Source organism: Neisseria dentiae, from assembly GCF_024580525.1.
Taxonomy (GTDB): Bacteria; Pseudomonadota; Gammaproteobacteria; order Burkholderiales; family Neisseriaceae; genus Neisseria; species Neisseria dentiae_A.
In genome coordinates this window covers 56148-111359 of sequence record NZ_JANIKQ010000005.1, presented here as the reverse complement: position 1 = coordinate 111359, position 55212 = coordinate 56148, and the positions used below count along the sequence as shown (strand labels likewise).

Sequence of the window (55212 nt, the reverse complement as noted above, 5' to 3'; positions counted from 1 at the left end):
CGGCGGCTTGGTTGAATACTGCGCGTATGTTTTCGGGCGCACCGGCGGCGGAAACCGCAATCACGCGTTTGCGCACTTCGGGGTTGCTCAAATGTTCGCGCAAGGCCATGAAGGTGTCGATGCTGCCGCTGCCGTCCATAGGAATGCGCAGCCAGCGGTATTGCTGCTCCAGCCCCGTGCGCGTGCCGGTGATGTAGAAATAGTCTTCTTCCTGTTTCACCGGCAGCATATAGTTTTTATATTCGACGGCCTGCCCGGCCTTATCACGGATGCGGTACACAATCGAGGGGCCGATGTTGGTGAATTTTTTATCCTGCCTCACGCTGCGCACATCGTTGATGGCCGTCTGAAAGTTCAGTTTGCCTTTTTCTTGCGGCGCGCTCATGTCTTCCACGTTCATCGCCGTGAATTGGTCGAATTCCAAGCGGTATTGCTCGCTGCCCAAATTAAGCGGGAAGGCGCTCATCGACACCGCATCCATTTCGGCGGGCGTGCGGCCGGGGTTGCTGAGGTTCCAAACCTTGAATTTCAAACCGGAGCCGCCGTCGGCAAAGCTGGCCTGATAGATGGTGATGCCGTCGACCGTGAGCGGGTGGTTGACGCGTATGGTTTTTTCGGTTTTCCTGCCGCTGGCTTTGTCGGTTACAACCAAATCGCTGGCAAAATCTTTGGGCATGCCGGTGTTGTAGAAGTCGATATGGAATTTTTTCAATTCGACGCTAAACGGCAAATCCTGAACCAGCATCCCTTTGTCGGCATTTAAAAACACCACGTCGGCGCTTTGGCCTTCGGTGATGTTCACGTTGCCGCGAAACGAAATATTGCCGCTGCCCAAAATGCTTTCGGGTTTGAAATCTTTGGCAAACATCGAATCGTTGTCGGGCACGATTCTGCCGGTAAGCATGCCCGCTTTGAGCAGCAGGTTGCTGTCTATCAGGCCGCCCAAACAGATAACGATGATGGCGGCGTGGGCGAAAATATAGCCCCATTTGTTCATCGCCCCTTTTTTCGCCGCCACCAGCACCGAGTCGTCTTCACGTTCGACGGTTTTACTGCTGAAGCCCTGTACACTTAAATAGCGTGCGGCGATTTCGGGGGAAAGGCCGCCGCCGATAAGTGCGGTGTGTTTCATCGAGGCCAGCGATTTTTTGCCCGCATTCACGCGGAACGACTTCATTTCGCGCACAAACGGCGGGATATTGCGCCACAGGCACAGGCCGGTGGAGAGCACCAGAAAAATCATAATCAGCACGAACCAGCCCGAGGCATACACATCGTAGAGGCCCAAAAAGCCGAATATTTCCGACCAAAACGGGCCGAATTTCACCACATAATCGGTGGGCTGCTGGTTTTGCTGCAATACCGTGCCGATAACCGATGCCACGCCCAGCAGGCTGAGCAGGGAGACGGCAAAGCGCATGGAACTTAAAAAAGCGAACCACGGGCGGCGGATTAACGGAACGTGAGCTTGGGGTTTTGCCATAAGGTTTATGATTCGGATGCCGGGTAGAAAAGCTGTTGCCGCAGGGTAAATTAATCTGTGCAGGCAAAGGCCGTCTGAAACCAGCGTAAACGGGTTTGCTTAAGAAATTCTGAAGTATAGCCTACAACCGTGAAAAATTCACGGCGGCAGATTTGCGGCGGCGCAGGCAAAAGCCGCCGTTTATTGCAGCCGAAGGCCGTCTGAAAATACTTTTCAGACGGCCTTCGGAAAAAAACACAATCAATGCAGGCCTTGGATAAAGTTGGCTACCGCATTCAATTCTTCGTCAGACATACGGCCCGCTATATCGGCCATGATGGTATTGGTGCGCTGGCCCGATTTATATGCCTGCATTTGCGTGATGATGTAATCTTTATGCTGGCCGCCCAAACGCGGATAGGCCGTAATTTCGGTGCCGCCGCCCGGCATACCCGCACCGTTGGGGCCGTGGCAGGCCATGCAGGCGGGGATTTTTTTATCGGCCAAACCGCCGCGGAAAATCTTGGCACCCAGCTCGGGGTTGTCTTTCGGGTTGGCTTCGCCCTGTTTCGGCGTTTGTTTGGCATAGAAAGCCGCCACGTCGCGCATATCCTGGTCAGACAAAGCCGCCACCATCGGCGCCATGGCAGCCGCAGCGCCGGTTGTGCGTTTGCCTTCTTTGATGGCCTTGGTTTGCACGAACAGATAATGCGCATTTTGCGCCGACAGTTTCGGATACATGGCAATGCCGCTGTTACCGTCGGCCGCGTGGCAGGCCGCGCAGATATTGGTTGCGATTTCTTTGCCTTTGGCAAGATCGGCCTTCGGCGCCGCCGTTACCGCTCCTGCAGCCAAAGCCAGCGCCAACAAGGTCAAACGTTTCATGGAGTGCTCCTGAATAATGGCACGGCGGCCTGCGCCGCCCCTGCCCTTTACGATACTCAACACGGGTGTGCTGCCACCCGACTAAACCGATAAATTCTTAATCGTGGTATTCTATACCAAATTCACACAATTTTACCAGTTATGAACCTATTTCAAAACGCAAAATTCTTCACCACGGTCAATCATCTGAAAGATTTGCCCGACACGCCCGCCGAAATCGCTTTCGTGGGGCGCAGCAATGCCGGCAAATCCAGCGCCATCAATACGCTGACCAACCATGTCCGGCTGGCTTATGTGTCGAAAACCCCCGGCCGCACCCAGCATATCAATTTTTTCGAGCTGTCCAACGGCGGCTTTATGGTGGACTTGCCGGGCTACGGTTATGCCCAAGTGCCCGAAGCCGTGCGCGCGCATTGGGTGAAACTGCTCGGCGATTATCTGCAACAGCGCAGGCAGCTTATCGGCCTGGTGTTGATCATGGATGCCCGCCATCCGCTCAAAGCGCTGGATATCCAAATGTTGGACTTTTTCCACGCCACCGGCCGGCCGGTGCATATTTTGCTTTCGAAAGCCGATAAATTATCTAAAAACGACCAAATCAAAACTTTGAGCGCAGTCAAAAAAATGCTCAAGACATATATGGAGCGCCAGCAAATCAGTGTACAGCTTTTTTCGAGCCTGAAAAAGCAGGGAATAGAAGAAGTGAACGGGGTGGTGGGCGAATGGTTTGCGAAAGAAGCGCAGGCGGAAGGTGATAAAGAAGAAGGCTGATTATAGAAGCCGGATAATCAAACAGGCCGTCTGAAACATTTCAGACGGCCTGCGGTTTTATCAGCCCAACGGTGTTTATTCGGCCATTTGCACGGCCTGAATGGCGGTGAGGGCGATGGTGTAAACGATGTCGTCAACCAATGCGCCGCGCGACAGGTCGTTTACGGGTTTGCGCAAACCTTGCAGCATCGGACCTACGCTCAATACGTTGGCGTTGCGCTGTACGGCTTTGTAGGTGCAGTTGCCGGTGTTGAGGTCGGGGAACACCAACACGGTGGCCTGACCGGCCACTTTGCTGTCGGGCGCTTTGGATTTGGCTACGCTGGGCACGGTGGCGGCATCATATTGCAGCGGGCCGTCCACATCGATATCGGGGCGTTTTTCGCGCACGATGGCGGTGGCCTGTGCCACTTTTTCCACGGCAGGGCCTGCGCCCGAGGTGCCGGTTGAGTAGGAAATCATCGCCACTTTCGGTTCGATGCCGAAGGCTTTGGCGGAATCAGCGGATTGGATGGCGATGTCGGCCAGTTGTTCGGGCGTAGGCTCGGGGTTAACCGCACAGTCGCCGTAAACCAGCACTTGGTTGGGCAGCAGCATGAAGAATACGCTGGATACGAGGCTGGCACCGGGCGCGGTTTTAATCAGTTGCAGGGCGGGGCGGATGGTGTTGGCGGTGGTGTGCACAGCGCCGGATACCAAGCCGTCCACATGGTTCAGCGCCATCATCATGGTGCCCAGCACCACGGTGTCTTGCAGCTGTTCGCGCGCCTGTTCGGGGGTTAGGCCTTTGCTCTTGCGCAGTTCGCACATCGGCTCGACGTATTGCTCGATCAGGGTCGCCGGGTCGATGATTTCCAGAGAATCGGGCAGGGTGATGTGGCGTTCTTTGGCGACTGCTTCCACTTCGGCGCGGGGAGCCAGCAACACGCAGCGGGCAATGCCTTTTTCGTGGCAGATGGCGGCCGCCTGAACGGTGCGCGGTTCGGCGCCTTCGGGCAAGACGATGCGTTTGTTGGCTTTGCGGGCGGATTCCATCATGTTGACGCGGAATTGCGCGGGCGACATACGGCCGGTTTTTTTCAGCAAAAGGTCGGTGTTGCCGATGTTTTGTGACGAGCCGAAATAGGCCAGACCGGTTTTTTCGGCAACGGCGGCACCCAAGCCTGCGTCGGCATTACCGTCGAGAATGAAACCTGCCAGCACGCCCGGCGCGGTGGCGTAGGCTTGTTTGGCGATGTTCAGTTTGTTGGTGAGGTGTTCGACATCTTCGTTGTCGGTAAACACGGAAAACACCACATTGGCATCGAGCGATTGGGCCAATTCGAGGTTGCGGGTGGAAAGGAACAGTTTTTCCGCATCGGGTTTGATGCCTTTGATAACGATATTTTTGGCGTTTATTTTGGCAACGCGGGATACCAGCATGTCGAGCCAGTCGTCGCATTTGCCGGCACACAGCATTTTTTCGGCTTCGCCGGTTTCGTCGAGCGCGCGGGATGCGGCGGCATCGGGCAGGGCGGCGGCTACGGCTTGGGTTACGGCCCAGCCGTCTGAACGGGTAGATACGGGAACAATCAATACGGTAGCCATGAATAATCCTTTTGTAAACTAAAACCTGAAGGGGAAATCGGGGTCATTCTATCACTTTGATTAGGCGGTTTATACCTGTAATTTTTGCGCGGCTTAAACTAGCTGCCGGCTTATTGTTTTAAATCAAGCCGCTGCGGCGGACGCAAAAAGTATATACGTCATACTCGGGTCAGGCCCGAGCATGACGGAACGGTTGCCGGAACTGCTACTTAAAGTAAGCAGTTTGAGACCTTTGCAAAAATACCTTAAAAGGCCGTCTGAAATGTTTAAATCCCGTCATTAGCTTCGCAAGTCCGCTGCAGCTTCGCAAGTCCACTGCGCTACCCCCGCGCAGGCGGGAATCTTAATGTTTAGTATTCAAGTGTTTGTTTAATCAATACTTCAACTTTTCCATCTAGATTCCCGCTTGCGCGGGCATAACGAGGAATAGGCATTTCAGACGGCCTCAACGACTTGCAAAGGTTTCGGTTTTAACCATATTCGCCGCCGCCGGACGGTTGCAGGTTTTATAGATAGGGTTGCAGGGTTTCGTGCAAGATTTCCATATCGGTGATTTCGGTGATATTGGCTTCGCCCAAGCGGTTGAGTCCTACAAAACGCATGGTGCCGCTGTCCACTTTTTTATCGTGCCGCATATGTTCTATCCATTTTTCAAATGTGAAACGGGGCGGGGCTACGGGCAGGGCGGCCCGTTCCAACAGGCCGGCGATGCGTTCGGTGTCGGCAGGTTTCAGACGGCCTAAAGTTTCCGACAGGCGGCAGGCCAGCACCATGCCTGCGGCCACGGCTTCGCCGTGCAGCCATACGCCGTAGCCCATTTCGGCTTCGATGGCGTGGCCGAAAGTGTGCCCTAAGTTGAGCCACGCGCGGATGCCTTGTTCGGTTTCGTCTTGGGCGACGATGTCGGCTTTCATTTTGCAGCAGTGGTACACGGCTTCGGCCAGCGGGGCAGGCTCCTGCCGCATCAGCTCGGGCATATGGTTTTCGAGCCAATCCAAGAAATCGAGGTCGCCCAGTGCACCGTATTTGATCACTTCCGCCATACCTGCGGAAAGCTCGCGCGCAGGCAGGGTGGCCAGCGTGCTTAAATCGGCCAGTACGGCGCGGGGTTGGTAAAACGCACCGATCATGTTTTTACCCAGCGGGTGGTTGATGGCGGTTTTGCCGCCCACAGATGAATCGACCTGGCTCAGCAGCGTGGTGGGGACTTGGATAAACGGTATGCCGCGCTGGTAGGTGGCGGCGGCAAAGCCGACAATGTCGCCGATAACGCCGCCGCCCAAGGCGATCAGCGTGGTTTTGCGGTCGGCGCGGTTCTGCATCAGGCCGTCGAAAATCAGGTTGAGGGTTTGCCAGTTTTTGTGTTGTTCGCCGTCGGGCAGCACAATATCGAAATGTTCGATACCGAGCTTGTTTAAGGCCGTCTGAAAAGCAGGCAGGTATAGGGCGGCAACGGTTTCGTTGGTAACGATGGCTGCTTTTTTGCTCAAATAAGGTTTCAGCAGGGTGTCGGCTTGGGTAATCAGGTTTTCACCGATAAAGATGGGATATTGGTGGGAGGGCGTGGCTACGGTTAGGGTGCGCATGGTGGTGTCCGTTTATATCGGGTGGCGGAAAATACAATAACAGGGTTGTGATTATCAAGCAGGCCGGAAATTTTGCAAAACCGCCTTAAGGCCGTCTGAAAACTTAATGCGAACACGGTTTCAGGTAACATCAGCCAATCATTGCCGGGTCAAGCCCGATAATGACAAAATCAAATATTTCAGACGGCCTTAAGCGGTTTTATAAAGGTTTCGGCCTAAGCAACTTGAAAAATCTGCAGGCCGAGACCTTTGCAAAACTCAAATTGCTATCTAAAAAATCTGAACTCCGTCATTCCCGCGCAGGCGGGAATCCAGATGCTTGGCATCCAAGTATTTGTTTAATCAATGCTTCAATATTTACATCTGGATTCCCGCCTGCGCGGGAATGACGAAATCAAACATTTCAGACGGCCTGAAGGCAATTTTGCAAAGGTCTCAGGCCGGGAATCCTACAAAGAATTCATTTCAGAATCTTAAAATATCTTCGTCATACTCGGGCTTGACCCGAGTATCTTCTATTTTTTAACAACAAAAAGATGCTCGGGTCAAGCCCGAGCATGACGGTGGTTGGATATTTCAGACGGCCTGAACGACTTGCAAAGGTCTCGGCCTGAGCGAATTTATAAAGGTTTCTGAAGCTGTAAAAAAACGGCGGGGCAACACGGCTATGCCTGTTTCTGCGCCCAAGCCTGCAACAGGTTTTCGGCGGTTTTGTGGCAGTTTTGCCGGTTGGCTTCGATAACGATATGGGCGGCGGAGCGGTAAATGTTATCGCGCACATTGTATAGCTCTTGCAGTTTGGCCAATGGGTCTGCCACTTGCAGCAGCGGGCGGTTGGTATCGCAGCGGGTGCGTTCGAGCAGTACGTCGGGGCAGGCGTGCAGATACACCACGGTGCCGCGTTCGCGCAGCCTGCGGTGGTTTTCCTCACGCATCACCGCGCCGCCGCCGGTGGCCAGCACGATGTTATCCAGCGCGGTCAGCTCGTCTATCATCGCGGCTTCACGGTCGCGGAAACCCTGCTCGCCTTCCAGCTCGAAAATGGTCGGAATCGACACGCCGGTGCGCTTGCAGATTTCTTGATCGCTATCGTAGAAAGGGCGGTTCAGTATTTGGGCGATATGCTTGCCCAGCGTGGTTTTGCCCGCCCCCATCAGTCCGATTAAAAATAAATTGCCTGCTATGTTTTCCATAGCAGGCATTGTAAACGAAAATATACGCAAAGTGTTTAAAGTGTATATTTTCCCAAAAGGTTTTCAGACGGCCTTAGTAGCGCAGGTTGCTGCCCACATGATCCATAATACGCGGAGTGATGAAAATCAGCAGTTCGCGGCGTGCTTCTTTACGGGTGCGCGATTTGAAGAGGTTGCCCACCACGGGAATATCGCCCAGCAGGGGAACTTTGGCTACGGTGTTGCCGCTTTCTTCTTCATAAATGCCGCCCACAATCAGCGTGCCGCCGTCTTCCACCATTGCTTGGGTTTGCAGCTGTTTGGTGCTGATACATTTGGTGGTTACGCCGCCGCTGATACAGTCTTGCGGGCTGTCTTTATTGATTTTCACACTCATAATCACTTGGCCGTCGGGTGTGATGTTGGGGGTAACGGTTAATCCCAACACGGCTTTTTTGAACGTGATGGAGGTGGCGCCGCTGGAGGTTGCTTCTTCATAAGGGATTTCCGAACCCGATTCGATTTTGGCTTCTTTGCGGTCTTGGGTTAACACGCGTGGGTTGGAAATAATTTTGCCTTTGCTTTGTTCCTGCATGGCTGCCAGTTCCAAACCCAAGGCTCCGGAAGAAACTGCCCGCACCAATGCAATGCTGGAAGTGGCGGCGGCAACCGGCAGGCTGATGTTCGGACTCATTTCCAACGGGGTGGTGGTGGGAATGGTTGACGAACCGCTGAGAACAGCATTAGCCAGCGTTACACCGTTGTTATAAGCAGTGCCGGAGTTGTTAACTGCATTCGTCCAGTTTGACCCCCAAGTAGAACGGCCGTTTACACCGGTGTAGCCGAATTTGACACCCATAGCGCGCGAGAAACCATCATCTGCTTCAACAATACGCGCTTCCACCATCACTTGGCGGGTGGGAACATCCAACTCTTCGATCAGTTTTTGGAATTTCTGAATAACGAGGCGGTTGTCGGTAATAATCAGAGTGTTGGTGGCAGGGTCGATGAGGGCGCTGCCGCGTCCGCTCAACAAGGTATTGCGGTCGCTGCTGTTGCCGCTCTCGTCTAAACGCAGGATTTTGCGGAACTCTTCCACGTTTTTGTATTTTAATTGGAAGGTTTGCGACAACAAGGGGCCGAGGTCGTCGATTTCTTTTTGGGCCTGCAAAGTGGCTTTGTCTTTTGCCAGCAATTCTTCGCGGGGCGCCACGTTGATGATGTTGCCTTGGCGGCGCATATCGAGATTGCGCGCCTGCATCACCAAATCCAACGCCTGATCCCACGGCACGTCTTTCAGAGAAAGGGTCATTTTGCCGTTAACGGTGTCGCTGGCAACAATGTTCATGCCGGATTCTTTGGCGAGAATCTGCAAAATGGTGCGTACTTCCACGTCTTGGAAGTCTAAAGAAATTTTGCGGCCGTTAAACGATTTGTTGGGGGTGGCGGACAAACCCTGCGAAGCAATGTTGGCTTTTTGGCTGATTTCAAAGCTGAAGCGGCCGTTGGCGGATTGCGTGTTCACATCCCAGCTGCCGTGGTTGCGGATAACCAATTGGGTGTCGTTGCCGATACGTTTCATCGTAACGTTGCGGACAGGCGTGTTGAAGTCGCTTACATCCAAGCTGCGTTGCGCTTGGGCGGGCAGCGGATGGTTTTTCAGGGTAACGGTGATGCGGTCGCTTTGCTTTTTGATATCCGGTTGGCCGGTAAAGCCGGGTGCGCTCAGCTCGATAATGCCTGAGTTGCGTGCACCTTTGCGGAAGTCGATATTGGCAGATGCGGCCGCCTGCTCGCGGCGGGGAGCGGTAACGGCAGCGGGTGCGGCAGGTGCGGCGGCAACAGCCGTATGGTTACGTTGTTGCGGCGTGCGGGTGGTTTGGTCAGCCGCCTCGCTCACATATACCCATACTTCGTTGCCTTTGATTTCGGTATTGTATTGGCTGGCTTTGTTCAGGCCGAGCAGAATGCGCGCACGGCTGTCGTTTTGGGCGGCGGTAATCTGATTGATCAACGGGTCGGCATATTCCAAAACGGGTTGCGGCAATTGCATGTTGGTGTTGCTGAAGTCCAAGGCGATGCGCGCAGGGGTGGTGGTGATGAAGCCGCGCGGTGTGGCTACATCTTTATCAAATTTGATTTTGATGATTTTTTGGTTGTTGGGCAAAGACGATACATTGATATCGGTGATATTGCCTGCAAAGGCCGTCTGAACGGCAAAACCGACGCTGACGGCGGCGAATATTTTTTTAATGTTGCGTGAGTTCATGAGTAAAGCCCCTTGTTATTTGTTGTTTTGAGCGGCGTTGTTGTCGGCGCTGCTCAACGGTAGTTCTGCTTTTCGGTAGGTCCAGTTGCCGTAGGTGTCTTCTACAAGCTCCGTAATCGTAATCAGGTCGGGTGTGATGCTTTGGATCCGACCGTGGTTTTGGCCGATGTAGTTGCCCGGTTGTACGGTGTAAACGTGGCCGTCGGCTTCTACATAACCGGTAACCCGGTTTCCTTTACTTAAAGTGCCTACATATTTCAGCGTTTCCAAACTAAAGTTTTCCAACACTTCTTTCGGGCGGTTGGTGTTTGGAGCGTTGGCTCCCTGCTGTGCTGCATTCAAACGTTTGCTGTCGAAGGCATTCAGGCCGCTGTGGTTGGGCGGTGTGTAGGTTTTGGCCTGGCTGACCGAGGGTGCTTCAAAAGGAATCACTTTAGATTTGGCCTGCTGGCGGGTATCGTTCATCCATTGGTTCAAATCTTCGTGGGCCGGTGTGCAGGCGGATAACGCCAATATGCCTGCGAGCAGTATTTTATTTTTCATGGTGGTTCTCTCAGGGGTTATTGGGGTTTCTGTGTCTCGCTGGCTGCTTTGGCCGCTTCAAGTTCGGCTGCCACTTCTTCGGCAGGACGGGCTTTATAGGTGTTGGCCGTAGCACTCAGGGTCAGCAGGTTGTTTTTGTCGTCTTTATTGCTGATTTTCAGCGATTCCAAAGTAATAATCCGTGAAAGTGTGCCGACGTCGCGGGCAAACTGGCTGATTTGGCCGTATTTTCCGGTGATGGCGATTTCATACGGCAAAACCTGAATGGGGCCGTCGTTTACCGGTGCGCTAGGGGTAACGCTGTCCATACGCAGTCCGTTGGTTGCGCCGGCCTGATGCAGTTCCTGAACCAAGTTAGGAATCTCGGCATCTGTGGGCAATTGCTTGAGCAAAACGTTGAACGATGAGCGGATGGCATCTAATTCGGCTTTCAGGTTATCCAAGTTTGCCGCTTCGATACTCTTTTTCGTGTAGGTTTCTTTCAGCTCGACCTCCTTGGCGTTGGCGGCATCCAGCGTTTCCAATTGGGAGCGGAACAGGCCGATGTAGCCCAAGCCCAAAACGCCGGCAACCAACAAACCTGCCAAACCCAGCTTGGCGGGCATACCTAATAAGTGGAGGGTTTTAATGTCTAAGTTTTTAAGTGTGTTTGCGGCCATGTTTTATTTCCCTTGTGCGGCAGTTGCGGTTTGGGCGGGTGCCTGGCCGTTTGCTGCCGGTAATGTGTAATAAGCCTGGTTTAAAAGCACTTTCAATGTAAATTCTTGGGCGTTGTCCACTTTTTTGATGTTCAGCAGTTCCGGCTGCATGAAAATACCCGTGCTGGGAATGGAACGCATAAACATGGCGATTTTGTTGTCGCTGGTGGCTTTGCCGCTTACGGTGTATGTGGTCGGGTTTTCGGCATTAATAGCGGTGAGGTAAGTGCCTTCGGGAATCAACACGTTAAGTGTGTCGATGATATAGGCCGCCTGAAACCTTTTTTCCTGCAACTCTTCAACCTTTTGCTTTCTGGCAAGAAAATCTTCTTTTTCTTTTTGCAGCTTGTTGATTTCAAGCAGGTCTTCTTCCAGCTTGGTAATTTGCTGGCTTAAGAACTCATTGCGTTTTTCTTGGCTGCCGACGGCCTTGCTGATACCCAGATAGGTAAGTGCCGACAACCCGATGCCGACAAGCAGGGCGAACAGCATCAGTGTTTTAAACTGCTGCTTTTTCTTTTGTTGGATCTCTTCGCGGTAAGGAAGAAGATTGATTTTGGTTAATTCAATCATGTTACAGTCCCCTTAAGGCCAAGCCGAAGGCCAGTGTTAGCGTTGATGCGTCGATTTGTAGTTGTGAAATATCTATTTTATTGCTGTTGCTTGCATACAGAATCGGGTGAACACATTCGGTGGCGGTGTTGGTGTGCGAGAAAATGGTTTCCGCCAAACCGGGCTGCTGGGAGGCGGTGCCGGTGAGCAGAATGTGTTTTACGTTGGAATACTGTTCGCTCGACTGTGTGGCGTAGTAAAACTGCAATACCCGTTGTATTTCCTGAGCCACCTGGATGTTGAAGCGGTCGGCGACGGCACTTTGGTAGTCGGACGGTTTGGTGGCGGCATTCATCATTTGGGCGGCTTTTTCTTCGGTAACCTGATAAGTGCGCTGGATAAGCTGGTTGAGCTGTTCCGTGCTGACCTGAGTTTCCTGTTTGTAAAGAATTTGGCCGTTTTGGGTAATTACCGCATACATTTGCGTGGCATGAATGCCGAAAACGGCAATTTTTTCATGCTCGAGTTCGGGGGCGTGCTGGTTGATCCAGAAAGAAAAGGCGTTGTTTTGCGCGAACAGGTCGATATCCATGGCGGCAAGCGGCAAGTCGGCATTTTCAAAGGCTTCGATGCGCGGTTCGACATCATCTTTGCGGGCGGCGGTGAGCAAAACGCGTTGGCCGACGGGCACAACGGAGGTGCCGATGGTTTGATAGTCGAAGTTCATTTCTTCGACGGGGGCGATTTGGGATACTTCGAATTCTGCGAAGCCGTCCAGATCCAGATCGGTTTCTTTTTCGTTGTACACAACGGTTTCGATGGTGGCCAAACTTTGTGGCAGGGCCGCAACGAAATTCTTAGCGGAAGTGTGAAGTTGCGCATAGGAATGTTGCAGATATGTAACAAGTTGTTCGTAGTCTTGTATTTTATTGCCCTTGATAATATTTTTAGGCAGTTTGGTAATAACGTATTTTTCCAACTGGATTTGGTTTAAACTACGCCCTGACAATTGCACCATCTTGATGGCGTACTGTCCGATATCGATGCCGACCGCCGAGCGGTTGCTGAGGTTGGATGACGTTTTACTATTTGTATTCTTTTGTTTTTTTGCTAATCGCATGATGTAACGTCCCTGTTATGTGGGGTGAGTAACAGTTTTATATTCCGTAACGGATTCCATCTGGGTTTACAAAAATATAACCTTGCATTGATGAATCTTTACCTATTTTACTTTATTTAATGCTTTTGATGGTAACTTTATTAATTAGTCATGATTAAAAAAATTATAACGACCTGTATCGGTTTGATTTTGGGCTTGGTTCTTTTTGTTGTAGGTTTGGTTGCAATAGCTATTTTGGTTACCTACCCGAAGCTGCCCTCATTGGAGGCCGTGCAACACTACCAACCCAAAATGCCGCTGACGGTTTACTCTTCCGACGGTGAAGTCATCGGCGTTTACGGTGAAGAAAGACGTTCGTTTACCAAAATCGGTGATTTTCCGAAAGTGTTGAAAGATGCCGTGGTGGCTGCCGAAGACAAACGTTTTTACGACCACTGGGGTGTGGACGTTATCGGTGTGATGCGTGCGGCGGTGGGCAATCTGACCGGCGGCGTGCAGTCGGGCGCGAGCACGATTACCCAGCAGGTGGCGCGTAATTTCTATTTGAGCAACGAACGAACCTTCACCCGTAAATTCAACGAAGCGCTGCTGGCTTATAAAATCGAGCAGTCGTTGAGCAAGGATCAGATTCTCGAGCTTTATTTCAACCAAATTTATCTGGGACAGCGCGCCTACGGCTTTGCCGCCGCTTCACGGATTTATTTCAATAAAGACGTCAAAGATTTAACTTTGGCCGAGGCCACGATTTTGGCCGGTTTGCCGAAGGCGCCCTCTACTTTTAACCCGATTGTGAATCCCGAGCGCGCCCGATTGCGTCAGAAATATATTCTCAACAATATGGTTGAGGAAAAGATGATTACGCCGCAGGAGCGCGACGAGGCGTTGGCGGAAGAGCTTCAATACAAGCGCTATGTACAGAAAATCAACCAAAGCGCCCTGTATGTGGCGGAAATGGTGCGCCAAGAGCTTTACGATAAATACGGCGAAGAGGCTTATACGCAGGGTTTCAGGGTTTATACCACGGTTCATTCCGCCAACCAGCGTGCAGCGACCGAGGCATTGCGCAAAACCCTGCGCGGTTTCGACCGCGGCAGCAGCTACCGCGGTGCGGAACACTATTTGGATTTGAGCAAAACTGACGATGCCGAAGAAACGGCGGGCCAATATCTCGCTACACTCTATACGGTTGACGGCCTGATGCCTGCGGTGGTGTTGGATACGTCCCGAAAAGGAGTGAGAATCCAATTGCCCAACGGCAACCAAACCACATTGGACAATGCCGAGCTGGGTTTTGCGGCCAAGGCCGTAAACAATAAAAAAATGGGTGATGCGCAGATACGCCGCGGAGCGGTTATCCGGGTAAAACAAAACGGCAAGCGTTGGTCGGTGGGGCAAGAGCCGCTGCTTCAAGGCGCGCTGGTGTCGCTTGATGCCAAAACCGGCGCGGTTCGTGCACTGGTGGGCGGTTACGATTTCCACAGCAGAACCTTCAACCGCGCCACACAGGCGCAACGCCAGCCGGGTTCGTCGTTCAAACCTTTCGTTTATTCGGCGGGTTTGGCCAAAGGCATGACCATGGCCACGTCTATCAACGATGCGCCGATTAATCTGCCGGGGCAGGGCAAAAACGGCGCGGTTTGGAGTCCGAAAAATTCAGACGGCCGCTACGCCGGTTTCATTACCCTCCGCCAAGCCTTAACGGCTTCGAAAAATATGGTGTCTATCCGCATCCTGATGTCTATCGGAGTGGGCTATGCACAAGAATATATCCAGCGTTTCGGCTTCAAGCCGTCTGAAATCCCCGCAGGGCTTTCGATGGCGCTGGGTACGGGCGAGACGACGCCGATGAAGATGGCCGAAGGCTATACCGTGTTTGCCAACGGCGGGTATAAAGTGTCTTCCTATGTGATTGACCGCATTTACGACGGCCAAGGCCGCCTGCGTGCGCAGATGCAGCCGCTGGAAGCCGGTAAAAACGCTCCGCAGGTAATCGATCCGCGCAACGCCTATATCATGTATAAAATGATGCAGGATGTCGTGCGTTCGGGCACGGCCACGGGCGCCAGCGCATTGGGCCGTTCGGATATCGCCGGTAAAACCGGTACCACCAACGACAACAAAGACGCATGGTTTGTGGGCTTCAACCCCGATCTCGTTACGGCGGTGTATATCGGTTACGACAAACCGAGAAGTATGGGTAATGCAGGCTACGGCGGCAGAATCGCCCTGCCGGTGTGGGTGGAATACATGCGTTTCGCGCTCAAAGGCGTGCCTTCGACAGGTATGAAAGCCCCCGAAGGCTTAGTTACCCGCGGGAACGACTATTTCTTGAAAGAGCGTCAAACCACCAACCCCGATCTGGCTTTGGATAACCGTTCGAGCCGCCCCGTGCGCAACGAGGAGCGGGATACAGAAGTGGGTGAGGGCAGCAGACAGCAAAGGCCTTCCGCATCGGAATACCGTGCGATAGAAACGCCGGTCGAACCGCTGAACGCAGGCCCTGAAGGGGAAGGCGGCGGACAGCAGGCACCGGCAAAGCAGCCGGCGCAGCCTTCACAGTTGGATAATTTATTCTGATAAGCCGTTATATAAAGGCCGTCTGAAAACGTTTTCAGACGGCCTTTTTCTATTTTTCTATTTGGTTGACGCCCTAATCTGCGGCTAACTCAGTTTGTGTAAGATGTTTGCAAAACCAATGCGGAACAGCATGTTCCTGTTTAGTAAACTTTATGAAGGACAAACCATGACAGTTAAAAAGATTATCGCCACAATTACCGCTTCCGCCATCCTCGCCCTGATTGCCGGCATTGCGGTTACCGCCTTTTCATTCGGCTTGTTTGCGCCCGTTTCGGGCAAGCAGGCAGCCGCTGCGGCAACGGCCCAAACCGGCGGCTATGCCGACGATGTAGAGTTTGAATACGGTTACCACACCGGCAGCCGCTACGAAGTGGATGTGATTGCCGGCGGCCAAAAACATGAAGTGATTGTAGATGCCAATAACGGCAAGGTACTGGCGGTGAAAAGCAAATATCACAAACAACACGACAACGCCCATGAGCCCGCGCCCGCAGTTCTCGCCCAAGATAACGGCTAAACTGCGTTTGAACGCGTAAAGCGTGTTGTTTTAAGGCCGTCTGAAACTTTCAGACGGCCTTAAAAGCGCGTACAATCACGCTATTTTTCCCAACGCATTCAACATCATGATTTACCCCAAAACCTACGACGTGATCGTGGTCGGCGGCGGCCATGCCGGCACCGAAGCCGCACTGGCCGCCGCACGCATGGGCGTGCAAACGCTTTTGCTTACCCACAACATCGAAACCCTCGGCCAAATGTCGTGCAACCCGTCTATCGGCGGCATCGGCAAAGGCCATTTGGTGCGCGAAGTCGATGCGCTCGGCGGCGCGATGGCGCTGGCCACCGATATAGGCGGCATCCAGTTCCGCCGTCTGAACGCCAGCAAAGGCGCTGCGGTACGCGCCACCCGTGCACAGGCCGACCGCATCCTTTATAAGGCCGCCATCCGCGAAATGCTGGAAAATCAGCCGAACCTTGAGCTTTTTCAGCAGCCGGTGGAAGACATCACGCTGGAAGGCGAGTGCGTATCCGGCGTGATAACCGCGATGGGAGTGGAATTCAAAGCCCGCGCCGTGGTGCTGACCGCCGGCACGTTTCTGGCGGGCAAAATCCACATCGGTTTGGAAAACTATGCCGGCGGCCGCGCGGGCGATCCGGCCGCGCAAGGTTTGTCGGGCCGTCTGAAAGAATTGAAGCTGCCGGTGTCGCGCTTGAAAACCGGCACGCCGCCGCGTATCGACGGGCGTACCATTGATTTTTCGCAACTCACCGAGCAGCCCGGCGACACGCCTGTGCCGGTGATGTCCGTGCGCGGCAATGCCGCCATGCATCCGCGACAGGTTTCCTGTTGGATTACCCACACCAATCTGCACACGCACGAGATTATCCGCTCAGGTTTCGATCGTAGCCCGATGTTTACCGGCAAAATCGAAGGCGTGGGGCCGCGCTATTGCCCGTCGATCGAAGACAAAATCAACCGTTTCGCCGATAAAGACAGCCATCAGATTTTTCTCGAGCCGGAAGGCCTGACGACCCACGAATACTACCCCAACGGCATTTCCACCAGCCTGCCGTTTGATATTCAGCTGGCGCTGGTGCGCTCGATGAAAGGTTTGGAAAACGCCCATATCCTGCGCCCCGGCTATGCCATCGAATACGACTATTTCGACCCGCGTAACCTCAAAGCCAGTTTGGAAACCAAAACCATCGCCGGCCTCTTCTTCGCCGGCCAAATCAACGGCACCACCGGCTATGAAGAAGCCGCCGCACAAGGCTTGCTGGCCGGTGCCAACGCCGTGCAATATGTGCGTGAACAAGAGCCGCTCTTGTTGCGCCGCGAGCAGGCTTATCTGGGCGTGTTGGTGGACGATTTGATTACCAAAGGCGTGAACGAACCTTACCGCATGTTTACCAGCCGCGCCGAATACCGCCTGCAATTGCGCGAAGACAACGCCGATATGCGCCTCACCGAAGACGGCCGCAAAATCGGCTTGGTCGGCGAAGCGCAATGGCGGGCGTTCAACGAAAAACGCGAAAGCATCGAGCGCGAAATCCAGCGCCTGAAAACCACTTGGTACACGCCGCAGAAACTGCCGGAGGGCGAACAAGTGCGCGTGTTCGGCCAAAAATTATCGCGCGAAGCCAACCTGCACGATTTGCTGCGCCGCCCCAATATCGATTACGCCGTGCTGATGACGCTGGAGGGCGCCATGCCGTCTGAAAGCTTGGCCGCCGAGGTGGCGGAACAAGTGGAAATCCAAGTGAAATACCAAGGCTATATCGACCGCCAAAACGACGAAATCGAAAGCCGCCGCGACATCGAAACGCTGAATCTGCCCGCCGACATCGACTATAGCAAGATCAAAGGCTTGTCGGCGGAGGTGCAGCAGAAACTCAACCAGCACCGCCCCGAAACAGTCGGCCAGGCCAGCCGCATTTCCGGCGTAACGCCCGCTGCGGTGGCATTGCTGATGGTGCATCTGAAACGCGGGTTTAAAGACGCGAAGTAGGCAGAGAACAGATCAGGCCGTCTGAAAACTTTTTCAGACGGCCTGAGTGTTTTTATATGCTGGTGTTTTCAGCGGTTTGGTTCCGTTTTTGCACCCACGCCCTCACCCATACGAAAAACACCGGCACAAACAGCAAACCGAGCACGGTCGAAATCACCGTGCCGCCGAGCACCGCCGTGCCGATGGCAACCCGGCTGGCAGCCCCCGCGCCGGTGCCCAGTGCCAGCGGCAGCACGCCGAAGCCGAAGGCGAGCGAGGTCATCACAATCGGACGCAGGCGCAGGCGGGCGGCTTCGACGGCGGCGGCAAATACGGTTTTGCCCTGCGCTTGCAGCTGCATGGCGAACTCCACAATCAGGATGGCGTTTTTGGCGGCCAGGCCGACGGTGGTGAGCAGTCCTACCTGAAAGAACACGTCGTTGTTCAGGCCGCGCAGCGAGGTGGCGGCGAGCGCGCCGAGTATGCCCAAAGCGGCGGCCAGAATCACGGCAAACGGCACGCTCCAGCTTTCATACAGCGCCGCCAGGCAGAGGAACACAAACAGTATCGAGATGGCGTATAACAGCGGTGCCTGGCTGCCGGCACGCTGTTCTTGCAGCGAAGCGCCCGTCCATTCGTAATCGAAACCGCTCGGCAATTGCGCCATGATGTTTTGCACTTCGCGCATGGCATCGCCGGAGCTGGCGCCGCTTTTCACGCCGGCCTGCATCTCCATGGCGAGGCTGCCGTTGAAGCGGATTAATTGCGGCGGGGCGATGTCCCAACGGATGGTGCTGATGGCGGAAAGCGGAATCATCTGTCCGGCCGTATTGCGCACTTTCCAGTTGCCGATATCCTGCGGCTGCATGCGGAACGGCGCATCCGCCTGCACATACACGCGTTTGACGCGGCCGTTGTGGATAAAGTCGTTCACATAAGTGCCGCCGAGCGCGTTGTTGAGCAGCTGGTTGACGGCCGCCGGTTCGACTTGGTGGGCAGCGGCTTTGAAGTTGTCCAAATCCACCGCCAGCTGGGTGCGGGCGTCTTGGTTGTTGGTGCGCACGCTGTCCAAATAAGGGCTGCTTCGTGCCAGCTCGATAAAGCGGTCTTTGGCGGCCACCAGCGCATCGTAGCCGGCGCCGTTCATGTCTTTGATCATAAAACTCACCCCGCCGGCCGAGCCGAGGCCGCGCACCACCGGCGGCAGGCTCACGAAAATGCGTGCATCGGTGCGTTTGCGCATTTCAGCAGCGATACGGCGCTCCAGCGCGGCGGCGGTGTGTTCCGCGCCCGCTCGCTCGTCCCACGGTTTGAGGCGCAAGGTGATTTGGCCGTAGCCTTGGCTGCCGCGTATGCCGGTGAGTGCGTGAACGGTGGCGACTTCGGGCTGCCGCATGAAGTAGTCGGTTAGCTCGGCTACGATTTTCTGGGTGCGTGCATCGGTGGCGCCGGGCGGCAGCGTGATGCTCACCGAGAGAAAGCCTTGGTCTTCTTCGGGCAGAAACGAGGTGGGCAGCCACACAAATAGGGCGGCACACACCGCCAAAATGCCCACAAACGCCGCCAGCATGATTTTGCTGCGCTGCAAGAGTTTGCCTGCCGTAGCGCCATACCATGCCGACGCACGTTCAAAACCGCGGTTGAATGCCAGCAAAGGCCGTCTGAACAAACCGCCGCCGGGGTTGTTATGCGCTTTGGCTTTCAAAAACTGCGCGCACATTGCCGGCGAGAGCGTTAGCGCCACCAGCACCGAAAAACCCATGGCGGCGATAATGGTGACGGCAAACTGGCGGTAAATCACGCCGGTGGAGCCGGGAAAAAACGCCATCGGCACAAACACCGCCGACAACACCATGCCGATGCCCACCAGCGCCGATGAGATTTCCCGCATGGATTTTTCGGTGGCGGTTTTCGCGTCCAGCCCCTCTTCGTGCATCACGCGCTCCACGTTTTCCACCACCACAATCGCATCGTCCACCAACAGGCCGATGGCCAGCACCAGCGCAAACATGGTCAGCATATTGATAGAATAGCCCAACAGCGCCAACACACCGAGCGTGCCCATCAGCACCACCGGCACGGCCACGGCGGGAATCAGCGTGGCGCGCCAGCTCTGCAAAAACACATACATCACAATCACCACCAACACCACCGCTTCCAGCAGCGTTTTGAGCACTTCTTCCAGCGAAGCCTTCACAAACGGCACGCTGTCTTGGCTGGTTTGCGCTTTCATGCCGTAGGGAAAACCCGGTTCCATGGCACGGATACGTGCTTCCACCGCCGCCGCCACATCCAGCGCGTTGGCATTGTCGGCCAGCACCACGCCGAACGCACCGGCTTCGCGCCCGTTGAGCCGGTTTTGCACGTCGGCGCTTTCCGCGCCCAGTTCCACCCGCGCTACGTCTTTCAGCGTAACCGCCGCGCCGCCGGCCGTGCTTTTCAAAATAATGTTTTCAAATTCGGCCACGGTGGAAAACTTGCCGCGCGCCTGTATCGGCACGTTGAGCATTTGGTTGTCTACCGCCGGCAGTTGGCCGAGCTGCCTGGCCGATACCTGCACGTTTTGGTTTTGAATCGCCGCCACCACGTCGGAGGGCATCAGTTGGTAAGACTCGAGTTTGTCGGGGTTGAGCCACACGCGCATCGCATAAGGGCTGCCGTAGAGCGTGATTTCCGCCACCCCGTCGATACGCGCCAACACATCCACCAGATTGCTGGCCAGATAATCGGTAATCATCACCCGCGACACAGCGGGATCATCGGTGGTGAACATCCAGGTAACCAGATTGTCCTGCCCGCCTTTGGTCACCGTTATCCCGCGTTCTTGCACTTCGTTGGGCAACCGCGACAGGGTTTGCTGCAAGGCGTTTTGTACCTGTACCTGCGCCACATCGATATCGGTGCCTGGCTCGAAAGTGAGGGTGGAGCGCGACTGCCCCGAAGAATCGGCGGTAGAACTCATATACATCAGGCCGTCCAGCCCCTTCATTTGCTGCTCGATGACCTGCGTAACCGAATCGTTGACCGTTTCGGCCGACGCGCCGGTATAGCGCGCCACCACCGAAATCTGCGGCGGCGCGATATTGGGATACTGTTCCAGCGGCAGCGTCAACAGCGACAAAGCGCCGGCAAAGGTGATGAAAATCGCCAATACCCAGGCAAAAACCGGGCGGCGGATAAAAAAGTGAGCCATGGTGGGGACGGATAAGTTGCGAATGTGTTATGGATTGCATTCTAACGGATATTGAAACCGGCAGGCGGCAAACGCGGGTTGCCGAAAAGTAAAAAGCCGAAATTTTTGTAAAGCGCGAGAGCTTTGCAAAAATACCTTAAGGCCGTCTGAAATACTTCAATTCCATCATTAGTTTCGCAAGTCCGCTGCGCCATAGCCAAACTACTTATTTAATAGCCGAACGTCATGTTTGGGCCGGCTCCGAGTATGCCGCGAGCAGATTTTCTTAAGTTGATTGGCTATACTCACCGCGCAGGCTGGAGTGGCGGGAATCGGTTTTTAACGCCGCAGACTGGGATTTCTGATCAAAAAACCGCCGTTGCGTTGTGCCAACAGGCCCTAGGAGACGGTTTGAATTTTGCAAAGGCTTCAGGCCGTCTGAAAACTTTTTCAGACGGCCTGATTGTTTGGCGGGCAAGCAATGTGCTTCAGCGTTTCATCTCTGCCTGAATGGCGCGGATGCTGGCTTCGCGGTCGCGGACTTCCTGCTCGAGGCGGCTGGTTTTGGCTTTGTCGCCTTTTTTCTTGGCAACGTTTAGCTGCGCCTTGGTGCGTACCAGTGCGGTTTGCTCGTTGCGGATTTCGTTTTGCAGAATCTGATTGCGCGAAAGCTGCTGTTTGGCGGGAGCAGCGGTGATGTGCGGCACGATAATCGGTTTGCGCGGCGCCTGCTTTTTCGCCTTGTTGGCGTTGCGGATTTTCACTTGCAGCGAAGGCGAAGCGGCTTCGGCGGTGTTGGTAACGGTGGTGTCGCGCGAAGACGGGGCGATTTTGATGTCGTCTTGCGCGGTGGGTTGTTCGGTTTCCCACACTTTTTCGACTTTGGTGGGCATGGCGTTATTGCCGGCAGGCGGGGCGCTGTTGCTGGTGCCGTCCATCTGCGAAAGCGTGCAGCCGGCATTGAGTTTAATGGTTGAATAAACGGCACGGTCACCGTCTTTGCAGATATAAGTGGCGGCGTGTGCGGGCAGGGCGGCCAGTGCGGTTAGGGCGGCGGTGATGCAGTAGAAAAGCGGTTTCATGTAATGCGTTGGGTTGGAATACGAAATAGCAAGGGGCGGATTATAACCATATTGTCTGTAAAAGTGTTTTATGGCGGGTTGGCGTTCAATAAACGGCGGTAATTCCGCTCCAAAAGGTTTAGGGAGTGCAGTCAGAAAGCGTTGCGGCGGTATTTTTGGTCAAAATCCGCATCTGCGGCGTTAGGTAGCGTAGCGGACTTGCGAAGCTAAAATGCTCGCAAGATGTCCAATCTTGCTGCGCTTTTTGCCTGGCATCTACGGATTTTTCCTCAAAAAACCGCTTCACAAGCATTCTGACTACACTCCCTAGTGCCGCAACAGGTGCGGCAAATTTTTCACAATAAGGCGGGCAGGCCGTCTGAAACGCTTTGCGGCCAGTTTTCATCCAACGGGGCGGTGATTTCATAATGCGTGCCGCCGTAATCGAATGCCAGCTTCCAAGCATGCAGAAACAGCCTGGCCGCAGGGCTGCCGCCGTAGAGCGCGTCGCCCAGAATCGGGCTGCCGAGGCTTTTCATGGCAACGCGCAATTGGTGGGTTTTACCGGTGTGTGGCTGTAACACAAACAGGCGCAGGCCGGGGGCGGCGCTGCGGCTGTGAAACTGCGTAACGGCAGGGTTGTGCATATCGCGGGTGAGTTTCCATGCGCCGCGCCGCGATTTTTCCATGCTGCCTTTTACCCAGCCCTGCTTTTTGGCGGGTTTTTTGTCGCTCAAAGCCAAATAGGTTTTGCGTATGGTTTTGGCGGCGAACTGCTGCGCCAGCGCGGATGCGGCTTCCTGATTCAAGGCTACCAGCAGTACGCCGCTGGTGGGTTGGTCCAAACGGTGTACCAGCCACACGCGCGGCACACCGAGCTGGGCGGTCAGGGCGCGGGTGAGTCCGTCCGAACCGCTGTTGCGGTGCACGGCAACGCCGTGCGGTTTGTTAACGGCTGCGAAGTCGTGGTGGCGCAATAATACGGAAAACATTTTTCAGACGGCCTTTAATAGTGGGTTAACAAAATTTGAGACGAGGCGGCGAACCGCAGACAGTACAAATAGTACGGCAAGGTGAGCCAACGCTGTATCAGTTTTTGTTAACCCACTATTATTGCAGGGAAATGCCGCCGCCGGCCAATGTTGCCGCACCCAAAATGCAAAAGAGGGCGCAGGCGGCGAGGCGAACGGCTTTGGCGGGGATTTTTTTCATCAGCGCTTCGCCCAGATACACCACCGGCACGTTGGCGAGCATCAGGCCGAGTATGCTGCCGGCCACCACCCAAAACATTTCTTGGTATTTGGCGGCCAAAAGCACGGTGGCAATCTGCGTTTTGTCGCCGATTTCTGCCAGAAAAAACAGCACTGCGGTAGCACCGAACGCGCCGTATTTCAGCCAGCGGCTGTCGGGGCCGTCGGCTTTGTCGGGCAGGAGCAGCCACAGGCCGACGGCGATAAAGCTCAGGCCGACAATCCATTTCATCATATCGGGCGACACGGTTTGCGCCAGCCACACGCCGAACACGGCGGAAACGGCATGGTTGAGCAGGGTTGCCGCAAACATACCCGCCACAATCGCGTTTTTTTGGGCGAAACGGGCGGCGAGAAACAAGGCCAGCAATTGGGTTTTATCGCCGATTTCGGCAATGGCCACACCGAGGGTTGAAGAGAAAAAGGCTTCCATCGAGACACTCAAAACCGTTGCGGGCAGACGATAAAGCACAACAAACACCGCCCGCGAGGGGGTTTGTGTGCCTTAAGTCTTGCCTGTCTCCGGTTTCGGGCGGAGATACCGCTGCCATGCCTGCAAGGCAATTGTGTTGACAACGGTTCCGGCCGCTTGAACGGGCCGGATGGCTACTCCCTTAAGGGAACGGGCATATTATAGAGTGGCGGTTCCGATAAAACAATGAAAACGGTGTTTTATCATGCAGCAACGCAATACGAGACAAGGCGAAGCCGCAAAAAAGCCCGTCGGCAAACACCGTCGGGCTTTTTTGATGTGGAAACAGTTAACGTTTGCGGCCGAAAATCAGCGACAACACGGCCAAAACCAAAAACGCGATAAACAGAATTTTGGCAATGCTTGCAGCACTGCCGGCGATTCCGCCGAAGCCCAACACAGCGGCAATAATGGCGATAACAAAAAATATAACGGAATAGCGCAACATGACAGCCTCCTTTTCTTCTCATTATTAACGTGTGGGGTAAGCCCGCTGCGGGAGCAGGGCTTGGTTCACCTTATCATAAAAAATACTTATTATGCAAAGTTGTTTGATATAAAAGATATATTTCAAAACTATCCCAAAAGTAACCGCCTGCCGTTTTGCGGTTCGGCTAATGCTGCATATCCTTTATAATCCCTTTTATTTTCGATTATTTTTCAGACGGCCTGATTATGTCCCAAACCCTGCTCCTCGTTGACGGCTCTTCCTATCTCTATCGTGCCTTCCACGCCATGGCGCCCTTAACCTCACCCGACGGCACGCCCACCGGCGCGCTCTACGGCGTGCTCAATATGCTGCGCCGCCTGCGCGCCGATTATGTGCACGACTATTGCGCGGTGGTGTTCGACGCCAAAGGCAAAAACTTTCGCCACCAAATGTTTCCCGACTACAAAGCCACCCGCCCGCCGATGCCCGACGAATTGCGCCCGCAGGCGGAAATGCTGCCGGAAATGGTGTGGCTGATGGGCTGGCCGGTGCTGGTGGTGCCCGACGTGGAAGCGGACGACGTGATCGGCACGCTCGCCAAACAGGGCGAAGCGGCGGGCTGGAACGTGGTGGTGTCCACCGGCGACAAAGACATGGCGCAATTGGTGAGCGAACACGTTACCCTTGTCAACACCATGAGCAACGAGAAGCTTGATATAGAAGGCGTCAAAGCCAAGTTCGGCGTGCGCCCCGACCAAATCATCGACTACCTCGCGCTGATGGGCGACAAAGTGGACAACGTGCCCGGCGTGGAAAAATGCGGCCCGAAAACCGCGGTGAAATGGCTGGAACAATACGGTACCTTGCAAGGCGTGATCGAACACGCGGGCGAAATCAAAGGCAAGGTGGGCGAAAACCTGCAAGCCGCGCTGCCGCAACTGCCCCTGTCTTACCAACTGGTGACCATCAAAACCGATGTCGATTTGCATACGGAGCTGGTCGACGGCCTCGAAAGCCTGCGCCGCAGCACGCCGAAATGGTCGCAACTGGCGGTGGAATTCAAACGCCTGAATTTCCGCACCTGGCTGAAAGAAGCCGAAGAGCGTATGCATGAAGGCAACGGCGATTTGTTCGGCGCCGCGCACATTGGCGAACAGGCCGCGCTGGCCGAACAAAGCCTGTCTGAAAATGTGGCGGACAGCCTGCCGCAAACCGCCCCCGCGCCCGCCGCGCTGAACTATCAAGCAGTTACCACTGAAGCGCAGTTCGCCGCCCTACTGGACAGATTATCCCAAGCCGAAGCTGTCGGCATCGACACCGAAACCACCTCGCTCAACCCGATGGAAGCGCAGCTGGTGGGCATCAGCATTGCCTTTGCCGCGGGCGACGCCGTATATATCCCGCTCGGCCATACCCCCACCGCCGCGCCCGAACAGCTTGATTTAAACGAAGTATTAGGCCGTCTGAAACCGCATTTGGAGAATGCGGAACTCAAAAAAATCGGCCAAAACCTCAAATACGACCAGCATATTTTCGCCAATTATGATATTGCCTTAAACGGCATTGCCGGCGACGCCATGCTCGCCTCGTATATTCTCGAAAGCCACTTGGGGCACGGGCTGGACGAATTGGCCGAACGCTGGCTCGGCCTGCCCACCATCACTTATGAATCCCTGTGCGGCAAAGGTGCCAAACAAATCAGCTTTGCCGACGTGGCGCTGGAGCAGGCCACCGAATATGCCGCGCAAGACGCCGATTTCGCCCTGCGCATCGAAAGCTGGCTCAAAGCGCGCATGGATGCCAAACAGCTGGAAATGTATCAAAATATGGAGCTGCCCGTGGCCCAAGTGCTGTTTGAAATGGAGCGCAACGGTGTATTGATCGACAAAAACGAACTCGCCCGCCAAAGCCACGAACTGGGCAGCGAACTGTTGCAGCTCGAGCAGCAGGCCTACCAAATCGCCGGCCAGCCCTTCAACCTCAACTCGCCCAAACAATTGCAGGAAATCCTGTTCGACAAAATGGGCATTCCCACCAAAGGGCTGAAAAAAACCGCTTCCGGCGGCATTTCCACCAACGAAGCCGTGCTCGAACAGCTCGCGCCCGACTACCCGCTGCCCAACATCATCCTGCAAAACCGCGGCCTGGCCAAACTCAAATCCACCTACACCGACAAACTGCCCGAGATGATCAACCCGCACACCGGCCGCGTGCACACCACCTACGCCCAAGCCGTCGCCATCACCGGCCGTCTTGCCAGCAACAACCCCAACCTGCAAAACATTCCCATCCGCACCGCCGAAGGCCGCCGCGTACGCCGCGCCTTCACCGCCCCCGCCGGCAGCGCGATCGTATCCGCCGACTATTCGCAAATCGAACTGCGCATTATGGCGCACCTCTCCGGCGACAAAACCCTGCTCGCCGCCTTCCAAAACGGCGAAGACGTGCACCGCCGCACCGCCGCCGAAGTGTTCGGCGTTGCACCCAAAAGCGTCAGCAGCGAACAGCGCCGCTACGCCAAAACCATCAACTTCGGCCTGATCTACGGCATGGGGCAATACGGCCTCGCCAAATCGTTGGGCATCGACAACCTGTCCGCCAAAAACTTTATCGACCGCTACTTCGCCCGCTACCCCGGCGTGGCCGACTATATGCAGCGCACCAAAGAACAGGCCGCCGCGCAAGGTTATGTCGAAACCCTGTTCGGTCGCCGCCTCTACCTGCCCGACATCCGCGCCGCCAACGCCAACCAACGCGCCGGGGCTGAGCGCGCCGCCATCAACGCCCCCATGCAGGGCACCGCCTCCGACCTGATCAAACGCGCCATGATAAACGTGCGCGACTGGCTCGTTTCAGACGGCCTGCAAAGCAAACTGATTATGCAGGTGCACGATGAATTGGTGTTGGAAGTACCCGAAGCGGAATTGGAATTGGTGAAACAGAAACTGCCCGAAATTATGGCAGGCGTGGCCGGTGGCAGATTAAACGTGCCACTGGTGGCCGAAGTGGGCGTGGGGGAGAATTGGGAAGAGGCGCATTGAATGGAGAAAACTCAACAAAGGTGCCTTGCTTCCCAAGCCCAGAAATATTAATTAGATTGGGAATTTTTAGAAAGATTGGATATGATAAACCTCATTAAAGAATATTTATCTCTTAGTGGTTTAATTACCTCAATTCCTATAATAATTGGAATAGTTTTAGGATTTTCTAAATGGCTTGATGACAACTTTGGCAAGGGTAGCATTGCCCAGCAAATTCCTGATTATATAGAAAAACTGAAGATAAATAGGCCATTTTCAAAATTTTTAATTTCTTCAGTTTATTTATCAGATATTGTTTATGGGAAAAAAATAATATCGCTTCGTGCATTTCTTACATCAGCTTTGGTAACTGTTTTATTTTTCATTGCTCTTTGCATTATTTTAACAATAAGAAATCCTTATAGCTGGCTTAGTATTCCTGACGTAACAAATTTAGTATGGCAACGATTTGCATATCTACTTATATTTGGTATTTTTATTGATTATATATCAATATCTTTAACGAGATGTATATTCAATTGGTCTTCTCAAAAGAATATTATTATTCAAGTATTTTCTGTATTCATAGATTTTGTTTTTTCTATGTTTTTATTTGCATTTCTATTTGTGAATTTTAAGCATTTCATAATAAACAAAAAGCTACCGAATGAAGGTGAGAACGTGGATTATTCTTTGATTGATAGTATTATTTCATGGTTTAGCCATCCTTTAGAGTTGTCGGGGTATTTTGTTACTCTTGAGGATTGGTATATAAAGCCTAATGGTGAAATTATAGGAGGAAACTCTGAATTAATTTATGCCTTCCCGGAAGGAATGCTATTTTTCTCTAGTCTTTTTACATCAATTTTTGGTATGGTATTTTTATTTGCTGCCATACTCTACAAATACACATCAATATTTGATAAATTTAAGAATTTTTTGATAGCTCAGTTAGCTCAAAATATGTCAGATAAACCTATTCATTCTGCCACGATAATTTTGTTGGGAACAGTATTTGCACCTTTTGGAATTCTTATAATTTTACTCGAATTAATTTACGAAATTTTAATTTAAGTTCTTGATTTATCAAGAAAGTATAGCCTTTCTGTAGAGTGTGAGCCAACGGCACGCACGCGAAATGATGGGCTGTAATTAAGAAAACACAACGCGTGCGTGCCGTTGGCTCGCACCCTACAAAGCGAAACCTGGGTATAACCAAATACCAACCTTTTTAAACTTCAATCGGGTTTTTAAATCTTACAGGCCGTCTGAAAGCTATTTTTCAGACGGCCTTGTATATTTGATAACAGCGCGTAAGGCGAAGTCTTTGTAAAACCTGCATTTCCAAATGAAACCTGAGCCTTTGCAAAAATACCCTTAAGACCGTCTGAAATGCTTAAATTCCGTCATTCCCGCGTAGGCGGGAATCCAGTCTTCAAACCATCAAGTATTTTATTTCAATAACTTATGGCAAAGCGACTGGGTTCCCGCCTACGCGGGAATGACGATAATCTGATTTTTCAGACGGCCTAAATGAATTTTGCAAAGGTCTCAACTTAAAACACCTGCGCCATGTCCGGGCTTGACCCGGGTAGCTTTTTGTTTCGTAAGAAATCACAGATATTCAGCTCAAGCCCGGGTAGAGCGGAATGCGAATGGCGGCAATGTTTCAGGTTGGGACCTTTGCAAAAAAGCCGTTTTATTCCTGAATTTACTTATATTCCGTCATACTCGGGCTTGACCCGAGTATCTCTTTTGCTTCTAAAACAAAAGATGCTCGGGTCAAGCCCGAGCATGACGCAAGTGTTTTAAGGTATAGAAAAGAATTTTCAAAAGCCTCAGACGGCTTTTTATCGGGGGTTCAACAGCCGTTTTGCGGTTTCGGGCAATGTTACAATTGCCGTTCTGCAAGCTGGCGCAGCCTGAAAAGCTGTGTTTTTAATTTAAACGGAATGTTATGAACCCTATTTTTATCGTTCTCCCGATTTTGCTGCTGTTGATGTTCGGTTTGGGCTTGTCGTTTAAGCCGGGCGATTTTGCCGTTTTGCTGCGGCAGCCGAAGGCGGTGTTGGTGGGCACGGCGGCGCAGGTTGTGCTGCTGCCGTTGCTGGCGGCGGGGTTGGTTGGCTTGTTCGGGCCGGAGCCTTATCTGTTGGTGGGGCTGATGCTGATTGCCTGTTCGCCGGGCGGCACGTCGTCGAATATTTTTACTTCGGTTGCCCGGGGCGATGTGCCGCTATCGGTAACGCTTACGGTGTTGAGCAGCATCATTACGGTGTTTACCATTCCGCCGGTGCTGCTGTATGCGTTTGATGCGGCGGGTTTGGGCGGCGCGGGGGCGGTGAAGCTGCCGGTGGGGCAGCTGCTGGTGCAGAATGTGGTGTTGGTGCTGCTGCCGGTGTTGCTGGGCATGGCGGTACGCCGTTTTTGGCCTGATTGGGCGCAAAAGGCGAAAAAGGGGTTGGATAAGGTGGCGTTTCCGGCGCTGCTGGTGTTGGCGGCGGTGTTTTTTGCGGCCAACCGGCAGATTATCGTACAGCATTTCGTGTCGCTGGTGTGGATGGTGTCGGCGCTGATTTTGGCGGCGATGGCTTTGGGGGCGCTGCTGGCGGCGGCGTTCGGGCTGCCGGCCAGGCAGCGGCGTACGATTGTGATTGAGGTGGGTATGCAGAATTCGGCTCAGGCGATTGCGGTGGCGGGCAGCCCGTTTGTGTTAAATAATGAGGCGTTTGCGTTGCCGGCGGTGATTTATGCGCTGATGATGAATGTGATTTTGTTGGCCTATATCGGTTGGTGCCGGTTGGCAAAGCCGTAAGGGCGCGGTATGCTTGGTTTTACAACGATGATAAATATTATGGCAGGTTGGTTTTGAAACGGTTGGTGCGGGCTGGTTCGGCTGCGCGGTGTTTTATTTCGGGCTGAATGGCTGTATTTTTAAAGGAACACAAAGATGAAAAAGCATTTTTTGGTGCTGTTGTGCACGGTTTTGGCTGCGGGTTGGGTTCATGCCGATGCGGGCGATATTAAGGCGCGCCAGCAATATATGAAAGAGTGGCGCGGCTTGAATAAGAAAATGGGCGATATGCTTAAGAAGAGCGATGCGCAGTCGTTTCCGGCCAAGGAGTTTGCTGCGCTGGCGGCGCAGTTGAACGAAACGGCGGGTGAGCCGTGGAAGCATTATGGCGCGGGCAGCAACGGCAGCGGTTCGGATGCGAAGGCTACGGTGTGGGAAAACCCGCAGGCGTTTCAGGCGGCCATCAAGCGGTTTAATGATGCGGCGGCGGCGCTGAATCAGGCGGCGCAACGCGGGGATTATGCTGTGGTTAAGGCTTCGTTCGGCCAAGTGGGGCAAAGCTGCAAGGCTTGTCATAAGGATTTTAAAGATTGAGGTGTTGCGGAAGTTTCAGGCCGGGGATTTGAGCATTTCAGACGGCCTTAAGGAGTTTGCACAGGACTGCGGCCTGTACAAAATTTCTTTCCGCATTTTAAAACCTCTGTGTCATGCTCGGGTTTGGCCTGGGTATCTTCTTGTTTCAAAATAAATAACAGACAATCTGGTCAAGCCCGGACATGACGGAATAAAAACATTTTCAGGAGCAAACCGGCTTTTGCAAAGGTCTCTGCCCATATGGCTTTGGCTAAGGTTTCGGCTTGCGGGGAGGGGCGCTGGGGCCGGCAAAATTGATGGTGAAAAAACTTTTGGGGATTTTGCCCACGGTTTTCGCACCAAAGAAAAAGAGGCCGTCTGAAACCCCTTTTCAGACAGCCTATCCCACTACAAAACAACAAGTTATTATTTTGGTTGTTATTCCACACGTTCGCCGTGGATGTTCAAATCCAGGCCTTCGCGTTCTATATCGCGTTCCACGCGCAGGCCGCCGCAAACGATGCCGACCACTTTCAGAATCACAAAGCTCATCACGCCGCTGTAAACGATGGTGGTGAGAGCGTCTTTCAATTGAATCAGCACTTGTTTGCCGATAACCGCATCGCCGCCGAAAATCTGGTTGTTGAACACCAAGCCGGTCAGCACGGCACCGATCAGACCGCCGAAACCGTGGATGCCGAAGGCGTCGAGCGAATCGTCGTAGCCGAGTTTGCGTTTCAGAATCACGGAAGCCCAGTAACAGCCGGCGGCAGTAACGATGCCGATAACCAGCGCGCCTTTCGGATCGACAAAACCTGCGGCGGGGGTGATGCCCACCAAGCCGGCCACCGCGCCCGAAGCCAAACCCAAGGCAGAGGGTTTGTGGCCCACCAGTTTTTCACACAGCAGCCAAACCAGTGCGCCGGTGGCGGCGGCGATTTGAGTAACGGCCATCGCCATGCCTGCGGAAGCGTTGGCGGCCACGGCCGAGCCGGCGTTGAAACCGAACCAGCCCACCCACAGCATGGCGGCGCCAACCAGCGTGAAGGCCATATTGTGCGGCGGCATGGCTTCTTTGCCGTAACCCACGCGTTTGCCTAAAACCAGTGCGGCTACCAAACCGGCCACACCGGCATTGATGTGCACTACTGTGCCGCCTGCGTAGTCAAATACGCCGCCCGCACTCATAAAGCCGCCGCCCCACACCCAGTGTGCCGTCGGCACGTAAACAAGCAGCATCCACAGGCCAGAAAACAGCATCATGGCCGAATATTTCATGCGTTCGGCGAATGCGCCCGCGATAATGGCGGTGGAAATCACGGCGAAAGTCATTTGAAAAAACATAAACACCGCTTCGGGTACGCTGCCGGCATTGGGCGACACGGTAACCATTTCTTTGGCCACATCCAAACTCATGCCGTTGAGCAGCACGCGCTCCAAACCGCCTATAAAGGCGTTGCCGGGCGTAAAGGCCAGCGAATAGCCGATTAACATCCACAACACGCTCACCAATGCGCCGACGGAAAAACTGTGCATCATGGTGGAAAGCAGGTTTTTCTTACGCACCATGCCGCCGTAAAACAATGCAAGGCCGGGCAGCGTCATAAACAGAACCAACACGGCCGAAGTCATCACCCATGCGGTGTCGCCCGAGTTGATTGCGGAAAAAGGCTGCCACCAACCGTCGGTTTCGGCGGCAGAGGCGGCGGCGGGGTATAGCAAGACAAGGGGAAGGATTTTCAACGCATTCATTTTGCAGTTCCTATATCAAAATATTTGTTGCCGTAAGTTAGGGGTAATAAAACTACACGGCTTCGTTACCGGTTTCGCCGGTGCGGATACGGATAACCTGTTCGACCGGGCTGACGAAAATTTTGCCGTCGCCCACTTTGCCGGTGCGGGCCGTGGTGATGATGGCTTCGGTTACCCGTTCCACTTCACCGTCGGCCACCACGATATCCAATTGCACTTTCGGAAGGAAATCCACCGCATATTCTGCGCCGCGGTAAATTTCGGTATGGCCTTTTTGGCGGCCGAAGCCTTTCACTTCGGTAACGGTAATGCCCTGAATGCCTATGTCGCTTAAGGCTTCACGCACGTCGTCCAATTTAAACGGTTTAATCATGGCCGTAATTTTTTTCATGGTACACCTCTTGGGTATTGTTGACAATTTAACAAAAACTCACAAACTGAACCATACCGAAAAAAAAGTCGGCGTGCAATAGATTGTCAACAATTTTACAAAAAATTTTTCAGACGGCCTTGATTGGCTCAAGGGTGTATTGATTTTTTCGGCGAGAGAAACGTAGGTTTGTTTCTTGATTTTTTAGGATTTTGGTATATCGTTAGTAGCAAAATAAATTCGTGTTTGCAGCGTTTTACCGAAAGTTTTTGAAATACCGCAACACAGGCGGCGCGCGCGGCCCTTAAACCTTTAGGGCGGCACGGCTGTCGGGTATAATCCGCATTTTTCCGTCCGACAACTCCCTTCGGAGAACCGTTCATGTTAGTTTGCAATCCCTATGAAATCGTGATTCACGGCACCACCGGCAACGGCAAGGTTTTCCGCCCCAGTGACTGGGCGGAGCGTTTGTGCGGCATTCTGTCGTCGTTCGATAAAGGCAACCGCCTGTCTTACCACGAATGGGTGCGCCCGATTCTGGTTGATAAGGTCCGCTGCGTGGCGGTGGACAAAAAACTGGAAGAAATCAACCCGCCGATGTTCCGTTTTCTGATGGACTTTGCCGCCGACAACGATTTGCGCGTGATGGACTGCAAAGCCTTGATAGACGAACAGGCACAAGAAGAAGCCGGTGCAGTACAAGAGCGCGTGTCGCTGTCGCAGGCTATCCAGGAAAAACAGGTGGCCGAACAGCAGGCTGCAGCGGTTGAAGCCGCTCCGGTAGAAAGCGTGTTGCGCGAAATCGGTGCAGAAGACACCGCGGTTGCTTTTGCCGCCTTGAGCATATTGCGCGCGGGCATTACTGATGTGGCACGCTTCGTGGAGCAGGTCAACACGCAGCAGCGGCCGCAAGGCTACCGCCTGTTCGGTATTTTTGAAGAAGGCAAGGCCAATGCCGTGGCCGTTTGCGGCTTTCGCGAGCAAACCAACCTTGCCGGCGGCCGCCACATCCATATCGACGACATCGTAACCATTCCCCACGGCCGCAGCAAAGGCTACGCCGCCCGCCTGCTGGCAGAAGTGCGCCGTATCGCCGCAGAAGAAGGAATAGATAAAATCCAAGTTTGGTCGGATGTGGGCAGCGAGCGCACACCGGCGCACCGTCTGTATTTTGAAAACGGTTTTGAAATCGATGCGTTCCACTTTTCCTGTAAAATCAACGGCTGAATTCCGTGCCAAGGTGGGGTTGGCCGAACTTTATATATAAAGGAAACATTATGAAAGCCCTGTGTTCCACCCTTATCGTTTTATTGCTGGCAGCCTGCGCACAGCCCCGCACCGGCGGCCAAAACGAAATTTACGGCGAAATCAAAGGCGGTGTGGAAACCTCGCATACCCGCATCGGCAGATAAAGCTGCCGGAAGTTATATTAAGCTTGGAGGCCGTCTGAAAAATCCGGGTTGTATGAACCGCATTTTTCAGACGGCCTCAGGGTGAGTAAATCAAGCCGGCTCGAAAATAAATAAAGCTTGAAATTCGGCTTTGAAAACAAAGTTTTTCTTGTAAGGTGTTCTCGAGCTGTGTTATAGTGCGCTGCTTGGCATTGTGCCAAGTATGTTTTTTGTGCAATGGCCGATCAATCGTAATCGGCCCCTTTAATTAAAAAGGAAAATAATCATGACTTTAGGTCTGGTTGGGCGCAAAGTGGGCATGACCCGCGTGTTTAACGAACAGGGTGCTTCTGTTCCGGTAACCGTGTTGGATATGTCTGCCAACCGCGTCACTCAAGTGAAATCCGAAGATGCCGACGGTTATACTGCCGTTCAGGTTACCTTCGGTCAGAAAAAAGCAAACCGCGTCAACAAAGCCGAAGCCGGCCACTTTGCCAAAGCAGGTGTGGAAGCAGGTCGCGGATTGGTTGAATTTGCTGTTTCTGCGGAAAAGTTGGGCGAGTTGAAAGCTGGCGACGAAATTACCGTTGCCATGTTCGAAGCCGGCCAATTGGTCGATGTAACCGGAACCTCCAAAGGTAAAGGTTTCTCAGGCACCATCAAGCGCCACAACTTCGGCGCGCAACGTACCTCCCACGGTAACTCGCGTTCACACCGCGTTCCCGGTTCTATCGGTATGGCGCAAGACCCCGGCCGTGTATTCCCGGGCAAGCGTATGGCCGGCCAATACGGCAACACCAAGGCAACCGTTCAAAATCTGGAAGTTGTACGAGTGGATGCCGAGCGCCAGCTGTTGCTGGTTAAGGGTGCTGTTCCCGGTGCGGTAAACAGCGATGTTGTGGTACGTCCCAGCGTGAAAGTAGGTGCGTAATGGAATTAAAAGTAATTGATGCTAAAGGGCAGGTTTCAGGCAGCTTGGCTGTTTCTGATGCTTTGTTTGCCCGTGAATACAATGAAGCGTTGGTTCATCAGCTGGTTACTGCTTTCTTGGCAAACGCCCGTTCAGGCAACCGTGCTCAGAAAACCCGTGCGGAAGTGAATCACTCCACTAAAAAACCGTGGCGTCAGAAAGGTACCGGCCGTGCGCGTTCCGGTATGACTTCTTCTCCGCTGTGGCGCAAAGGTGGCCGTGCGTTCCCGAACAAACCCGACGAAAACTTCACTCAAAAAGTTAACCGCAAAATGTACCGTGCCGGTATGGCGACTATTCTGTCGCAATTGGCCCGTGACGAGCGTCTTTTCGCTATTGATGCGTTAACCGCCGAAACGCCGAAAACCAAAGTGTTTGCAGAGCAGGTGAAAAATCTGGGCTTGGAACAAGTTTTGTTTGTTACCAAGCAGTTGGATGAAAATGTTTATCTGGCTTCGCGCAATTTGCCTAACGTACTGGTTTTGGAAGCACAGCAAATTGATCCCTACAGTTTGCTGCGTTACAAAAAAGTCGTGATGACCAAAGATGCGGTTGCACAGTTAGAGGAGCAATGGGTATGAATCAGCAACGTTTGACTCAAGTGATTTTGGCGCCTGTTGTTTCCGAAAAAAGCAATTTGTTAGCCGAAAAACGCAATCAAATGACTTTCAAAGTATTGCCGAATGCAACCAAGCAGGAAATCAAAGCTGCTGTCGAGTTGCTGTTTGGTGTGGAAGTGGCTTCTGTAACCACTACCACCACTAAAGGCAAAACCAAACGTTTTGGCCGCACCATCGGCCGTCGCAGCGATGTGAAAAAAGCTTATGTTAGCTTGGCTGCCGGTCAGGAGTTGGATTTGGAAGCTGCTGCGGCAACTGCAGATAAGGAATAAGTAACATGGCTATTGTAAAAATGAAGCCTACCTCTGCTGGCCGTCGCGGCATGGTTCGCGTAACCACAGAAGGTTTGTATAAAGGTGCGCCGTATGCTGCCTTGGTTGAGAAGAAAAACTCTACCGCCGGCCGCAACAATAACGGCCATATCACCACCCGCCATAAAGGCGGCGGTCATAAGCACCACTACCGTGTAGTGGACTTTAAACGCAATAAAGACGGTATCCCTGCGAAAGTGGAGCGTATCGAATACGATCCGAACCGTACTGCCCACATTGCCCTGTTGTGCTATGCAGACGGCGAGCGCCGCTACATTATCGCCCCGCGCGGTATTAAAGCGGGTGCGGTATTGGTTTCAGGTGCCGAGTCTGCGATTAAAGTGGGCAACACCCTGCCTATCCGCAATATTCCCGTGGGTACAACCATTCACTGTATCGAGATGAAGCCGGGTAAAGGTGCGCAAATTGCACGTTCTGCCGGTGCTTCTGCGGTATTGCTGGCTAAAGAAGGCATTTACGCCCAAGTTCGTCTGCGTTCCGGCGAAGTGCGTAAAATCCATGTTGATTGCCGCGCCACCATCGGTGAAGTGGGTAATGAAGAACAAAGCCTGAAGAAAATCGGTAAAGCCGGTGCCAATCGCTGGCGTGGTATCCGCCCGACTGTACGCGGTGTGGTAATGAACCCGGTTGACCACCCGCACGGTGGTGGTGAAGGCCGTACCGGCGAAGCGCGCGAGCCGGTTAGCCCGTGGGGTACGCCTGCTAAAGGTTACCGTACTCGTAACAACAAACGCACGGACAATATGATTGTTCGCCGCCGTTACTCAAATAAAGGTTAATTGATATGGCTCGTTCATTGAAAAAAGGCCCATATGTAGACCTGCATTTGCTGAAAAAAGTAGATGCGGCTCGTGCAAATAACGACAAACGTCCTATTAAAACCTGGTCGCGTCGTTCTACCATTCTGCCCGACTTTATCGGTTTGACCATCGCTGTGCACAACGGCCGTACCCATGTGCCGGTATTTATCAGCGATAATATGGTCGGCCATAAACTGGGCGAGTTCTCATTGACCCGTACCTTTAAAGGCCATTTGGCTGATAAAAAGGCTAAAAAGAAATAAGGTGAATCATGAGAGTAAGTGCACAACATAAAAACGCCCGTATTTCTGCGCAAAAAGCCCGTTTGGTAGCAGATCTGATTCGTGGCAAAGACGTTGCCCAAGCTTTGAATATCTTGGCATTTAGCCCGAAAAAAGGTGCTGAACTCGTGAAAAAAGTGCTGGAGTCTGCTATTGCTAATGCGGAGCATAACGAAGGCGCCGATATTGACGAGCTGAAAGTGGTCACCATTTTTGTTGACAAAGGGCCGAGCCTGAAACGTTTTCAGGCGCGTGCCAAGGGTCGTGGTAACCGCATTGAAAAACAAACCTGTCATATCAATGTGACAGTAGGTAATTAAGGAAAAGCTATGGGACAAAAGATTAATCCTACCGGCTTTCGCTTGGCGGTAACCAAAGACTGGTCTTCCAAATGGTTTGCAAAAAGCAGCGATTTCCCGACCGTTCTGAAACAAGATATTGATGTTCGCAATTATTTGCGCAAACGCTTGGCGAATGCCTCTGTCGGTCGCGTTGTAATTGAACGTCCGGCAAAATCAGCCCGCATTACCATCCACTCGGCTCGCCCTGGTGTGGTAATCGGTAAAAAAGGCGAAGATATCGAGGTGTTGAAGCGTGACCTGCAAAACCTGATGGGTGTGCCGGTTCATGTCAACATTGAGGAAATTCGCAAGCCTGAATTGGATGCGCAAATTATCGCCGATGGCATTGCCCAACAACTTGAAAAACGCGTTCAGTTCCGCCGCGCCATGAAGCGCGCTATGCAAAATGCCATGCGCGTCGGTGCCAAAGGTATCAAAATCATGACTTCAGGCCGTCTGAACGGTGCGGATATTGCCCGTAGCGAATGGTATCGCGAAGGACGTGTTCCCCTGCATACGTTGCGTGCCAATGTTGACTATGCAACCAGTGAAGCGCATACCACTTATGGCGTTTTGGGTTTGAAAGTTTGGGTTTATACCGGCGAGGGCAGCGAAAAAGCGGCTCAGGCGAAACCCGAGCAAGAGAAGAGACAAAGAAAAGCAGGAGGTCGTCATGCTGCAACCAACTAGACTCAAATACCGTAAACAGCACAAAGGCCGTAACACCGGTATCGCTACCCGCGGTAATAAAGTGAGTTTTGGTGAGTTCGGTTTGAAAGCGGTTGGTCGCGGTCGTTTGACTGCGCGTCAAATCGAGGCGGCCCGCCGTACTATGACCCGTCACATCAAACGTGGTGGCCGTATTTGGATTCGTGTATTTCCCGATAAACCCATTACTGCAAAACCTGCGGAAGTTCGTATGGGTGGCGGTAAAGGTTCTCCCGAATACTATGTAGCTGAAATCCAACCCGGAAAAATGCTGTATGAAATGGACGGTGTGCCCGAAGCTTTGGCTCGCGAGGCATTTGAATTGGCTTCTGCCAAACTGCCGATTCCGACAGTATTTGTAGTAAGACAGGTAGGTCAATAATGAAAGCGAATGAATTGAAAGACAAATCGGTTGAGCAATTGAATGCGGATTTGCTTGATTTGCTGAAAACCCAATTTGGCCTGCGTATGCAAAATGCTACCGGCCAATTAGGCAAACCGAGCGAATTGAAACGAGTGCGTCGCGATATTGCCCGTATCAAAACCATCTTAACTGAAAAAGGTGCTAAGTAATGAGCGAAACTAAAAATGTTCGTACTTTGCAAGGCAAAGTGGTTAGCGACAAAATGGATAAAACCGTTACCGTATTGGTGGAGCGAAAAGTTAAACATCCCCTGTATGGCAAAATTATCCGCCGTTCGACTAAAATTCATGCTCATGACGAGCAAAATCAATACGGCATCGGTGATGTGGTTGTGATTGAAGAAACCCGCCCGTTGTCTAAAACCAAGTCTTGGGTTGTTAAAGAGCTGGTAGAAAAAGCTCGTGCTGTTTAAAAATTAAGACAGTACGGTTTTAAAAAGAGAAACGAAGTCTTGCATCAAAGTGAATTTGTATGTAAACTTCGTTTCTTATCTTTCAGTTTCTCTCTGGAAGTTTCTTCCCTTCGGGATCCAAGACTGGTTTACTAGAACCTTTTGAAGGTGTCAGATTGTAGAATGCTGAAGCTTTGGCATATCGGGCCGTCTGAAAAAGGTAAATTAAGTTGGTTTTTTTAAAGGTAAAAAAATGATTCAAATGCAGACCATCTTAGATGTGGCTGATAACTCTGGTGCGCGTCGCGTGATGTGTATCAAAGTATTAGGCGGATCTAAGCGTCGCTATGCTTCGGTTGGCGACATTATTAAAGTTGCAGTGAAAGATGCGGCTCCGCGTGGTCGTGTGAAAAAAGGTGATGTATATAACGCTGTAGTGGTTCGTACCGCAAAAGGCGTTCGTCGTCCTGATGGCGCACTGATTAAATTTGATAATAACGCAGCCGTTTTGTTGAACAATAAACTTGAGCCTTTGGGTACGCGTATTTTTGGTCCGGTGACCCGCGAGTTGCGTACAGAGCGCTTTATGAAAATTGTTTCATTGGCACCTGAAGTTTTATAAGGAATAGCAGCGATGAACAAGATTATTAAAGGCGATAAAGTAATTGTAATTGCCGGTAAGGATAAAGGCAAACAAGGCCAGGTTGTTAAAGTATTGGGCGATAAAGTGGTGGTGGAAGGCGTTAATGTGGCCAAGCGCCATCAAAAGCCGAACCCGATGCGTGGTATTGAGGGTGGAATCATTGTTAAAAATATGCCTTTGGCTATTTCAAACGTTGCTATTCTCAATCCTGAAACCAATAAGGCTGATCGTGTAGGTATCAAATTGGTTGAAAGCGACGGTAAAGTGAAACGTGTCCGCTTTTTCAAATCTAATGGCTCTATCATTGGGGCATAAGGAGATAACATGGCTCGTTTGAGAGAGTTTTATAACAGCACTGTAGTTCCTGAGCTGATGAAGCAGTTTGGCTATAAGTCAATCATGGAAGTGCCCCGTATTGAAAAGATTACCTTGAATATGGGTGTTGGCGAAGCTGTTGCGGATAAGAAAGTAATGGAGCATGCTGTTGCCGATTTAGAGAAAATTGCCGGCCAAAAGCCCGTAGTAACCGTTGCCCGCAAATCTATTGCCGGCTTCAAAATTCGTGACAACTATCCCGTGGGTTGCAAGGTGACTTTGCGCCGCGATCAAATGTTTGAATTTTTGGATCGTTTGGTGACTATCGCTTTGCCGCGAGTGCGCGACTTCCGTGGTGTGAACGGTAAATCTTTTGATGGTAGCGGTAACTATAATATGGGTGTCCGCGAGCAAATTATTTTCCCGGAAATCGAATACGATAAAATTGATGCTTTGCGTGGTTTAAATATTACCATTACTACAACTGCTAAAACAGATGAAGAGGCAAAAGCTCTGTTGTCGCTGTTTAAATTTCCGTTCAAAGGATAATTCATGGCTAAAAAAGCACTTATCAACCGCGAATTGAAACGCGTTGCTCTGGCGAAAAAATATGCCGCTAAGCGAGAGGCTATTTTTGCTGTTATTAATGATTCAAATGCTTCGGATGAAGAGCGTTTCGAGGCTCGCCTGAGACTTCAGGCGATTCCCCGCAATGCTGCCCCTGTTCGTCAGCGTCGTCGTTGTGCCTTGACTGGCCGTCCGCGTGGCACTTTCCGTAAGTTCGGTTTGGGTCGTATTAAAATCCGTGAAATTGCTATGCGTGGCGAGATTCCGGGTGTTGTTAAAGCTAGCTGGTAATAGGAGTAGTAATTATGAGTATGCATGATCCTATTTCCGATATGTTGACTCGTATCCGAAATGCGCAACGTGCAAACAAGATTGCCGTTGCTATGCCTTCTTCCAAATTGAAATGCGCTATCGCTAAAGTTTTGAAAGAAGAAGGTTATATTGAAGACTTCGCGGTTTCTGCCGATGCAAAACCTGTTTTGGAAATCCAATTGAAATATTATGCCGGACGTCCCGTTATTGAACAAATTAAGCGTGTGTCTCGTCCTGGTCTGCGTATTTACAAAGCCTCAAACGAGATTCCGAGTGTGATGAATGGTTTGGGTGTGGCAATCGTTAGCACTTCTAAAGGTGTAATGACCGACCGTAAGGCTCGTTCTGAAGGTGTTGGCGGTGAGTTGTTATGCATTGTTGCCTAGTGGAGGATAAATATGTCACGCGTAGCTAAAAATCCAGTGACCGTTCCCGCTGGCGTTGAAGTGAAATTTGGAACTGATGCTATTATTATCAAGGGAAAGAATGGTGAGTTGTCTCTGCCTCTGACTGATAATGTGGCTATTGAATTGAATGACGGTCAGTTGACCTTTACTGCTAAAGACAACAGCAAACAGGCTAATGCAATGTCTGGTACTGCACGCGCTTTAGTCAATAATATGGTTAAAGGTGTTTCTGAAGGCTTTGAGAAAAAATTGCAACTGATTGGTGTGGGCTATCGTGCTCAGGCTCAAGGCAAGGTATTGAATCTTTCTTTGGGCTTTTCCCATCCCATCGTTCATGAAATGCCGGAAGGTGTTTCAGTGCAAACCCCGAGTCAAACAGAAATTATTTTGACAGGTGCCGATAAACAGGTTGTTGGTCAGGTTGCTGCCGAAATCCGCACTTACCGCTCACCCGAGCCTTATAAAGGTAAAGGTGTACGTTATGTCGGCGAAGTGGTAGTGATGAAAGAAGCCAAGAAGAAATAATTGAGGTTTTTCTAATGAATAAACATGTAACCCGACTCCGTCGCGCACGCAAAACCCGTGCTCGTATTGCGGATTTGAAAATGGTTAGATTGTGCGTATTCCGTTCAAACAGCCATATTTATGCTCAAGTTATCAGTGCAGAGGGCGATAAAGTTTTGGCTCAAGCCTCTACTTTGGAAGCTGAAGTGCGCGATAGCTTGAAATCAGGTAGTAATGTTGAAGCGGCTGCAGTTGTCGGTAAGCGTATTGCTGAAAAAGCAAAAGCTGCAGGTGTTGAAAAAGTTGCTTTCGATCGTTCTGGTTTTCAATATCATGGTCGTGTGAAAGCTTTGGCAGAAGCCGCACGTGAAAACGGTTTAAGCTTCTAAAGATTTGGAGATTTCAGATGGCAAAACATGAGATTGAAGAGCGCGGCGACGGCTTAATCGAAAAAATGGTGGCCGTTAACCGTGTAACAAAAGTGGTTAAGGGTGGCCGTATTATGGCTTTTTCCGCTCTGACAGTTGTCGGTGATGGTGATGGTCGCATCGGTATGGGTAAGGGTAAATCCAAAGAGGTTCCGGTTGCTGTACAGAAAGCGATGGATCAAGCTCGCCGCTCAATGATTAAAGTACCTTTGAAAAACGGTACCATTCATCATGAGGTGATTGGTAAGCATGGTGCAACCCGTGTATTTATGCAGCCTGCTAAAGAAGGTAGTGGTGTAAAGGCAGGCGGTCCGATGCGCTTGGTTTTTGATGTTATGGGTATCCATAATATTTCTGCAAAAGTGCATGGCTCTACTAATCCGTATAACATCGTGCGAGCCACCTTGGATGGTCTGTCCAAGTTGTATACTCCTGCAGATATCGCTGCAAAGCGCGGGTTGACTGTTGAAGATATTTTAGGAGCTAACCATGACTGAGCAAAAGAAAATCAAAGTAACTTTGATTAAAAGTTTGATTGGTACCATCGAAGCTCATCGTGCGTGTGCACGTGGCTTGGGTCTGCGTCGCCGCGAGCATACAGTAGAGGTTTTGGATACTCCTGAGAATCGTGGCATGATTAACAAAATCAGCTACCTGTTGAAAGTGGAGTCTTGATATGTTTTTAAATACTATTCAACCTGCCGAAGGTTCGACTCATGCTAAAAGACGTGTTGGTCGCGGTATTGGTAGTGGTTTAGGCAAAACCGGTGGTCGCGGCCACAAAGGTCAAAAAAGCCGCGCAGGTGGTTTTCATAAAGTAGGCTTTGAGGGTGGTCAAATGCCCTTGCAGCGCCGTTTGCCTAAGCGTGGTTTTAAATCTTTAACTGCTGCTGCGAATGCTGAAGTTCGACTGAGTGAGTTGGAGTTGGTGGCTGTGAGCGAAATTGATGTGTTGGTTTTGAAGCAAGCTGGTTTAGTGGGTGCTAATGTTTTGAATGTAAAAGTTATTGCGTCTGGTTCTATCAGCAAGGCAATTACTTTGAAAGGCATTAAAGCCACTAAAGGTGCAAAAGCTGCTATTGAAGCTGCCGGCGGTAAAGTAGAAGAATAAGACTTGGATTATTAAGTGGCTAATCAACTTTCCTCATCAGATTTATCCAAATTCGGTGACTTGAAAAAACGCCTGTTGTTCTTGTTAGGCGCATTGATTGTATTCCGTATTGGTGCACATATTCCTGTGCCAGGAGTTGATGCAGCTGCTTTGGCTAAGTTATACGAAAGCGCAAGCAGCGGCATTCTGGGTATGTTGAATATGTTCTCAGGAGGTTCGCTCGAGCGCTTTAGTATTTTTGCAATTGGTATTATGCCGTATATTTCGGCGTCAATTATTGTTCAATTGGCATCGGAAATACTCCCTTCTCTGAAGGCCCTAAAAAAAGAGGGGGAGGCTGGGCGTAAAATCATCACCAAATATACCCGTTATGGTACTGTGGTTCTGGCAGTCATGCAGAGCTTCGGTGTGGCTACATTTGTATATCAGCAAAATGTAGTCGTCGTTTCACAGCTGGAGTTTTTTATCTCTACTGTTGTTTGCTTGGTAACCGGCACTATGTTTTTGATGTGGTTGGGTGAGCAAATGACCGAGCGGGGGATAGGTAACGGTATTTCATTGATCATCACAGCAGGCATTGCGGCAGGTATTCCGGCCGGAGCCGCACAACTTGTTACCCTTACAAGTCAGGGATCAATGAGTATGTTAACGGCCGTGGCTATTGTAGTGGGTGCCTTGTTGTTGATTTATATTGTAGTATTTTTTGAAAGTGCCCAGCGTAAAGTACCGGTCCATTATGCCAAACGTCAGCTCGGTAGCAGGATTGTGCAAGGTCAAAATACACATATGCCCTTTAAGCTGAATATGGCCGGTGTAATTCCGCCTATTTTTGCTTCCAGTATCATTCTGTTTCCTTCAACGCTTTTAAGTTGGTTCGGCTCTACAAACACAGACAGTTGGCTGCATAAAGTAGCAGGTTTGTTACAACATGGACAACCTGTATATATTTTATTGTTTGCAGCAACCATTATTTTCTTTTGTTATTTCTATACGGCGTTGGTATTCAGCCCGAAAGAGATGGCGGAGAATTTGAAGAAAAGCGGGGCATTTATTCCAGGTATTAGACCGGGGGAGCAAACCTCCAGATATTTGGAAAAAGTTGTTTTGCGCTTGACTCTGTTTGGTGCTTTATACATAACTATTATTTGTTTGATTCCGGAATTTTTGACTACGGCTTTGAATATTCCTTTCTATTTGGGCGGCACCTCATTGTTAATCTTGGTAGTAGTAACCATGGATTTCCAGACGCAAATTGCTTCATATAGAGTTACTCAACAATATGAGCATTTGATTAAGCAACCTGATATGAAATCATTATCTCGTAAGTAAATTATGGCTAAAGAAGATACCATACAAATGCAGGGTGAGATTCTCGAAACCTTGCCGAATGCAACTTTTAAAGTAAAGCTCGAAAATGACCATGTTGTTTTAGGGCATATTTCCGGCAAAATGCGTATGCACTATATACGTATCTCCCCGGGTGATAAGGTTACCGTTGAGCTGACCCCCTATGATTTGACTCGGGCACGTATTGTGTTTCGAGCCAGATAATTTAAGAAAGGAAATAAAATGCGTGTACAACCTTCTGTAAAGAAAATTTGCCGTAACTGTAAGATTATTCGCCGTAATCGAGTAGTTCGTGTGATTTGTACTGACCCCCGTCACAAGCAACGTCAAGGCTAAGTTGGTATTTTGCCAAGCCTGATTTTGTGGTATAGTGACAAACTTTTGCCCTTAAAGGAAAAAATATGGCTCGTATTGCAGGGGTGAATATCCCTAATAATGCCCATATCGTAATTGGCCTGCAGGCTATTTACGGTATTGGTTCTACTCGTGCTAAATTGATTTGTGAGGCTGCGAAAATCGAGCCGAGCACCAAAGTAAAAGATTTAGACGAGTCTCAATTGGAAGCCTTGCGTGAGCAGGTTTCTAAATATGAAGTAGAAGGCGATTTGCGTCGTGAGGTAACGATGAGCATCAAGCGTTTGATGGATATGGGCTGCTACCGCGGCTTCAGACATCGCCGCGGTTTGCCTTGTCGTGGACAACGCACGCGCACCAATGCCCGTACCCGCAAAGGTCCGCGCAAAGCGATTGCCGGTAAAAAATAATTTTTAAGGATTTGATTAATGGCTAAAGCAAACACAGCTTCACGTGTACGCAAAAAAGTACGTAAAACCGTGAGTGAAGGTATTGTGCATGTTCATGCTTCTTTCAACAATACCATCATTACTATCACCGACCGTCAAGGCAATGCATTGTCTTGGGCTACCTCAGGCGGCGCTGGTTTTAAAGGTTCGCGTAAAAGTACACCTTTTGCTGCTCAGGTAGCAGCAGAAGCCGCTGGTAAAGTTGCCCAAGAGTATGGCGTTAAAAATTTGGAAGTTCGCATTAAAGGCCCGGGTCCCGGCCGTGAATCTTCTGTTCGTGCGCTCAACGCTCTTGGTTTCAAGATTACCAGCATTACCGACGTTACCCCGTTGCCCCATAACGGTTGCCGTCCGCCTAAGAAACGTCGTATTTAATATTGGAGTGATTTGAGATATGGCACGTTATATTGGCCCTAAATGTAAATTGGCCCGCCGCGAAGGTACAGATTTATTTTTAAAGAGCGCCCGCCGCTCTTTGGAATCTAAGTGCAAAATGGATTCTGCGCCCGGTCAGCATGGTGCTAAAAAGCCCCGTCTTTCCGATTATGGTTTGCAGTTGCGTGAAAAACAAAAAATCCGCCGTATTTATGGTGTCTTAGAACGCCAGTTCCGCCGTTATTTCGCAGAAGCGGCACGTCGTAAAGGCTCTACCGGCGAATTGTTGCTCCAGTTGTTGGAGTCGCGCTTGGATAACGTTGTGTACAGAATGGGCTTTGGTTCTACCCGTGCGGAAGCACGTCAGTTGGTGTCGCACAAAGCCATTACTGTAAACGGTCAGGTAGTAAACATTCCTTCTTACCAAGTTAAGGCCGGCGATGTTGTTAGCGTTCGTGAAAAAGCTAAAAAGCAAGTCCGCATTCAAGAAGCTTTGGGTTTGGCAACACAAATCGGTTTGCCTAGCTGGGTTTCTGTCGACGCAAACAAAATGGAAGGCGTATTCAAAAATATGCCTGATCGCTCAGAATTGACTGGCGATATTAATGAACAGCTGGTGGTAGAGTTCTACTCTAAATAATTACTAGCTCAGTGAGGGACAGTTAAATGCAAAACAGCACTTCCGAATTTTTGAAACCCCGTCAAATTGATGTGGATAACTTGTCTGCCACCCGTGCGAAAGTATCTATGCAGCCGTTTGAACGTGGTTTCGGTCATACCCTTGGTAATGCTTTGCGTCGTATCTTACTGTCATCCATGAACGGTTTTGCACCTACTGAAGTGGCTATTACCGGTGTTTTGCACGAATATTCTACCGTTGACGGTGTTCAAGAAGATGTTGTTGATATTTTATTGAACCTGAAAGGAGTAGTTTTCAAACTGCATGGCCGTAGCCAAGTTCAGTTAACCTTGAAGAAGTCCGGAGCGGGTGCCGTGGTGGCAGGCGATATCAGCCTGCCTCACGATGTGGAAATCATCAATCCTGAGCACGTTATTTGCCATCTTTCCGACAACGGTCAGATTGAGATGGAAATTAAAGTGGAGCAGGGACGGGGTTACCAGTCTGTTTCCGGCCGTCGGGTTATTCGCGATGAAAACCGACAAATCGGTGCAATTCAGTTGGATGCGAGCTTTTCGCCCATCAGCCGTGTTAGTTTTGAAGTTGAACCTGCACGTGTAGAGCAGCGTACGGATTTGGATCGTTTGGTATTGGATATCGAAACCGACGGTTCTATCGATCCGGAAGAGGCAGTTCGTAGTGCAGCGCGTATTTTGATTGACCAAATGTCTATTTTTGCCGATTTGCAAGGCACGCCGGTTGAAGAGGTTGAAGAAAAAGCGCCTCCTATCGACCCGATTCTGTTGCGCCCGGTAGATGATTTGGAATTGACAGTACGTTCGGCTAACTGCTTGAAAGCTGAAGATATTTATTATATTGGCGATTTGATTCAGCGTACCGAAACCGAACTTTTGAAGACACCTAATTTGGGTAGGAAATCTTTGAATGAAATCAAAGAAGTTTTGGCTTCTAAAGGTTTGACGTTGGGTTCTAAGCTGGAAGCTTGGCCGCCGGTGGGCTTGGAAAAGCCGTAAGTTTGAAGATTAAAGGATAAGTAAGATGCGTCATCGTAATGGCAATCGTAAATTAAACCGTACCAGCAGCCATCGTGCTGCGATGCTGCGCAATATGGCCAATTCTTTATTGAGCCATGAAACCATCGTGACCACTTTGCCGAAGGCTAAAGAGTTGCGCCGTGTGGTGGAGCCCTTGATTACTTTGGGTAAAAAACCTTCGTTGGCAAACCGCCGCTTGGCATTCAATCGCACTCGTGACCGCGATGTAGTGGTAAAACTGTTCGATGAATTGGGCCCGCGTTTTGCTGCCCGCAACGGCGGTTATATCCGTATTTTGAAATATGGTTTCCGCAAAGGTGATAATGCTCCGTTGGCATTGGTTGAGTTGGTGGATAAAGCTGCTGAAGCTGCAGAATAATCCGGCAGTTTGATTCGAATTGAAACCGTATCCGGTTAAACCGGATACGGTTTTTACTTTTTGGTGTCCTTGCAAGTACGCTCGGGCCGCTTGAAATATTTGCCTACCTCTATTGTTTAAAAAATTACATGCGTCATACTCGGGCTTGGCGTGTGTATCCCATGTAGCTGAAATTCAAGATACTCGGGTCAAGCCCGAGTATGATGTGAGGTCTTTGTGAAATTCAATAAGCATAACTAAAAGTTTCTTTTTCGTTATTCCCGTATAGGCGGAAACCCGGGCATTTATTATCCAAGTATTTGTTTAATCAGAACTTCAATATTTTCATCTGGATTCCCGTCTATACGGGAATGATGGGATTGAAGCATTTCAGACGGCCTCAAGATAGTTTTGCAAAGGCTTCGGCCAGCGAATTTTGCAAAGGTCTCTACGTATGCACTTTTTCTTAGGTTGATTGACTATAAACAGAAACGGATCGGCATATTTTTCGGTTTAATGGAGAAACAGAGGGGCAGGTGATAATTTGTTGTAATGCGAAAGTAAACGCATTGGCCGGGGATATTCAGACGGCCATATGGCTTCCTGCTATTAAAGCTCCGGGCGGCATTACGCTTCTTGCGCAGATGGACATTTATGGCTTGCATTATTTTTGAAAATTACATAATATTCATTCACTTAGTCGGGGTGCTGTCGTGATGGACGGCTGAGATGATACCCGTGAACCTGATACAGTTAATACTGGCGTAGGAAACTAAAATGACAGCCATCTGTTTGGAAATTGATTTGAAAACCGCAACTGATGCCGTTTGAAACGGTATCCGGTTGCGGTTTTTTTGTTTGCCTATGCGTTTTATTGTTAGTGCCAAAGGAGGAGCTTATACCATGCAATTTCATTATCTGGCCGAAGTACGCAGTAAAAATCCGTTGATTCACAATATTACCAATATCGTTGCCGCTCATTTTTCTGCAAATGGTTTGCTGGCGGTGGGCGCCTCGCCGATTATGGCCGACAGTGTGGAGGAGATGGAAGAATTGGCCGCATTAAGTTCTGCCTTGGTATTGAATATCGGCACTTTGGATACCGATAAGATACAGGCGATGTTGGTTGCCGGCCGTTCGGCCAACGGGGCGAGTGTGCCGGTGGTGTTGGATCCGGTGGGCGTTGGCGCCACGGCATTTCGGCGGGATACTGTTCAAACCTTGTTGCAGGAGATCCGTTTTGCAGCGATCCGCGGTAATGCGGGAGAAATGGCGCAGCTTGCAGGTGTGGCTTGGTCGGCCAAAGGCGTGGACGCAGGCAGCGGAGCGGCCGATGTGGGGGCGATTGCGGCGGCTGTTGCGCGCCGTTATGAGACGGTTGCCGTAGTGAGCGGCGAAACCGACTATGTTTCAGACGGCCTGAAGCTGGCGGTATTAAATAACGGTACGCCTTTGCTGCCCGGCATCACCACATCCGGTTGCCTGCTCAGCGCGGTATGTGGTGCATTTTTGGCCGTGGCACCCGCAAGCGACTATCTGGCAGCGGCAATTGAAGCCTGTACGGTGTACGGTGTAGCGGCAGAACAGGCGGCCGCAGGGTTGCGGAACACGCAGCATGGCACGTTTATGATCCGCTTTATCGACAGCTTGGCCGCCGTAACGGAAGAGCAGGTTGCCGCCGCTGCCAAAGTGCGGTGGGCGGATATAGAGGCCGTCTGAAAAGATTGTTCAGACGGCCTCCATTATATTTGCACAATCTTAATCAACGGGAACAGCCATAAAAACAGGAGAACATCATGAACCAAATTGCACAAGCCTTAACCATTGCCGGCTCGGATTCCGGCGGCGGTGCGGGCATTCAGGCCGATTTGAAAACCTTTCAGATGCGCGGCGTGTTCGGTGCCAGCGTGATTACCGCCGTTACCGCGCAGAACACCTTGGGCGTGAGTCATATCCACACGCTGCTGTTGGATTCGATACGCGCACAAATCCGTGCGGTGGCCGAAGATTTTTCGATTTCGGCATGCAAAATCGGTATGCTCGGCACGGCTGAAATTACCGAGTGTGTGGCAGAAATGCTGCGCAACAAACCCTTCGGCCGATTGGTGCTCGACCCCGTGATGATAGCCAAAGGCGGCGCGCCGCTGTTGCAGCCTGATGCGGTTGCCGCCTTAAAACACAGCCTGCTGCCGCTGGCCGACGTGGTAACGCCCAATCTGCCGGAGGCGGAAGCATTAACCGGCATCAGCATAGGCAGCGATGCCGATGCAGAACGCGCAGCACGCTTATTGCAGGAAGCAGGCGCACAAAACGTGGTGATTAAAGGCGGCCATAGCGGCCAATCGCAGAGCAGCGTCTGCCGCGATTGGGTGTTTACCCCCGACGCACATTTTGCCTTGGAAAGCCCGCGTATGCCGACGCCGCATACCCACGGCACCGGCTGCACTTTCGCAGCCTGCATCACGGCGGAACTGGCCAAAGGGGCGGACATCGAAACCGCCGTCAAGTTGGCGAAGCAATTTATCACCACTGCCATCAGCCAACCGCTGAATATCGGGCACGGGCACGGGCCGGTTAACCATTGGGCTTTTCAGACGGCTTGAATTTCCGGCCGACAAGCATTGCCGGCGGGGCGGCCCGAGTCGATTCACTATCATGGCATCGGCGGCCCTGCCCGCTGCCGTCTCTGATGCCGGCGTTTTACCCGCATGGCTCTACATTGCCTGAAAGCCGCGTATTGCAAGAAACTGTTTGCCGCTTCCGTCGGACTTGTTCAGGCCATCTGAAAACATTATCCGCTTTATTGGTAAAGGATTTGATATGTTCGACCACCGCGCCATGCTCAAACTCTATTTTATTGCCGGTACGCAAGACTGCCGCCACCTTTCAGGCAGGCCTGCGCAAAACCTGCTGTACATACTCGAACAAGCCCTGCAAAGCGGCATCACCTGTTTTCAGTTTCGGGAAAAGGGGCAGGGCGCTTTGCAGGATGCGGTGCAAATCCGCCAAACTGCCGCCGACTGCCGCGATTTGTGCCGCCATTACCGCGTGCCGTTTTTTATCAACGACGATATCCGGCTGGCGCTTGAATTGGGCGCGGACGGTGTGCATATCGGACAGCAAGACACCCCGCCCGAGCAGGCGGCTGCGTTATGCAAAGGCAGATTGATGTTGGGCTTGTCACACAACACATTGGCCGAGCTGGCGGCCAGCCGGCAGAATGAGGCTATGGATTACGCCGCCGTCGGCCCGATTTTTTCCACGCGTTCGAAAGCCGATGCCGAGCCTGTGGTGGGAACGGATTTTATCCGCCGTATCCGTAGCAGCGGCTTTCTGCACCCACTGGTTGCCATCGGCGGCATCACGGAACACAATGCCGCCGCCGTGCGCGCCGCAGGGGCGGACGGCGTGGCGGTGATTTCGGCCATTACGCAGGCGGCGGATATCGGAGCGGCGGTGGGTAAATTGTTGGCGGATTAAGGGCGGCGGGCAGCGGATGGCTGAAACCTGTCTACATATTTCAGACGGCCTTGTGCCGAAGCTAATGACGGAGTTCAGATTTTTTAGATAGCAATTTGAATTTTGCAAAGGTCTCAGGCCGCCTGAAAATATGCAGCCAGACCTTTGGCCGATTTGTTTTGATACCGTTCCCGCCATATTTGTGTCAGCTCCGAATACCGCGCCTTTTAGGAAAGAAAAATACTCGGGCAGGCCCGAGTATGGCAGCAGTTTTAACAAACTGCCGGGATGTTGTTTTGCCGTCAATTGAGTGTTTTTTATTTCAGTTTCTTCAACAGCTCTTTGGCCAAGTCCAAATAAGCCAGAGTGCCTTTGGCTTTGGCATCATAGGCTAAAGCGGGCATGCCGTGGCTGGGTGCTTCGGCCAGGCGCACGTTGCGGGGGATGGTGGTGGTGAAAAGCTGTTTGCCGAAATGCGCCTGCAACTGCTCGGAAACCTCTTGGGAAAGGCGGCTGCGGCTGTCATACAGCGTGCGCACGATGCCGATAATATCCAACTGCGGGTTGATGGCCTGGCGGATTTTGCGCACGGTGGCCACCAAGTCGGAAATACCTTCGAGCGCGTAATATTCGCATACCATCGGCACAATCACACCGTTGGCCGCCACCAGGCCGTTGAGCGTGAGCAGCGTGAGCGTGGGCGGGCAGTCGATTAACACGAAATCATAATTGCCGGCCACTTTGGCCAGCGCATTTTTCAGGCGCATTTCACGGGCGATTTCCTGCACCAGCTCCACCTCGGCACCCGCCAGCGCACGGTTGGCGGCCAATACGTCGTATGCGCCCGACTCGCTGCGGATCAGCGCATCTTTGATTTCGGCCTCGCCCAGCAGCACTTGGTAAATACCGCTGTGGATATTGCTCTTATCGATGCCGCTGCCGGTGGTGGCGTTGCCCTGCGGGTCGAGGTCGATAACCAAAACCCGTTTTTTTTGCGCCGCCAGCGAAGCGGCAAGGTTGACCACGGTGGTGGTTTTGCCGACGCCGCCTTTTTGGTTGGCTACGGCGATAATCTGTGTGCCCATGTGTGAAACCTGTGAGATTTTGCGGTTGGCCGAATTGTACCGTTATTTTCGGCACAATGGTATGAAGACGGCTTGCCGTTGAAAGCGCCCGTGTTTTCAAGCAGAATGGCAGTCTTGCAAAGGTAATCGGCATACCTGCCCCCTGTTTTCGGCATGATTATGGAACAACTCGAATTCTTCGCCATTCCCAGCCCCTGTGTCGGCGTGTGTGAAGCCAACAGCAAAGGCTTCTGCAAAGGCTGCCTGCGCAGCCGCGACGAGCGCCTGTATTGGCTGAAAATGAGCGATACGCAGAAGCATCAAGTGATGCGCTTGATTGCCATGCGCCGTCAGAAACTGCAAAAGCTGGCATGGGAAAAACAGCAGGCATCGGCGGAATTGCCCGATCAGATGGGGTTTGAGTTTTAATCGCTGGGGATGTGTTTTCAGACGGCCTGAATAAGTTTTGTAGATTCCAATCATTAAACACTTGCGCGTCATACTCGGGCTTGTTCCGAGTATCTATCACTTTTAAAACAAAAAGATATTCAGAATAAGTCCGAGCATGACGGCCTGTAGTGTATTTGCAATAAAAGTGGAAAAAGGTTTTAACCGTATGGGCAAATCGGTAGTTTTACGGCTTCAGCCGAATCTGACCACCTGGCTTTCATCTACACCCAACGGCCATTCGCTGCCCGGTTGCAGGTTTAAGTTGCCGGATTGTGCCGGATCGAGATACAGCCGGATGTCGCCATGTTGCGGGTGGCGGAGTGTAATCAGGCTGCGGTCGGGCAGGCGGGTGTGCGACACGATTTTGCTGGCCGCGCCGTGGGGATGGTTGAAACAGAGCGCCTGTTGCGGAATATAACGCTCGTTGCTGACATTTTCTGCGCCGATCAAACGTGCCGCGCGGGCATCGGCAGGGGCGGCGATCAGCATGTCGGGTTCGGCCAACTGGATAATGCGGCCGTTGTGCATCAGCGCGATGCGGTCGGCCAATGCAAATGCTTCTTCGGGGTCGTGCGTAACCATTACGGCGGGGATGTTGCGGCGGCGGATGTTTTCGGCCGTCAGCTGTCTGAGTTGGCTGCGCAGGCCGGTGTCGAGGCTGGAGAAAGGCTCGTCGAGCAGCATCAGCTGCGGTTCGGTAACCAGCGCACGGGCGAGTGCCACGCGTTGCTGTTCGCCGCCGGACAGGCTTTCGGGGCGGCGTTCCGCTTCGTCGGCCAAACCGACTTCGACCAGCATGGCTTCGGCGCGCCGCTGTGTTTCGGCTTTGCCAACTCCACGCATTTTCAACCCGAAAGCAACGTTTTGCAGCACATTTAAATGCGGCAGCAGGGCATAGTCTTGGAATACGAGCGAAATATGGCGGCGCTCGGGTGGGGTGCGGGTGCGGTTTTCACCGTTTATCCACACTTCGCCGCTGTCGGGTTCCACCAAACCTGCGGCGATTTTCAGCAGGGTGGATTTGCCGCAGCCGGAACGGCCGAGAACCGCCAGCAACATGCCGTCGTTTACTTCGAGGCTGATATCGTCGGCCACGGTTTTGCCGCCGTAGCGTTTGTTGATGTGTTTGAGTTGCAGCATGTATTTCTTTCAGACGGCCTCGGATTGCGGATGAGCCATTATGTTGAATAAGCTTGTTTGGGGCAAGAGACCTTTGCAAGTTGCCCCGGCCGTCTGAAAACTTAACGGGAATACACGGCTTCCTGCGACACCCCGCCATTATCGGGTTAAGCCCGATTAATGAAGGGGAATAAATATTTCAGACGGCCTAAACGAATTTCGCAAAGCTTCCAGGCCGTCTGAAAAAACTTGATATGGCGGCTTAAATTTAAACCACTATGAAAGTGGCGCCGCAACAAAATACCCGCCTGTGTGGCGGGTATTTGTTTGGGCTGCCGCTGGGCTTAGCCTTTGCGGGCGGGCAGTTTTTCTTTGATGCGTGCAGCTTTGCCGGTGAGGCCGCGCAGGTAGTACAGCTTGGCACGGCGCACGTCGCCGCGGCGTTTCACTTCGATTTTTTCTACGTTGGGGGAGTACAGTTGGAAGGTACGCTCAACGCCTTCGCCGCTGGAAATTTTGCGCACGATGAAGTTGCTGTTCAAACCACGGTTGCGGCAGGCGATGACCACGCCTTCGTAGGCTTGCAGACGGCTGCGGTTGCCCTCTACCACGCGCACGGAAACCACTACGGTGTCGCCGGGGGCGAATTCGGGGATTTGTTTGTTCAAGCGGGCGATTTCTTCCTGCTCTAATTGTTGGATCAGATTCATGTTTTTTCCTAAGTTATGATTGGTTTTCCCGTTGCTCTTGCAGGATTTCGTTCAAGAGGCGGGATTCCTGTGGGATTAAACTGCGCTTTTCGAGTAAATCGGGTCGGCGCGCCAAGGTGCGTCGCAGCGATTCTTTCAACCGCCACTCGGCTATCAGGCCGTGGTTGCCGGAGCGTAATACTTCGGGAACCGTCATGCCCTGAAATTCTAAGGGTTTGGTGTAGTGGGGGCAGTCGAGCAGGCCGTCTGAAAACGAATCCTGTTCGGCGGACTGCATATCGCCCAATACGCCGGGTATCAGCCGTAAAACGGCATCCATCAGCATCATGGCGGGTAATTCGCCGCCGGAAACGACAAAGTCGCCGATGCCTATTTCTTCGTCGACGCTGCTTTGTAGCAGGCGTTCGTCTATGCCTTCGTAGCGGCCGCAAAGCAAAATCAGGTTGTCGAGCTTGGCAAGCTCTGCCGCTTTGTTATGCGTGAGCGGCGTGCCTTGCGGGCTGAGGTAAATCACTTTGCCGCTGCCGCTGCATTGTGCTTCGGCTGCTTCGATGGCGGCTTTAAGCGGCGGAGCCATCATAATCATACCGGGGCCGCCGCCGAAAGGGCGGTCGTCGATGTAGCCGAGTTTGTTGTCGGCAAAGCGGCGCGGGTTGATGGCGTTGAAGCGCCACAGGTTTTGTTTGAGCGCCCGTCCGGTTAC

General features: G+C 51.9%; 64 protein-coding genes and 1 riboswitch (2 of these 65 running past the window's edge). Of the genes, 43 read left to right on the top strand and 21 right to left on the bottom strand.

Annotated features, from left to right (window positions below):
- Both NQ012_RS04890 and NQ012_RS04885 read right to left on the bottom strand, forming a co-directional pair.
- On the bottom strand, positions 1-1420 hold the 5' portion of the coding sequence (locus NQ012_RS04890) for a cytochrome c biogenesis protein ResB (protein WP_257066518.1). The gene continues 536 nt to the left of window position 1, outside the view; only the first 1420 of its 1956 coding nucleotides appear in the window; the start codon lies at positions 1418-1420; its stop codon lies off the left edge, out of view.
- A 303-nt stretch (positions 1421-1723) separates the two neighbouring features.
- Entirely contained in the window at positions 1724-2347 is a 624-nt protein-coding gene (locus NQ012_RS04885) for a c-type cytochrome (RefSeq protein ID WP_257066496.1), read from the bottom strand.
- A gap of 141 nt (positions 2348-2488) precedes the next feature.
- Between NQ012_RS04885 and yihA the strand changes: the two genes are divergently transcribed.
- Complete coding sequence (yihA, locus tag NQ012_RS04880; RefSeq protein WP_257066495.1) at positions 2489-3118, top strand: ribosome biogenesis GTP-binding protein YihA/YsxC; 630 nt, start codon at positions 2489-2491, stop codon at positions 3116-3118.
- Positions 3119-3193: 75 nt separating this feature from the next.
- Here the strand turns inward: yihA and pta are convergent, their stop codons facing one another.
- From pta to pilM, 8 genes are all read right to left on the bottom strand, one after another.
- Positions 3194-4705: a phosphate acetyltransferase gene (gene pta / locus NQ012_RS04875; protein WP_257066494.1), complete on the bottom strand. Its 1512-nt coding sequence runs from the start codon at positions 4703-4705 to the stop codon at positions 3194-3196.
- A gap of 506 nt (positions 4706-5211) precedes the next feature.
- Entirely contained in the window at positions 5212-6291 is a 1080-nt protein-coding gene (gene aroB / locus NQ012_RS04870; protein WP_257066493.1) for a 3-dehydroquinate synthase, read from the bottom strand.
- 665 nt (positions 6292-6956) lie between these two features.
- Positions 6957-7493 carry a shikimate kinase gene (locus NQ012_RS04865; protein ID WP_257066492.1) on the bottom strand — a complete coding sequence of 179 codons (537 nt, stop codon included), beginning with the start codon at positions 7491-7493 and terminating at the stop codon, positions 6957-6959.
- 64 nt (positions 7494-7557) lie between these two features.
- On the bottom strand, positions 7558-9732 hold the full coding sequence (gene pilQ / locus NQ012_RS04860) for a type IV pilus secretin PilQ (protein ID WP_257066491.1): 2175 nt from the start codon (positions 9730-9732) through the stop codon (positions 7558-7560).
- Between the two features lie 15 nt (positions 9733-9747).
- A complete protein-coding gene (locus NQ012_RS04855) occupies positions 9748-10275 on the bottom strand; it encodes a pilus assembly protein PilP (protein ID WP_257066490.1) in 528 nt (175 codons plus the stop codon).
- A gap of 17 nt (positions 10276-10292) precedes the next feature.
- Positions 10293-10934, bottom strand: coding sequence for a type 4a pilus biogenesis protein PilO (locus tag NQ012_RS04850; RefSeq protein ID WP_257066489.1), 642 nt, complete (start codon positions 10932-10934; stop codon positions 10293-10295).
- Positions 10935-10937: 3 nt separating this feature from the next.
- A complete protein-coding gene (locus tag NQ012_RS04845) occupies positions 10938-11546 on the bottom strand; it encodes a PilN domain-containing protein (protein WP_257066488.1) in 609 nt (202 codons plus the stop codon).
- A 1-nt stretch (position 11547) separates the two neighbouring features.
- Entirely contained in the window at positions 11548-12645 is a 1098-nt protein-coding gene (pilM, locus tag NQ012_RS04840) for a type IV pilus assembly protein PilM (RefSeq protein WP_257066487.1), read from the bottom strand.
- Positions 12646-12795: 150 nt separating this feature from the next.
- Here pilM and NQ012_RS04835 point away from each other — a divergent pair, with 150 nt between their 5' ends.
- The 3 genes from NQ012_RS04835 (at position 12796) to mnmG (ending at position 17732) form a co-directional block, all read left to right on the top strand.
- On the top strand, positions 12796-15222 hold the full coding sequence (locus NQ012_RS04835) for a penicillin-binding protein 1A (protein WP_257066486.1): 2427 nt from the start codon (positions 12796-12798) through the stop codon (positions 15220-15222).
- 166 nt (positions 15223-15388) lie between these two features.
- On the top strand, positions 15389-15739 hold the full coding sequence (locus NQ012_RS04830; RefSeq protein ID WP_257066485.1) for a PepSY domain-containing protein: 351 nt from the start codon (positions 15389-15391) through the stop codon (positions 15737-15739).
- A 106-nt stretch (positions 15740-15845) separates the two neighbouring features.
- A complete protein-coding gene (gene mnmG / locus NQ012_RS04825; protein ID WP_257066484.1) occupies positions 15846-17732 on the top strand; it encodes a tRNA uridine-5-carboxymethylaminomethyl(34) synthesis enzyme MnmG in 1887 nt (628 codons plus the stop codon).
- A gap of 52 nt (positions 17733-17784) precedes the next feature.
- Here the strand turns inward: mnmG and NQ012_RS04820 are convergent, their stop codons facing one another.
- Entirely contained in the window at positions 17785-20904 is a 3120-nt protein-coding gene (locus NQ012_RS04820) for an efflux RND transporter permease subunit (protein ID WP_257066483.1), read from the bottom strand.
- A gap of 246 nt (positions 20905-21150) precedes the next feature.
- Between NQ012_RS04820 and NQ012_RS04815 the strand changes: the two genes are divergently transcribed.
- Positions 21151-21393, top strand: a complete 243-nt coding sequence (locus tag NQ012_RS04815; protein WP_257066482.1) for a hypothetical protein — start codon at positions 21151-21153, stop codon at positions 21391-21393.
- On the opposite strand, the gene NQ012_RS04810 is transcribed toward NQ012_RS04815, so the two are convergent.
- The 4 genes from NQ012_RS04810 to NQ012_RS04795 form a co-directional block, all read right to left on the bottom strand.
- Complete coding sequence (locus NQ012_RS04810) at positions 21372-21965, bottom strand: hypothetical protein (protein WP_257066481.1); 594 nt, start codon at positions 21963-21965, stop codon at positions 21372-21374. The two genes, NQ012_RS04815 and NQ012_RS04810, sit on opposite strands and share 22 nt — an antisense overlap.
- A 335-nt stretch (positions 21966-22300) precedes the next feature.
- The gene (locus NQ012_RS04805; protein ID WP_257066480.1) at positions 22301-22936 is read right to left on the bottom strand and encodes a TIGR01621 family pseudouridine synthase; all 636 of its coding nucleotides are present in this window, start codon (positions 22934-22936) and stop codon (positions 22301-22303) included.
- Between the two features lie 118 nt (positions 22937-23054).
- Positions 23055-23627: a TMEM165/GDT1 family protein gene (locus NQ012_RS04800; protein WP_257066517.1), complete on the bottom strand. Its 573-nt coding sequence runs from the start codon at positions 23625-23627 to the stop codon at positions 23055-23057.
- 328 nt (positions 23628-23955) lie between these two features.
- The gene (locus tag NQ012_RS04795) at positions 23956-24114 is read right to left on the bottom strand and encodes a DUF1328 domain-containing protein (protein ID WP_257066479.1); all 159 of its coding nucleotides are present in this window, start codon (positions 24112-24114) and stop codon (positions 23956-23958) included.
- Between the two features lie 227 nt (positions 24115-24341).
- Between NQ012_RS04795 and polA the strand changes: the two genes are divergently transcribed.
- The 4 genes from polA (at position 24342) to NQ012_RS04775 (ending at position 30504) form a co-directional block, all read left to right on the top strand.
- Positions 24342-27137 (top strand): DNA polymerase I, encoded by a 2796-nt coding sequence (gene polA / locus NQ012_RS04790; RefSeq protein WP_257066478.1) that lies wholly within the window; start codon positions 24342-24344, stop codon positions 27135-27137.
- Positions 27138-27218: 81 nt separating this feature from the next.
- Positions 27219-28190 (top strand): hypothetical protein, encoded by a 972-nt coding sequence (locus NQ012_RS04785; RefSeq protein ID WP_257066477.1) that lies wholly within the window; start codon positions 27219-27221, stop codon positions 28188-28190.
- Between the two features lie 883 nt (positions 28191-29073).
- Complete coding sequence (locus tag NQ012_RS04780) at positions 29074-29931, top strand: bile acid:sodium symporter family protein (RefSeq protein WP_257066476.1); 858 nt, start codon at positions 29074-29076, stop codon at positions 29929-29931.
- Positions 29932-30066: 135 nt separating this feature from the next.
- Positions 30067-30504 carry a c-type cytochrome gene (locus NQ012_RS04775; protein ID WP_257066475.1) on the top strand — a complete coding sequence of 146 codons (438 nt, stop codon included), beginning with the start codon at positions 30067-30069 and terminating at the stop codon, positions 30502-30504.
- Positions 30505-30921: 417 nt separating this feature from the next.
- Here the strand turns inward: NQ012_RS04775 and NQ012_RS04770 are convergent, their stop codons facing one another.
- On the bottom strand, positions 30922-32235 hold the full coding sequence (locus tag NQ012_RS04770; protein ID WP_306440812.1) for an ammonium transporter: 1314 nt from the start codon (positions 32233-32235) through the stop codon (positions 30922-30924).
- A gap of 52 nt (positions 32236-32287) precedes the next feature.
- Positions 32288-32626 carry a P-II family nitrogen regulator gene (locus NQ012_RS04765; RefSeq protein WP_257066474.1) on the bottom strand — a complete coding sequence of 113 codons (339 nt, stop codon included), beginning with the start codon at positions 32624-32626 and terminating at the stop codon, positions 32288-32290.
- A 360-nt stretch (positions 32627-32986) separates the two neighbouring features.
- Here NQ012_RS04765 and NQ012_RS04760 point away from each other — a divergent pair, with 360 nt between their 5' ends.
- The 33 genes from NQ012_RS04760 to thiE all read left to right on the top strand — a co-directional run bounded on the left by NQ012_RS04760 (position 32987) and on the right by thiE (position 51187).
- On the top strand, positions 32987-33832 hold the full coding sequence (locus NQ012_RS04760) for a GNAT family N-acetyltransferase (protein ID WP_257066473.1): 846 nt from the start codon (positions 32987-32989) through the stop codon (positions 33830-33832).
- A gap of 50 nt (positions 33833-33882) precedes the next feature.
- Positions 33883-34017 (top strand): hypothetical protein, encoded by a 135-nt coding sequence (locus NQ012_RS04755; RefSeq protein ID WP_257066472.1) that lies wholly within the window; start codon positions 33883-33885, stop codon positions 34015-34017.
- A gap of 265 nt (positions 34018-34282) precedes the next feature.
- Complete coding sequence (gene rplC / locus NQ012_RS04750) at positions 34283-34927, top strand: 50S ribosomal protein L3 (RefSeq protein WP_085365351.1); 645 nt, start codon at positions 34283-34285, stop codon at positions 34925-34927.
- Complete coding sequence (gene rplD / locus NQ012_RS04745) at positions 34927-35547, top strand: 50S ribosomal protein L4 (RefSeq protein WP_085365352.1); 621 nt, start codon at positions 34927-34929, stop codon at positions 35545-35547. The genes rplC and rplD overlap by 1 nt, the downstream gene beginning before the upstream one ends.
- On the top strand, positions 35544-35858 hold the full coding sequence (gene rplW / locus NQ012_RS04740; protein ID WP_174222532.1) for a 50S ribosomal protein L23: 315 nt from the start codon (positions 35544-35546) through the stop codon (positions 35856-35858). Before rplD ends, rplW begins: the two co-directional genes overlap by 4 nt.
- A 5-nt stretch (positions 35859-35863) precedes the next feature.
- Positions 35864-36697 carry a 50S ribosomal protein L2 gene (gene rplB / locus NQ012_RS04735; protein ID WP_257066471.1) on the top strand — a complete coding sequence of 278 codons (834 nt, stop codon included), beginning with the start codon at positions 35864-35866 and terminating at the stop codon, positions 36695-36697.
- A 5-nt stretch (positions 36698-36702) separates the two neighbouring features.
- A complete protein-coding gene (gene rpsS, locus NQ012_RS04730; protein ID WP_009119027.1) occupies positions 36703-36981 on the top strand; it encodes a 30S ribosomal protein S19 in 279 nt (92 codons plus the stop codon).
- An 8-nt stretch (positions 36982-36989) separates the two neighbouring features.
- The gene (rplV, locus tag NQ012_RS04725; RefSeq protein WP_054599879.1) at positions 36990-37319 is read left to right on the top strand and encodes a 50S ribosomal protein L22; all 330 of its coding nucleotides are present in this window, start codon (positions 36990-36992) and stop codon (positions 37317-37319) included.
- Positions 37320-37328: 9 nt separating this feature from the next.
- Entirely contained in the window at positions 37329-38030 is a 702-nt protein-coding gene (gene rpsC, locus NQ012_RS04720; RefSeq protein ID WP_257066470.1) for a 30S ribosomal protein S3, read from the top strand.
- Positions 38014-38430: a 50S ribosomal protein L16 gene (gene rplP / locus NQ012_RS04715; RefSeq protein ID WP_085365356.1), complete on the top strand. Its 417-nt coding sequence runs from the start codon at positions 38014-38016 to the stop codon at positions 38428-38430. The genes rpsC and rplP overlap by 17 nt, the downstream gene beginning before the upstream one ends.
- A complete protein-coding gene (gene rpmC / locus NQ012_RS04710) occupies positions 38430-38621 on the top strand; it encodes a 50S ribosomal protein L29 (protein ID WP_085365357.1) in 192 nt (63 codons plus the stop codon). Before rplP ends, rpmC begins: the two co-directional genes overlap by 1 nt.
- The gene (gene rpsQ, locus NQ012_RS04705) at positions 38621-38884 is read left to right on the top strand and encodes a 30S ribosomal protein S17 (protein WP_085365358.1); all 264 of its coding nucleotides are present in this window, start codon (positions 38621-38623) and stop codon (positions 38882-38884) included. The genes rpmC and rpsQ overlap by 1 nt, the downstream gene beginning before the upstream one ends.
- A gap of 232 nt (positions 38885-39116) precedes the next feature.
- Positions 39117-39485, top strand: a complete 369-nt coding sequence (gene rplN / locus NQ012_RS04700; RefSeq protein ID WP_002215434.1) for a 50S ribosomal protein L14 — start codon at positions 39117-39119, stop codon at positions 39483-39485.
- Between the two features lie 12 nt (positions 39486-39497).
- Positions 39498-39821, top strand: coding sequence for a 50S ribosomal protein L24 (gene rplX, locus NQ012_RS04695; protein ID WP_085365359.1), 324 nt, complete (start codon positions 39498-39500; stop codon positions 39819-39821).
- 9 nt (positions 39822-39830) lie between these two features.
- Entirely contained in the window at positions 39831-40370 is a 540-nt protein-coding gene (gene rplE / locus NQ012_RS04690; RefSeq protein ID WP_085365360.1) for a 50S ribosomal protein L5, read from the top strand.
- Positions 40371-40373: 3 nt separating this feature from the next.
- Entirely contained in the window at positions 40374-40679 is a 306-nt protein-coding gene (rpsN, locus tag NQ012_RS04685) for a 30S ribosomal protein S14 (protein ID WP_257066469.1), read from the top strand.
- Positions 40680-40693: 14 nt separating this feature from the next.
- Positions 40694-41086 (top strand): 30S ribosomal protein S8, encoded by a 393-nt coding sequence (rpsH, locus tag NQ012_RS04680; protein ID WP_257066468.1) that lies wholly within the window; start codon positions 40694-40696, stop codon positions 41084-41086.
- Positions 41087-41098: 12 nt separating this feature from the next.
- Entirely contained in the window at positions 41099-41632 is a 534-nt protein-coding gene (gene rplF, locus NQ012_RS04675) for a 50S ribosomal protein L6 (protein WP_257066467.1), read from the top strand.
- A gap of 14 nt (positions 41633-41646) precedes the next feature.
- Positions 41647-42000: a 50S ribosomal protein L18 gene (gene rplR, locus NQ012_RS04670; RefSeq protein ID WP_085365364.1), complete on the top strand. Its 354-nt coding sequence runs from the start codon at positions 41647-41649 to the stop codon at positions 41998-42000.
- 17 nt (positions 42001-42017) lie between these two features.
- Entirely contained in the window at positions 42018-42536 is a 519-nt protein-coding gene (gene rpsE, locus NQ012_RS04665; protein ID WP_257066466.1) for a 30S ribosomal protein S5, read from the top strand.
- Entirely contained in the window at positions 42529-42714 is a 186-nt protein-coding gene (rpmD, locus tag NQ012_RS04660; protein ID WP_085365366.1) for a 50S ribosomal protein L30, read from the top strand. Before rpsE ends, rpmD begins: the two co-directional genes overlap by 8 nt.
- Position 42715: 1 nt before the next feature.
- Positions 42716-43150: a 50S ribosomal protein L15 gene (gene rplO, locus NQ012_RS04655; RefSeq protein WP_257066465.1), complete on the top strand. Its 435-nt coding sequence runs from the start codon at positions 42716-42718 to the stop codon at positions 43148-43150.
- A 15-nt stretch (positions 43151-43165) separates the two neighbouring features.
- On the top strand, positions 43166-44479 hold the full coding sequence (gene secY, locus NQ012_RS04650) for a preprotein translocase subunit SecY (RefSeq protein WP_257066464.1): 1314 nt from the start codon (positions 43166-43168) through the stop codon (positions 44477-44479).
- A 3-nt stretch (positions 44480-44482) separates the two neighbouring features.
- On the top strand, positions 44483-44701 hold the full coding sequence (infA, locus tag NQ012_RS04645; RefSeq protein WP_003684714.1) for a translation initiation factor IF-1: 219 nt from the start codon (positions 44483-44485) through the stop codon (positions 44699-44701).
- An 18-nt stretch (positions 44702-44719) separates the two neighbouring features.
- Positions 44720-44833 (top strand): 50S ribosomal protein L36, encoded by a 114-nt coding sequence (gene rpmJ, locus NQ012_RS04640; protein WP_003697674.1) that lies wholly within the window; start codon positions 44720-44722, stop codon positions 44831-44833.
- A gap of 65 nt (positions 44834-44898) precedes the next feature.
- On the top strand, positions 44899-45261 hold the full coding sequence (rpsM, locus tag NQ012_RS04635) for a 30S ribosomal protein S13 (RefSeq protein ID WP_085365369.1): 363 nt from the start codon (positions 44899-44901) through the stop codon (positions 45259-45261).
- Between the two features lie 18 nt (positions 45262-45279).
- Positions 45280-45675, top strand: coding sequence for a 30S ribosomal protein S11 (gene rpsK, locus NQ012_RS04630; protein ID WP_002216249.1), 396 nt, complete (start codon positions 45280-45282; stop codon positions 45673-45675).
- Between the two features lie 19 nt (positions 45676-45694).
- The gene (rpsD, locus tag NQ012_RS04625; protein WP_085365370.1) at positions 45695-46315 is read left to right on the top strand and encodes a 30S ribosomal protein S4; all 621 of its coding nucleotides are present in this window, start codon (positions 45695-45697) and stop codon (positions 46313-46315) included.
- A gap of 26 nt (positions 46316-46341) precedes the next feature.
- Positions 46342-47328: a DNA-directed RNA polymerase subunit alpha gene (locus NQ012_RS04620; protein ID WP_257066463.1), complete on the top strand. Its 987-nt coding sequence runs from the start codon at positions 46342-46344 to the stop codon at positions 47326-47328.
- Between the two features lie 25 nt (positions 47329-47353).
- Positions 47354-47728: a 50S ribosomal protein L17 gene (gene rplQ, locus NQ012_RS04615; protein ID WP_085365372.1), complete on the top strand. Its 375-nt coding sequence runs from the start codon at positions 47354-47356 to the stop codon at positions 47726-47728.
- A 670-nt stretch (positions 47729-48398) separates the two neighbouring features.
- A riboswitch (TPP riboswitch) is annotated at positions 48399-48495 on the top strand.
- Positions 48496-48610: 115 nt separating this feature from the next.
- Positions 48611-49426, top strand: coding sequence for a hydroxyethylthiazole kinase (gene thiM, locus NQ012_RS04610; RefSeq protein ID WP_257066460.1), 816 nt, complete (start codon positions 48611-48613; stop codon positions 49424-49426).
- A gap of 77 nt (positions 49427-49503) precedes the next feature.
- Positions 49504-50310 carry a bifunctional hydroxymethylpyrimidine kinase/phosphomethylpyrimidine kinase gene (gene thiD / locus NQ012_RS04605; RefSeq protein ID WP_257066458.1) on the top strand — a complete coding sequence of 269 codons (807 nt, stop codon included), beginning with the start codon at positions 49504-49506 and terminating at the stop codon, positions 50308-50310.
- A gap of 217 nt (positions 50311-50527) precedes the next feature.
- Positions 50528-51187 (top strand): thiamine phosphate synthase, encoded by a 660-nt coding sequence (gene thiE, locus NQ012_RS04600; RefSeq protein ID WP_257066456.1) that lies wholly within the window; start codon positions 50528-50530, stop codon positions 51185-51187.
- Between the two features lie 296 nt (positions 51188-51483).
- Here thiE and NQ012_RS04595 read toward each other — a convergent pair whose 3' ends face one another.
- On the bottom strand, positions 51484-52251 hold the full coding sequence (locus NQ012_RS04595; RefSeq protein ID WP_257066454.1) for a ParA family protein: 768 nt from the start codon (positions 52249-52251) through the stop codon (positions 51484-51486).
- A gap of 159 nt (positions 52252-52410) precedes the next feature.
- Between NQ012_RS04595 and NQ012_RS04590 the strand changes: the two genes are divergently transcribed.
- Entirely contained in the window at positions 52411-52659 is a 249-nt protein-coding gene (locus tag NQ012_RS04590) for a DUF1289 domain-containing protein (RefSeq protein WP_257066453.1), read from the top strand.
- Between the two features lie 213 nt (positions 52660-52872).
- On the opposite strand, the gene NQ012_RS04585 is transcribed toward NQ012_RS04590, so the two are convergent.
- The 3 genes from NQ012_RS04585 to trmD form a co-directional block, all read right to left on the bottom strand.
- Positions 52873-53820, bottom strand: coding sequence for an ABC transporter ATP-binding protein (locus NQ012_RS04585; protein ID WP_257066452.1), 948 nt, complete (start codon positions 53818-53820; stop codon positions 52873-52875).
- Between the two features lie 323 nt (positions 53821-54143).
- Complete coding sequence (rplS, locus tag NQ012_RS04580; protein WP_257066451.1) at positions 54144-54509, bottom strand: 50S ribosomal protein L19; 366 nt, start codon at positions 54507-54509, stop codon at positions 54144-54146.
- A gap of 13 nt (positions 54510-54522) precedes the next feature.
- A protein-coding gene (gene trmD / locus NQ012_RS04575; RefSeq protein WP_257066448.1) for a tRNA (guanosine(37)-N1)-methyltransferase TrmD crosses the window boundary here: on the bottom strand, positions 54523-55212 show its 3' portion. It continues 60 nt past the right edge of the window; 690 of the gene's 750 nt are visible here — the last part of the coding sequence; its start codon lies beyond the right edge, outside the window; it ends in the stop codon at positions 54523-54525.

Bases quoted from the DNA above. Each gene is read 5' to 3' on its own strand.
- NQ012_RS04885 (WP_257066496.1), bottom strand. From the start codon at position 2,347: ATGAAACGTTTGACCTTGTTGGCGCTGGCTTTGGCTGCAGGAGCGGTA.
- yihA (WP_257066495.1), top strand. From the start codon at position 2,489: ATGAACCTATTTCAAAACGCAAAATTCTTCACCACGGTCAATCATCTG.
- pta (WP_257066494.1), bottom strand. From the start codon at position 4,705: ATGGCTACCGTATTGATTGTTCCCGTATCTACCCGTTCAGACGGCTGG.
- aroB (WP_257066493.1), bottom strand. From the start codon at position 6,291: ATGCGCACCCTAACCGTAGCCACGCCCTCCCACCAATATCCCATCTTT.
- NQ012_RS04865 (WP_257066492.1), bottom strand. From the start codon at position 7,493: ATGCCTGCTATGGAAAACATAGCAGGCAATTTATTTTTAATCGGACTG.
- pilQ (WP_257066491.1), bottom strand. From the start codon at position 9,732: ATGAACTCACGCAACATTAAAAAAATATTCGCCGCCGTCAGCGTCGGT.
- NQ012_RS04855 (WP_257066490.1), bottom strand. From the start codon at position 10,275: ATGAAAAATAAAATACTGCTCGCAGGCATATTGGCGTTATCCGCCTGC.
- NQ012_RS04850 (WP_257066489.1), bottom strand. From the start codon at position 10,934: ATGGCCGCAAACACACTTAAAAACTTAGACATTAAAACCCTCCACTTA.
- NQ012_RS04845 (WP_257066488.1), bottom strand. From the start codon at position 11,546: ATGATTGAATTAACCAAAATCAATCTTCTTCCTTACCGCGAAGAGATC.
- pilM (WP_257066487.1), bottom strand. From the start codon at position 12,645: ATGCGATTAGCAAAAAAACAAAAGAATACAAATAGTAAAACGTCATCC.
- NQ012_RS04835 (WP_257066486.1), top strand. From the start codon at position 12,796: ATGATTAAAAAAATTATAACGACCTGTATCGGTTTGATTTTGGGCTTG.
- NQ012_RS04830 (WP_257066485.1), top strand. From the start codon at position 15,389: ATGACAGTTAAAAAGATTATCGCCACAATTACCGCTTCCGCCATCCTC.
- mnmG (WP_257066484.1), top strand. From the start codon at position 15,846: ATGATTTACCCCAAAACCTACGACGTGATCGTGGTCGGCGGCGGCCAT.
- NQ012_RS04820 (WP_257066483.1), bottom strand. From the start codon at position 20,904: ATGGCTCACTTTTTTATCCGCCGCCCGGTTTTTGCCTGGGTATTGGCG.
- NQ012_RS04815 (WP_257066482.1), top strand. From the start codon at position 21,151: ATGCCGCGAGCAGATTTTCTTAAGTTGATTGGCTATACTCACCGCGCA.
- NQ012_RS04810 (WP_257066481.1), bottom strand. From the start codon at position 21,965: ATGAAACCGCTTTTCTACTGCATCACCGCCGCCCTAACCGCACTGGCC.
- NQ012_RS04805 (WP_257066480.1), bottom strand. From the start codon at position 22,936: ATGTTTTCCGTATTATTGCGCCACCACGACTTCGCAGCCGTTAACAAA.
- NQ012_RS04800 (WP_257066517.1), bottom strand. From the start codon at position 23,627: ATGGAAGCCTTTTTCTCTTCAACCCTCGGTGTGGCCATTGCCGAAATC.
- NQ012_RS04795 (WP_257066479.1), bottom strand. From the start codon at position 24,114: ATGTTGCGCTATTCCGTTATATTTTTTGTTATCGCCATTATTGCCGCT.
- polA (WP_257066478.1), top strand. From the start codon at position 24,342: ATGTCCCAAACCCTGCTCCTCGTTGACGGCTCTTCCTATCTCTATCGT.
- NQ012_RS04785 (WP_257066477.1), top strand. From the start codon at position 27,219: ATGATAAACCTCATTAAAGAATATTTATCTCTTAGTGGTTTAATTACC.
- NQ012_RS04780 (WP_257066476.1), top strand. From the start codon at position 29,074: ATGAACCCTATTTTTATCGTTCTCCCGATTTTGCTGCTGTTGATGTTC.
- NQ012_RS04775 (WP_257066475.1), top strand. From the start codon at position 30,067: ATGAAAAAGCATTTTTTGGTGCTGTTGTGCACGGTTTTGGCTGCGGGT.
- NQ012_RS04770 (WP_306440812.1), bottom strand. From the start codon at position 32,235: ATGAATGCGTTGAAAATCCTTCCCCTTGTCTTGCTATACCCCGCCGCC.
- NQ012_RS04765 (WP_257066474.1), bottom strand. From the start codon at position 32,626: ATGAAAAAAATTACGGCCATGATTAAACCGTTTAAATTGGACGACGTG.
- NQ012_RS04760 (WP_257066473.1), top strand. From the start codon at position 32,987: ATGTTAGTTTGCAATCCCTATGAAATCGTGATTCACGGCACCACCGGC.
- NQ012_RS04755 (WP_257066472.1), top strand. From the start codon at position 33,883: ATGAAAGCCCTGTGTTCCACCCTTATCGTTTTATTGCTGGCAGCCTGC.
- rplC (WP_085365351.1), top strand. From the start codon at position 34,283: ATGACTTTAGGTCTGGTTGGGCGCAAAGTGGGCATGACCCGCGTGTTT.
- rplD (WP_085365352.1), top strand. From the start codon at position 34,927: ATGGAATTAAAAGTAATTGATGCTAAAGGGCAGGTTTCAGGCAGCTTG.
- rplW (WP_174222532.1), top strand. From the start codon at position 35,544: ATGAATCAGCAACGTTTGACTCAAGTGATTTTGGCGCCTGTTGTTTCC.
- rplB (WP_257066471.1), top strand. From the start codon at position 35,864: ATGGCTATTGTAAAAATGAAGCCTACCTCTGCTGGCCGTCGCGGCATG.
- rpsS (WP_009119027.1), top strand. From the start codon at position 36,703: ATGGCTCGTTCATTGAAAAAAGGCCCATATGTAGACCTGCATTTGCTG.
- rplV (WP_054599879.1), top strand. From the start codon at position 36,990: ATGAGAGTAAGTGCACAACATAAAAACGCCCGTATTTCTGCGCAAAAA.
- rpsC (WP_257066470.1), top strand. From the start codon at position 37,329: ATGGGACAAAAGATTAATCCTACCGGCTTTCGCTTGGCGGTAACCAAA.
- rplP (WP_085365356.1), top strand. From the start codon at position 38,014: ATGCTGCAACCAACTAGACTCAAATACCGTAAACAGCACAAAGGCCGT.
- rpmC (WP_085365357.1), top strand. From the start codon at position 38,430: ATGAAAGCGAATGAATTGAAAGACAAATCGGTTGAGCAATTGAATGCG.
- rpsQ (WP_085365358.1), top strand. From the start codon at position 38,621: ATGAGCGAAACTAAAAATGTTCGTACTTTGCAAGGCAAAGTGGTTAGC.
- rplN (WP_002215434.1), top strand. From the start codon at position 39,117: ATGATTCAAATGCAGACCATCTTAGATGTGGCTGATAACTCTGGTGCG.
- rplX (WP_085365359.1), top strand. From the start codon at position 39,498: ATGAACAAGATTATTAAAGGCGATAAAGTAATTGTAATTGCCGGTAAG.
- rplE (WP_085365360.1), top strand. From the start codon at position 39,831: ATGGCTCGTTTGAGAGAGTTTTATAACAGCACTGTAGTTCCTGAGCTG.
- rpsN (WP_257066469.1), top strand. From the start codon at position 40,374: ATGGCTAAAAAAGCACTTATCAACCGCGAATTGAAACGCGTTGCTCTG.
- rpsH (WP_257066468.1), top strand. From the start codon at position 40,694: ATGAGTATGCATGATCCTATTTCCGATATGTTGACTCGTATCCGAAAT.
- rplF (WP_257066467.1), top strand. From the start codon at position 41,099: ATGTCACGCGTAGCTAAAAATCCAGTGACCGTTCCCGCTGGCGTTGAA.
- rplR (WP_085365364.1), top strand. From the start codon at position 41,647: ATGAATAAACATGTAACCCGACTCCGTCGCGCACGCAAAACCCGTGCT.
- rpsE (WP_257066466.1), top strand. From the start codon at position 42,018: ATGGCAAAACATGAGATTGAAGAGCGCGGCGACGGCTTAATCGAAAAA.
- rpmD (WP_085365366.1), top strand. From the start codon at position 42,529: ATGACTGAGCAAAAGAAAATCAAAGTAACTTTGATTAAAAGTTTGATT.
- rplO (WP_257066465.1), top strand. From the start codon at position 42,716: ATGTTTTTAAATACTATTCAACCTGCCGAAGGTTCGACTCATGCTAAA.
- infA (WP_003684714.1), top strand. From the start codon at position 44,483: ATGGCTAAAGAAGATACCATACAAATGCAGGGTGAGATTCTCGAAACC.
- rpmJ (WP_003697674.1), top strand. From the start codon at position 44,720: ATGCGTGTACAACCTTCTGTAAAGAAAATTTGCCGTAACTGTAAGATT.
- rpsM (WP_085365369.1), top strand. From the start codon at position 44,899: ATGGCTCGTATTGCAGGGGTGAATATCCCTAATAATGCCCATATCGTA.
- rpsK (WP_002216249.1), top strand. From the start codon at position 45,280: ATGGCTAAAGCAAACACAGCTTCACGTGTACGCAAAAAAGTACGTAAA.
- rpsD (WP_085365370.1), top strand. From the start codon at position 45,695: ATGGCACGTTATATTGGCCCTAAATGTAAATTGGCCCGCCGCGAAGGT.
- NQ012_RS04620 (WP_257066463.1), top strand. From the start codon at position 46,342: ATGCAAAACAGCACTTCCGAATTTTTGAAACCCCGTCAAATTGATGTG.
- rplQ (WP_085365372.1), top strand. From the start codon at position 47,354: ATGCGTCATCGTAATGGCAATCGTAAATTAAACCGTACCAGCAGCCAT.
- thiM (WP_257066460.1), top strand. From the start codon at position 48,611: ATGCAATTTCATTATCTGGCCGAAGTACGCAGTAAAAATCCGTTGATT.
- thiD (WP_257066458.1), top strand. From the start codon at position 49,504: ATGAACCAAATTGCACAAGCCTTAACCATTGCCGGCTCGGATTCCGGC.
- thiE (WP_257066456.1), top strand. From the start codon at position 50,528: ATGTTCGACCACCGCGCCATGCTCAAACTCTATTTTATTGCCGGTACG.
- NQ012_RS04595 (WP_257066454.1), bottom strand. From the start codon at position 52,251: ATGGGCACACAGATTATCGCCGTAGCCAACCAAAAAGGCGGCGTCGGC.
- NQ012_RS04590 (WP_257066453.1), top strand. From the start codon at position 52,411: ATGGAACAACTCGAATTCTTCGCCATTCCCAGCCCCTGTGTCGGCGTG.
- NQ012_RS04585 (WP_257066452.1), bottom strand. From the start codon at position 53,820: ATGCTGCAACTCAAACACATCAACAAACGCTACGGCGGCAAAACCGTG.
- rplS (WP_257066451.1), bottom strand. From the start codon at position 54,509: ATGAATCTGATCCAACAATTAGAGCAGGAAGAAATCGCCCGCTTGAAC.